This is a genomic window from Pseudomonas sp. ATCC 13867, from assembly GCF_000349845.1.
Classification (GTDB): Bacteria; Pseudomonadota; Gammaproteobacteria; order Pseudomonadales; family Pseudomonadaceae; genus Pseudomonas.
Genome location: NC_020829.1, coordinates 4,113,366 through 4,169,487, shown reverse-complemented (window position 1 = coordinate 4,169,487; position 56,122 = coordinate 4,113,366). Strand labels below are relative to the sequence as shown.

53 protein-coding genes and 2 pseudogenes (2 of these 55 only partly in view) are annotated in these 56,122 nt (G+C 66.6%); 42 read left to right on the top strand and 13 right to left on the bottom strand.

The window, feature by feature from the left end; genetic code table 11:
• From H681_RS18655 to H681_RS18625, 7 genes are all read left to right on the top strand, one after another.
• A protein-coding gene (locus tag H681_RS18655) for a CaiB/BaiF CoA transferase family protein (RefSeq protein ID WP_015478437.1) crosses the window boundary here: on the top strand, positions 1-894 show its 3' portion. 279 nt of this gene lie to the left of the window's left edge; 894 of the gene's 1,173 nt are visible here — the last part of the coding sequence; its start codon lies off the left edge, out of view; the stop codon is at positions 892-894.
• Positions 891-2,036 carry an acyl-CoA dehydrogenase family protein gene (locus H681_RS18650; protein ID WP_015478436.1) on the top strand — a complete coding sequence of 382 codons (1,146 nt, stop codon included), beginning with the start codon at positions 891-893 and terminating at the stop codon, positions 2,034-2,036. The genes H681_RS18655 and H681_RS18650 overlap by 4 nt, the downstream gene beginning before the upstream one ends.
• 107 nt (positions 2,037-2,143) lie before the next feature.
• Positions 2,144-3,553, top strand: a complete 1,410-nt coding sequence (locus tag H681_RS18645) for a purine-cytosine permease family protein (protein WP_015478435.1) — start codon at positions 2,144-2,146, stop codon at positions 3,551-3,553.
• A 199-nt stretch (positions 3,554-3,752) separates the two neighbouring features.
• Positions 3,753-4,073, top strand: coding sequence for a transcriptional repressor (locus H681_RS18640; protein ID WP_015478434.1), 321 nt, complete (start codon positions 3,753-3,755; stop codon positions 4,071-4,073).
• A gap of 91 nt (positions 4,074-4,164) precedes the next feature.
• Positions 4,165-5,271, top strand: a complete 1,107-nt coding sequence (locus H681_RS18635) for an NADH:flavin oxidoreductase/NADH oxidase (protein ID WP_015478433.1) — start codon at positions 4,165-4,167, stop codon at positions 5,269-5,271.
• A 146-nt stretch (positions 5,272-5,417) separates the two neighbouring features.
• On the top strand, positions 5,418-5,750 hold the full coding sequence (locus H681_RS18630; protein WP_015478432.1) for a hypothetical protein: 333 nt from the start codon (positions 5,418-5,420) through the stop codon (positions 5,748-5,750).
• A 68-nt stretch (positions 5,751-5,818) separates the two neighbouring features.
• A complete protein-coding gene (locus tag H681_RS18625) occupies positions 5,819-6,856 on the top strand; it encodes a zinc-dependent alcohol dehydrogenase family protein (protein WP_015478431.1) in 1,038 nt (345 codons plus the stop codon).
• A gap of 73 nt (positions 6,857-6,929) precedes the next feature.
• On the opposite strand, the pseudogene H681_RS18620 reads toward H681_RS18625, so the two are convergent.
• Both H681_RS18620 and H681_RS26005 read right to left on the bottom strand, forming a co-directional pair.
• A pseudogene (locus H681_RS18620) lies at positions 6,930-7,100 on the bottom strand (aldehyde dehydrogenase family protein); the annotation flags it as partial.
• Between the two features lie 4 nt (positions 7,101-7,104).
• Positions 7,105-7,248 (bottom strand): annotated as a pseudogene (locus H681_RS26005) (ABC transporter permease); the annotation flags it as partial.
• Between the two features lie 136 nt (positions 7,249-7,384).
• On the opposite strand from H681_RS26005, the gene H681_RS18615 reads away from it, so the two are divergent.
• From H681_RS18615 to H681_RS18600, 4 genes are all read left to right on the top strand, one after another.
• A complete protein-coding gene (locus H681_RS18615) occupies positions 7,385-8,098 on the top strand; it encodes a tellurite resistance TerB family protein (protein ID WP_015478429.1) in 714 nt (237 codons plus the stop codon).
• A 186-nt stretch (positions 8,099-8,284) separates the two neighbouring features.
• A complete protein-coding gene (locus H681_RS18610) occupies positions 8,285-9,016 on the top strand; it encodes a DUF533 domain-containing protein (RefSeq protein WP_015478428.1) in 732 nt (243 codons plus the stop codon).
• A 106-nt stretch (positions 9,017-9,122) separates the two neighbouring features.
• The gene (gene eco, locus H681_RS18605) at positions 9,123-9,605 is read left to right on the top strand and encodes a serine protease inhibitor ecotin (RefSeq protein WP_015478427.1); all 483 of its coding nucleotides are present in this window, start codon (positions 9,123-9,125) and stop codon (positions 9,603-9,605) included.
• Between the two features lie 152 nt (positions 9,606-9,757).
• Complete coding sequence (locus tag H681_RS18600) at positions 9,758-10,303, top strand: DUF4256 domain-containing protein (RefSeq protein ID WP_015478426.1); 546 nt, start codon at positions 9,758-9,760, stop codon at positions 10,301-10,303.
• A gap of 184 nt (positions 10,304-10,487) precedes the next feature.
• Here H681_RS18600 and H681_RS18595 read toward each other — a convergent pair whose 3' ends face one another.
• Positions 10,488-11,402, bottom strand: a complete 915-nt coding sequence (locus H681_RS18595) for a LysR family transcriptional regulator (RefSeq protein WP_015478425.1) — start codon at positions 11,400-11,402, stop codon at positions 10,488-10,490.
• Between the two features lie 124 nt (positions 11,403-11,526).
• Here H681_RS18595 and H681_RS18590 point away from each other — a divergent pair, with 124 nt between their 5' ends.
• The 3 genes from H681_RS18590 to H681_RS18580 all read left to right on the top strand — a co-directional run bounded on the left by H681_RS18590 (position 11,527) and on the right by H681_RS18580 (position 15,456).
• Complete coding sequence (locus H681_RS18590; RefSeq protein WP_015478424.1) at positions 11,527-13,191, top strand: GMC family oxidoreductase; 1,665 nt, start codon at positions 11,527-11,529, stop codon at positions 13,189-13,191.
• A 200-nt stretch (positions 13,192-13,391) separates the two neighbouring features.
• Positions 13,392-15,029, top strand: coding sequence for an MFS transporter (locus H681_RS18585; RefSeq protein WP_041712140.1), 1,638 nt, complete (start codon positions 13,392-13,394; stop codon positions 15,027-15,029).
• A 142-nt stretch (positions 15,030-15,171) separates the two neighbouring features.
• Complete coding sequence (locus H681_RS18580; protein ID WP_015478422.1) at positions 15,172-15,456, top strand: hypothetical protein; 285 nt, start codon at positions 15,172-15,174, stop codon at positions 15,454-15,456.
• A 339-nt stretch (positions 15,457-15,795) separates the two neighbouring features.
• Here H681_RS18580 and H681_RS18575 read toward each other — a convergent pair whose 3' ends face one another.
• The gene (locus H681_RS18575; protein WP_015478421.1) at positions 15,796-16,185 is read right to left on the bottom strand and encodes a hypothetical protein; all 390 of its coding nucleotides are present in this window, start codon (positions 16,183-16,185) and stop codon (positions 15,796-15,798) included.
• A 170-nt stretch (positions 16,186-16,355) separates the two neighbouring features.
• A complete protein-coding gene (locus H681_RS18570) occupies positions 16,356-16,793 on the bottom strand; it encodes a YqaA family protein (protein WP_015478420.1) in 438 nt (145 codons plus the stop codon).
• 190 nt (positions 16,794-16,983) lie between these two features.
• Here H681_RS18570 and H681_RS18565 point away from each other — a divergent pair, with 190 nt between their 5' ends.
• The 16 genes from H681_RS18565 (at position 16,984) to H681_RS18490 (ending at position 33,761) form a co-directional block, all read left to right on the top strand.
• Positions 16,984-18,603: a methyl-accepting chemotaxis protein gene (locus H681_RS18565; RefSeq protein WP_015478419.1), complete on the top strand. Its 1,620-nt coding sequence runs from the start codon at positions 16,984-16,986 to the stop codon at positions 18,601-18,603.
• The gene (locus H681_RS18560; RefSeq protein ID WP_051070446.1) at positions 18,578-19,087 is read left to right on the top strand and encodes a chemotaxis protein CheW; all 510 of its coding nucleotides are present in this window, start codon (positions 18,578-18,580) and stop codon (positions 19,085-19,087) included. Before H681_RS18565 ends, H681_RS18560 begins: the two co-directional genes overlap by 26 nt.
• A complete protein-coding gene (locus H681_RS18555) occupies positions 19,084-20,325 on the top strand; it encodes a CheR family methyltransferase (RefSeq protein ID WP_015478417.1) in 1,242 nt (413 codons plus the stop codon). The genes H681_RS18560 and H681_RS18555 overlap by 4 nt, the downstream gene beginning before the upstream one ends.
• A complete protein-coding gene (locus H681_RS18550) occupies positions 20,318-21,004 on the top strand; it encodes a chemotaxis protein CheW (protein ID WP_015478416.1) in 687 nt (228 codons plus the stop codon). The genes H681_RS18555 and H681_RS18550 overlap by 8 nt, the downstream gene beginning before the upstream one ends.
• Positions 21,001-23,256 carry a hybrid sensor histidine kinase/response regulator gene (locus H681_RS18545; protein WP_015478415.1) on the top strand — a complete coding sequence of 752 codons (2,256 nt, stop codon included), beginning with the start codon at positions 21,001-21,003 and terminating at the stop codon, positions 23,254-23,256. The genes H681_RS18550 and H681_RS18545 overlap by 4 nt, the downstream gene beginning before the upstream one ends.
• Positions 23,253-24,260, top strand: a complete 1,008-nt coding sequence (locus tag H681_RS18540; RefSeq protein WP_015478414.1) for a chemotaxis response regulator protein-glutamate methylesterase — start codon at positions 23,253-23,255, stop codon at positions 24,258-24,260. The genes H681_RS18545 and H681_RS18540 overlap by 4 nt, the downstream gene beginning before the upstream one ends.
• Positions 24,261-24,268: 8 nt before the next feature.
• The gene (locus tag H681_RS18535; RefSeq protein ID WP_041712138.1) at positions 24,269-25,291 is read left to right on the top strand and encodes a response regulator; all 1,023 of its coding nucleotides are present in this window, start codon (positions 24,269-24,271) and stop codon (positions 25,289-25,291) included.
• Positions 25,292-25,409: 118 nt separating this feature from the next.
• Positions 25,410-26,505 (top strand): peptide chain release factor 2 gene (prfB, locus tag H681_RS25550; protein ID WP_157883337.1). Its coding sequence is split into 2 segments (ribosomal slippage): positions 25,410-25,481 and positions 25,483-26,505, totalling 1,095 coding nucleotides; the frame shifts between segments, so codons are not numbered across the junction.
• A gap of 117 nt (positions 26,506-26,622) precedes the next feature.
• Positions 26,623-28,125 (top strand): lysine--tRNA ligase, encoded by a 1,503-nt coding sequence (gene lysS, locus H681_RS18525; RefSeq protein ID WP_015478411.1) that lies wholly within the window; start codon positions 26,623-26,625, stop codon positions 28,123-28,125.
• Between the two features lie 377 nt (positions 28,126-28,502).
• Positions 28,503-29,219, top strand: coding sequence for a TetR/AcrR family transcriptional regulator (locus H681_RS18520; protein WP_086009617.1), 717 nt, complete (start codon positions 28,503-28,505; stop codon positions 29,217-29,219).
• Between the two features lie 96 nt (positions 29,220-29,315).
• Positions 29,316-29,879 (top strand): hypothetical protein, encoded by a 564-nt coding sequence (locus H681_RS18515; RefSeq protein ID WP_015478409.1) that lies wholly within the window; start codon positions 29,316-29,318, stop codon positions 29,877-29,879.
• Positions 29,876-31,180 (top strand): flavohemoglobin expression-modulating QEGLA motif protein, encoded by a 1,305-nt coding sequence (locus H681_RS18510; protein WP_015478408.1) that lies wholly within the window; start codon positions 29,876-29,878, stop codon positions 31,178-31,180. The genes H681_RS18515 and H681_RS18510 overlap by 4 nt, the downstream gene beginning before the upstream one ends.
• A gap of 46 nt (positions 31,181-31,226) precedes the next feature.
• The gene (locus H681_RS18505) at positions 31,227-31,973 is read left to right on the top strand and encodes a TIGR00266 family protein (protein WP_015478407.1); all 747 of its coding nucleotides are present in this window, start codon (positions 31,227-31,229) and stop codon (positions 31,971-31,973) included.
• Positions 31,970-32,893 carry an alpha/beta hydrolase gene (locus tag H681_RS18500; protein WP_015478406.1) on the top strand — a complete coding sequence of 308 codons (924 nt, stop codon included), beginning with the start codon at positions 31,970-31,972 and terminating at the stop codon, positions 32,891-32,893. The genes H681_RS18505 and H681_RS18500 overlap by 4 nt, the downstream gene beginning before the upstream one ends.
• Complete coding sequence (locus H681_RS18495; RefSeq protein ID WP_015478405.1) at positions 32,890-33,213, top strand: hypothetical protein; 324 nt, start codon at positions 32,890-32,892, stop codon at positions 33,211-33,213. Before H681_RS18500 ends, H681_RS18495 begins: the two co-directional genes overlap by 4 nt.
• A 38-nt stretch (positions 33,214-33,251) precedes the next feature.
• On the top strand, positions 33,252-33,761 hold the full coding sequence (locus H681_RS18490; RefSeq protein WP_015478404.1) for an O-acetyl-ADP-ribose deacetylase: 510 nt from the start codon (positions 33,252-33,254) through the stop codon (positions 33,759-33,761).
• Between the two features lie 171 nt (positions 33,762-33,932).
• On the opposite strand, the gene H681_RS18485 is transcribed toward H681_RS18490, so the two are convergent.
• On the bottom strand, positions 33,933-36,203 hold the full coding sequence (locus H681_RS18485; RefSeq protein WP_167650145.1) for a heavy metal translocating P-type ATPase: 2,271 nt from the start codon (positions 36,201-36,203) through the stop codon (positions 33,933-33,935).
• A 189-nt stretch (positions 36,204-36,392) separates the two neighbouring features.
• Here H681_RS18485 and cadR point away from each other — a divergent pair, with 189 nt between their 5' ends.
• Positions 36,393-36,860 (top strand): Cd(II)/Pb(II)-responsive transcriptional regulator, encoded by a 468-nt coding sequence (gene cadR / locus H681_RS18480; protein ID WP_015478402.1) that lies wholly within the window; start codon positions 36,393-36,395, stop codon positions 36,858-36,860.
• A 136-nt stretch (positions 36,861-36,996) separates the two neighbouring features.
• Here the strand turns inward: cadR and H681_RS18475 are convergent, their stop codons facing one another.
• Complete coding sequence (locus H681_RS18475) at positions 36,997-37,344, bottom strand: hypothetical protein (RefSeq protein ID WP_015478401.1); 348 nt, start codon at positions 37,342-37,344, stop codon at positions 36,997-36,999.
• A 209-nt stretch (positions 37,345-37,553) separates the two neighbouring features.
• Between H681_RS18475 and ppc the strand changes: the two genes are divergently transcribed.
• The 7 genes from ppc (at position 37,554) to H681_RS18440 (ending at position 44,895) form a co-directional block, all read left to right on the top strand.
• Positions 37,554-40,190, top strand: a complete 2,637-nt coding sequence (gene ppc, locus H681_RS18470; RefSeq protein WP_015478400.1) for a phosphoenolpyruvate carboxylase — start codon at positions 37,554-37,556, stop codon at positions 40,188-40,190.
• A gap of 250 nt (positions 40,191-40,440) precedes the next feature.
• Positions 40,441-41,088: an adenylate kinase gene (gene adk / locus H681_RS18465; RefSeq protein WP_015478399.1), complete on the top strand. Its 648-nt coding sequence runs from the start codon at positions 40,441-40,443 to the stop codon at positions 41,086-41,088.
• Between the two features lie 101 nt (positions 41,089-41,189).
• Positions 41,190-41,864 (top strand): tRNA (adenosine(37)-N6)-threonylcarbamoyltransferase complex dimerization subunit type 1 TsaB, encoded by a 675-nt coding sequence (tsaB, locus tag H681_RS18460; protein ID WP_015478398.1) that lies wholly within the window; start codon positions 41,190-41,192, stop codon positions 41,862-41,864.
• A gap of 68 nt (positions 41,865-41,932) precedes the next feature.
• Positions 41,933-42,280, top strand: coding sequence for a hypothetical protein (locus H681_RS18455; RefSeq protein ID WP_015478397.1), 348 nt, complete (start codon positions 41,933-41,935; stop codon positions 42,278-42,280).
• Complete coding sequence (locus tag H681_RS18450; RefSeq protein WP_086009571.1) at positions 42,277-43,137, top strand: DUF72 domain-containing protein; 861 nt, start codon at positions 42,277-42,279, stop codon at positions 43,135-43,137. The genes H681_RS18455 and H681_RS18450 overlap by 4 nt, the downstream gene beginning before the upstream one ends.
• Before the next feature lie 77 nt (positions 43,138-43,214).
• The gene (locus H681_RS18445; RefSeq protein WP_015478395.1) at positions 43,215-44,045 is read left to right on the top strand and encodes an isocitrate lyase/PEP mutase family protein; all 831 of its coding nucleotides are present in this window, start codon (positions 43,215-43,217) and stop codon (positions 44,043-44,045) included.
• Positions 44,046-44,112: 67 nt separating this feature from the next.
• Positions 44,113-44,895: a class I SAM-dependent methyltransferase gene (locus H681_RS18440; RefSeq protein ID WP_015478394.1), complete on the top strand. Its 783-nt coding sequence runs from the start codon at positions 44,113-44,115 to the stop codon at positions 44,893-44,895.
• Between the two features lie 190 nt (positions 44,896-45,085).
• On the opposite strand, the gene H681_RS18435 is transcribed toward H681_RS18440, so the two are convergent.
• Complete coding sequence (locus tag H681_RS18435; protein ID WP_015478393.1) at positions 45,086-45,718, bottom strand: TetR/AcrR family transcriptional regulator; 633 nt, start codon at positions 45,716-45,718, stop codon at positions 45,086-45,088.
• 96 nt (positions 45,719-45,814) lie between these two features.
• On the opposite strand from H681_RS18435, the gene H681_RS18430 reads away from it, so the two are divergent.
• Together H681_RS18430 and H681_RS18425 are read left to right on the top strand one after the other, a co-directional pair.
• Positions 45,815-46,918, top strand: coding sequence for an efflux RND transporter periplasmic adaptor subunit (locus tag H681_RS18430; protein WP_015478392.1), 1,104 nt, complete (start codon positions 45,815-45,817; stop codon positions 46,916-46,918).
• Positions 46,919-46,924: 6 nt separating this feature from the next.
• Positions 46,925-49,993: an efflux RND transporter permease subunit gene (locus tag H681_RS18425; RefSeq protein ID WP_015478391.1), complete on the top strand. Its 3,069-nt coding sequence runs from the start codon at positions 46,925-46,927 to the stop codon at positions 49,991-49,993.
• A gap of 229 nt (positions 49,994-50,222) precedes the next feature.
• Here H681_RS18425 and H681_RS18420 read toward each other — a convergent pair whose 3' ends face one another.
• From H681_RS18420 to H681_RS18400, 5 genes are all read right to left on the bottom strand, one after another.
• Positions 50,223-50,924: an ATP-binding cassette domain-containing protein gene (locus H681_RS18420; protein ID WP_015478390.1), complete on the bottom strand. Its 702-nt coding sequence runs from the start codon at positions 50,922-50,924 to the stop codon at positions 50,223-50,225.
• Positions 50,925-50,927: 3 nt separating this feature from the next.
• Positions 50,928-51,695, bottom strand: a complete 768-nt coding sequence (gene livG / locus H681_RS18415; RefSeq protein ID WP_015478389.1) for a high-affinity branched-chain amino acid ABC transporter ATP-binding protein LivG — start codon at positions 51,693-51,695, stop codon at positions 50,928-50,930.
• Complete coding sequence (locus H681_RS18410; RefSeq protein ID WP_015478388.1) at positions 51,692-52,948, bottom strand: high-affinity branched-chain amino acid ABC transporter permease LivM; 1,257 nt, start codon at positions 52,946-52,948, stop codon at positions 51,692-51,694. The genes livG and H681_RS18410 overlap by 4 nt, the downstream gene beginning before the upstream one ends.
• Positions 52,945-53,868, bottom strand: a complete 924-nt coding sequence (gene livH / locus H681_RS18405; protein WP_015478387.1) for a high-affinity branched-chain amino acid ABC transporter permease LivH — start codon at positions 53,866-53,868, stop codon at positions 52,945-52,947. The genes H681_RS18410 and livH overlap by 4 nt, the downstream gene beginning before the upstream one ends.
• Positions 53,869-53,984: 116 nt before the next feature.
• The gene (locus tag H681_RS18400) at positions 53,985-55,106 is read right to left on the bottom strand and encodes a branched-chain amino acid ABC transporter substrate-binding protein (protein WP_015478386.1); all 1,122 of its coding nucleotides are present in this window, start codon (positions 55,104-55,106) and stop codon (positions 53,985-53,987) included.
• A gap of 307 nt (positions 55,107-55,413) precedes the next feature.
• Between H681_RS18400 and H681_RS18395 the strand changes: the two genes are divergently transcribed.
• Positions 55,414-55,731 carry a DUF2288 domain-containing protein gene (locus tag H681_RS18395; protein ID WP_015478385.1) on the top strand — a complete coding sequence of 106 codons (318 nt, stop codon included), beginning with the start codon at positions 55,414-55,416 and terminating at the stop codon, positions 55,729-55,731.
• Positions 55,732-55,797: 66 nt separating this feature from the next.
• Positions 55,798-56,122: the 5' portion of a DUF5064 family protein gene (locus tag H681_RS18390; RefSeq protein WP_015478384.1), read on the top strand. 47 nt of this gene lie beyond the right edge of the window; the window shows 325 of its 372 coding nt (coding positions 1-325); the start codon lies at positions 55,798-55,800; its stop codon lies off the right edge, out of view.

Here is a 56,122-nt window from a genome sequence, read left to right as displayed (position 1 = left end):
GTGGCCGACGCCGACGTGGTGGTGGAGAACTTCCGTCCCGGCGTCACCCAGCGCCTGGGCATCGACTTCGACAGCCTCAAGCGGCACAATCCCAGGCTGATCTACGCGAGCATCTCCGGCTTCGGCCAGAACGGCCCGCTATCGCGCCGCCCGGCCTATGACATCGTCGCGCAGGCGATGTCCGGGCTGATGAGCGTCAGCGGTTTCCCCGAGACCGGTCCGACCCGCAGCGGCGAGGCGTTGGGCGACCTGTGCGCTGGCGTCTATGCGGCCTGGGCGATCAGCAGCGCGCTGTTCGCCCGCGAGCACCAGGGCAGCAGCGCGCAGTACATCGATGTCGCCATGTTCGACGTGCTGGTCAGCCTGCAGATGACCGGCCTGTCCAACCTGTTCGCCCACGGCCGGGCGCCGGGGCTGGTGGGCAACCGCCACCCGGTGTCCACGCCCTTCGATACCTACCGCGCCGCCGATGGCCTGGTGGTGATCGCGGTGGCCAGCGACAAGCTGTTCCGGCGCTTCTGCGAAAGTATCGGCCGCGCCGAACTGGCGGAGGATCCGCGCTTCGCCGACGACCCGTCGCGGACCTGCAACGAACAGGCCTTGCGCGCCGAGATCGAGCGCTGGACCGGCGCTCGTAGCGTCGAGGACGCCTGCGACCTGCTGCTGGATGCCGGGGTGCCGGCGTCGCCAGTGTGGAACCTCGCCGAGGCCACCGGCAGCGAGCAGGCACAGGTGCGCCAACTGCTCGTGCAACCGGGCGACGGCCAGCCGCCGCTGGTGCCGCAACCTGTCTACTTCAACGGGCGCAAGCCTCATGCCGCCACGCGCGCGCCTCGCCTGGGCGAAGCCAATGCCGTATTCGGCCTCGACAACCGTGCTGGAGCTGTCCAATGAACTTTGCAATCGACGCCACCGAACTGGCCATCGTCGACTCGGCCGAACGCGTCTGCCGCGACGTCCTGGCCGCCAACGCGCAACGCTACGACGAAGAGGAGAGCTTCTGCGCGGAAAGCCTGCAGGCCCTGGGCGAACTGGGCTTCATGGGGATCAACCTGCCGGAGACCTATGGCGGCTTCGGCATCGGCAGCCTGGCCATGAGCCGGGTGGTCGAAGCGGTGTCCTCCGCCTGTGCCTCCACAGCCTCGGCACTCACCGCGCACTTCCTCGCCACTGACTCGATCCTCATCGGCGGCAGCGAGGAGCAGCGCCAGGAATGGCTGCCACGCTGCGCCTCCGGCGAACTGTTGGGGGCCTTCGGCCTGACCGAGCCGGCAGCCGGTTCCAACCCGGCGGACATGCGTACCCGCGCCATGCGCGAGGAGGGGGGGTGGCGTATCCGTGGCAGCAAGCACTACATCACCAACGCTCGCGAAGCCGACTTCATCGTGCTCTACGCCAAGACCGATGCGGAAGCCGGCGCCCGTGGCATCAGCGCCTTCATGATTCCCAAGGGCACCGCCGGCGTCACCTTCGCCAACCCGGAAAAAACCATGGGTCTGCGCGGCAGCACCATCTACGAGCTGGCGCTGGATTGCTGGCTGCCCGCCGAGGCGCTGTTGGGGCAGGAGAACCAGGGTTTCCGTACCGCTATGGAAGTGCTCGACCGTGGCCGCGTGGAAGTCGCCGCCATGTCCCTGGGGATCGCCCGCGCAGCCCTGGAATACGCGCTGAAGTGGGTGGACGAACGGCAGATCGGGCCCAAGCCGCTGTCCGCCTACCAGGGCACCCAGTGGCGCATCGCCGATATGTACGCGCAGTTCGAAGCGGCGCGCCTGCTGACCCAGCAGGCGGCGGCGCGGCGCGACAGCGGCGAGCGCTTCAGCCTGGAATCGGCCACCGCCAAGCTCTTCGCCGCCGAGGCCTGCGGCTTCATCACCGACGCCGCGCTGCAACTGCATGGCGGCTACGGCTACATCCGCGACCTGCCGCTGGAGCGTTTCGTGCGCGACGCGCGGATCCTGCGGATCTTCGAGGGAACCTCCGAGGTGCAGAAGATCATCATCTCCCGCGCCGTGCTGGATGCCGCCCGCCATTGACGGCAGGTACGGGGCGGCCGTGCTGGCCGCCCCGGCGAATCAGGAAACGCTGTGCATAACAACAACAGCGCGGCCGGGTGAGCGGCCGTGCGCGAGGAGAAAGCCTCATGGCTGGTAAGTCCCTGATCGAAACCCGTTCCATCGACTACATCCCCGAATCCGAGCGGCATGGCCGGCTGTTCAGCCAGTTCACCCTGTGGTTCGGCTGCAACCTGCAGATCACCGCGATCGTCACCGGCGCCTTGGCCGTGGTGCTGGGCGGCGACGTGTTCTGGTCGCTGATCGGCCTGCTCATCGGACAGGTCTTCGGTGGCGTGGTCATGGCCCTGCATGGTGCTCAGGGGCCCAAGCTGGGGCTGCCGCAGATGATTTCCAGCCGCGTGCAGTTCGGCGTGTTCGGCGCGGTCATCCCGCTGGTGCTGGTGTGCGTGATGTACGTCGGCTTCAATGCCACCGGGACGGTGCTGGCCGGCCAGGCCATCGGCCAGTTGGCGCATGTCAGCGACACCCTGGGCATCCTGGTCTTCGCGGCGGTCATCGTGGTGGTGACGGTCTGCGGCTACCGAGTGATCCACTGGCTGGGCAAGGCTGCCAGCGTGCTGGGTATCGTCGCTTTCGCCTACCTGTTCGTGCGTCTGCTGTCGGTCAACGACATCGGCGGGCTGCTGGAGAACCGCCACTTCGCCTGGAACACTTTCCTGCTGGCGGTCTCGCTGGCAGCGTCCTGGCAGATCGCCTTCGGTCCCTATGTCGCCGACTACTCGCGCTACCTACCCAGCCAGACCTCGTCGCCGAAGACCTTCCTCGCCGTGGGCCTGGGCTCGGTGATCGGCTCGCAGACCTCGATGGTGCTCGGCGTGTTCGCCGCGGCGCTGGCCGGCAAGGCCTTCTCCGGCCAGCCGGTGGCCTATGTGGTCGGCCTGGGCGCCAGCGGCATGCTGGCCGCCGCGCTGTTCTTCAGCGTCGCCTTCGGCAAGGTCACCATCGCCACGCTCAACGCCTACGGCAGCTTCATGTGCATCGCCACCATCATCAGCGGCTTCCGCGGCCACCTGGAGGTGACGCGGCTGCAGCGCCTGCTGTTCGTGCTGCTGATCGTCGGCCTGTCCACCGGCCTGGCGCTGGCCGGGCAGCATTCCTTCCTCGCCGCGTTCAAGTCGTTCCTGCTGTTCCTGCTGGCGTTCTTCACCCCCTGGAGCGCGATCAACCTGGTGGACTACTACTGCATCACCCGCGAGCGCTACGACATCCCGGCGCTGTCCGACCCAGATGGTCGCTATGGCCGCTGGAACTGGACCGGTATCGGCGTCTATTGCTTCGGCGTGCTGGTGCAGATGCCCTTCATCGACAGCGGCTTCTACGCCGGCCCGCTGGTGGAGACGCTGGGTGGTGTGGACATCTCCTGGCTGGTCGGCCTGGTGTTGCCGGCGCTGGCCTACTACCTGCTGGCGCGCAATAGCCAGGGGCATGTGCCGGCTCGGCTGATCTCGCCGGAAGCCGGCGACCCGGCGAGCTGAGCCGGAGCGTCGAGGCGGCGAGGGAAACCTGTCGACGCGAAATCCTTTTGCAGGTTTTGCCCCGCTCATTCGTCTTGTTAGTAAGAGTCCGTGCCGCTCCCATTGGGTGAGGCACGGACAGAACGACAAGAACGGAGGCCCGAATGCCTGTTTCCCCTTGCTGCGAATCCGCACCCGCCGCCCGGACGGAGGTGCGTCCATGACGGTCGTCGCCGAGCTTTCCGCCCGCCGTACCCAACGCCGCTCCCGCCAGTTGCTGGAACAGGCCGGCCTGCGTTGCAGCCTGCCGCGCCTGAAGCTGCTCGACGCCCTCGCAACGCTGGGCAGCAGCACCGCCGCCGAGCTGCATGCGCATCTGCAGGGCCCCGGCCCGTCGATCACCTTCGACTGCGTCAGCCAGAGCCTGCGCCGCCTGCACCAGAGCGGCATGCTGGTGCGCGACGAGCGCAAGCGCTACAGCCTCGACCCCGCGTTCGACGGCACCGTGCCGGCCCGGGAAGCGGCGTTGGCGGACGGCTGAACCAGGCGCTCGGGCGACGATTACCCGCATTGCCCGGCGAACCCGGTCTACAGTTGTAGGACAAGAACTGAAGACCAGAGGGAGTTCCGCCATGAGCCAGTTGTTCGAGCCCTTGACCCTGCGCCAGCTGACCCTGCCCAACCGCATCGCCGTTTCGCCCATGTGCCAGTACTCGGCCCAGGACGGGCTGGCCAACGACTGGCACCTGGTTCACCTGGGCAGCCGCGCCGTGGGGGGCGCCGGGCTGGTGATCGTCGAAGCCACGGCCGTCGCCCCGGAAGGGCGGATCAGTGCCGAAGACCTGGGTATCTGGAATGACGAACAGATCGAGCCGCTGCGTCGCATCACCCGCTTCCTCGAATCCCAGGGCGCGGTAGCCGGCGTGCAGCTCGCCCACGCGGGGCGCAAGGCCAGCACCTGGGCGCCGTGGCTGGGCAAGCACGGTTCGGCGCCGGTCAGCGAAGGCGGCTGGATCCCGGTGGCGCCGTCGGCCATCGCGTTCGACCCGCAACACACCACACCCATAGCCCTGAGCGAGGAGCAGATCGCGACCATCAAGCAGCAGTTCGTGCGCGGCGCCGAGCGCGCCCTGGCCGCCGGCTTCAAGATCGCCGAGGTGCATGCGGCCCACGGCTATCTGCTGCATCAGTTCCTTTCGCCCTTGTCCAACCAGCGCCGCGACCAGTACGGCACCTGCTTCGAGAACCGCATCCGCTTCCTCCTGGAGGTCACCGAGGCCGTGCGCGCGGTCTGGCCGCAGGAGCTGCCGCTGTTCGTCCGCCTGTCCGCCACCGACTGGGTGGAGGATGGCTGGAACCCCGATGAAACCGTGGAGCTGGCGCGCCGCCTGAAGGACCTGGGTGTGGACCTGGTGGACGTGTCCTCCGGCGGCACCGCGGTGAACGCCGAGATTCCGGTGGGGCCGGGCTACCAGACGCAGTTCGCCGAGCGCGTGCGCAAGGAGGCCGGGGTGGCCAGCGGCACTGTCGGCATGATCACCGAGCCGGTGCAGGCCGAGCACATCCTGCGCACCGGCCAGGCCGACCTGATCCTGCTGGCCCGCGAACTGCTGCGCGACCCCTACTGGCCGCTGCATGCCGCCGATGAACTGGGCGGCCAGCCCGTGCCGTGGCCGCCGCAATACCTGCGCGCGGCGCAGCGCGGTACGCCGCAGCGTAAGGCGTTCGGGCAGGTCTGATGGATGACCGGGTCACGCGGGCCAGCCCCGCGTGACCTTTGGGTCATGAAAATAATTGAAATGTGATGTGTGCCGCACAATGGCATTCTGATGCTAGGCTTGTCGTGCTCGCGCAAGGACTGCGCAAATTACCCACCGGAGCCCGCATGGACGCATCCGCCACGCCCGCCGTCATCCCGCAATCCGAAATCGCCCTGCTGGCGAATATCCTTGCCCTGGCCACCCGCAACATGACCAGCCTCAGCCTGTTGATCACCCAGTTGTCGGTGGAGCTTGGCCATAGCCCCGATCCGCACTTGCAGCGCGTGGGTCAGCGGTTGCTGGCGGATGTGGATGTGCTGTCGAAGTCGCTGGATACCCAGTGGGAGCTGATCGGTACCCTGGCGCGCTTCTGCCCGCTGCTGTCACGCACGCCGCTGACCAAACCGGCGCTGGTGACGGAAATCCACATCACCGAGCTGCCGGACCGCCCCCTTTGACCGGAATCACCTCCTGGCCCGCGCGGTGCGCCTAGCCTTGTCGAGTCATCCCGCAAAGGAGCTCGACCATGAAAGCGCTGATATACCGCGGTGTCGGCGACATCGCCCTGGAGGAACGTCCCGACCCGCAGATCCAGGCGCCGGGAGATGCCGTCGTGCGGGTCGTCAAGACCACGCTGTGCGGCACCGACCTGCACATCATCAAGGGCCATGTACCGGCCTGTAAGCCGGGGCGGATTCTCGGCCACGAGGGCGTCGGCATCGTCGAGCAGGTTGGCGCCGGCGTCAGCCAGTTCAAGGTCGGCGACCGTGTCCTGATTTCCTGCATCAGTTCCTGCGGCAAGTGCGATTTCTGTCGCCGGGGCATGTCTTCGCACTGCCGCACCGGCGGCTGGATTCTCGGCCACCTGATCGACGGGACCCAGGCCGAGAAGGTCCGCATCCCCCACGCCGATACCAGCCTCTACCCGATTCCCGCGGGCGTCGCGGAGGAAGCGATGGTGATGCTCAGCGATATCCTGCCCACCGGCTTCGAATGCGGCGTGCTCAACGGGCGGGTGCAGCCCGGCGGTAGCGTGGCGATCGTCGGGGCCGGTCCGGTGGGCCTGGCGGCGCTGCTGACCGCGCAGTTCTATTCGCCGGCGAAGATCATCATGATCGACCTCGACGACAACCGCCTGGCGGTCGCCCGCCAGTTCGGCGCCAGCGAATGCCTGAATGCGGGCGATGCGCAACTGGTCGACAAGGTCATGGCGCTGACCGACGGGCTGGGGGTGGACAGCGCGGTGGAAGCGGTGGGCGTGCCGGCGACCTTCACCCTGTGCGAGAACATCATCGCGCCCGGCGGCGACATCGCGGTCCTCGGCGTCCACGGTGCGCCGGTCGAGTTCCACCTGGAGCGCCTGTGGTCGCACAACATCACGCTGCGTACGCGCCTGGTGGATGCGGTGACCACGCCGATGCTGCTCAAGAGCGTGCAGGCCGGCAAACTCCAGCCGGAGCAACTGATCACCCACCGTTTCGCGCTCGCCGATATCCTCCAGGCCTATGAAACCTTCGGCAAGGCGGCGGAGAACAAGGCACTGAAGGTGATCATCGAGACCTGAGCGGAGTCTTCGCGAACAGGTGCCGCAGAGCCACCGGGTCGAGGTCCGGTGGTCGTTTTTCACTGAATGTCCGGGCCTGGCCGAGTTTCCACACGACCATCATCAGCGGGTAGTTCCACGGCGCGATGGAGGCGACCACGCCCACCGGGTCATGGCGGATCATCGAGGTGTGGGCGGGCAGGTATTCGCCGGTGGCGGAGCCTTGCATCACGCGGCAGGCGCCGGCGAAGAAGCGGAACACGTCGGTCTCCCGCCACGCCCTCGCCACCTTTGCCTAGGTCGTAGGCGCCGAGGATCGGCAGCATGGTCACGATCATCACCAGCATCGCCACCACGTTGGCCACTGGCACGTCGCGCGGGCGGCCCCGCTGGTTGAGCAGCCAGATCGGCAGGGGGATAGGCGACGAGAGACCAGAGTCCGGGCGTGGGGTCGGCCCGCAATATCCGGAAGCACACTGTCGCTGCGTCTGGCGGGCGCGCCGGGCTAGAGTCGGAATCCATCTTTTTCGATAGACAGTGGAGATCGCCATGAACACTCGCGGCCTGCTCGATCAACTCCTCAGATCCGGCCAGGACCTCCTGCAGAACAAGGGCGTGGCCCGGCAGGAAGGCGGCCAGCAATCCGGCAATGGCGGCGGCCTGGACCTGGGCAGCCTGCTTTCGGGCGCCGGTGGCGGCGCCCTGGCGGCGGGCGCGCTGGGCCTGCTGATGGGCAGCAAGAAGGCGCGCAAGATCGGCGGCAAGGTCGTTACCTATGGCGGCCTCGCGGCACTGGGCGTGCTCGCCTACAAGGCCTACGGCAACTGGCAGCAGAAACAGGCCAGCGCCCCGCGCGGCGAGCCGCAGACCGTCGATCGCCTGCCCCCGGCCCAGGCCGAGCAGCACAGCCACGCCATCCTGCGGGCCATCGTCGCCGCGGCGAAAGCCGACGGCCATATCGATGATCGCGAACGCCAACTGATCGACGGCGAGATCGCCAAGCTCACCGGCGACGTCGAGCTGCAGGGCTGGCTCGACCGCGAACTGGCCAAGCCGCTGGACCCGAGCGAAGTCGCCCGCGCCGCCACCAGCGAGGAAATGGCCGCCGAGATGTACCTCGCCAGCCTGCTGATGGTCGACGAGAGCAACTTCATGGAGCGCGCCTACCTCGACGAGCTGGCCCGCCAGCTGAGCCTCGACGCCGGCCTCAAGGCCGAGCTGGAAGCCCAGGCGCACAAAGCGTTGCAGGCCGTGCCGGCGTGACGGCCCTGGCAATCGCCAGGAAATGACCGCCCCGGGCCGCGCCCGGCCAATGCGCGGGCCTTCCTGCGCCAGTTTCCGCCGCCGGGACCCCGCCTCTGGCGCGCAGGCCGGCGAACGGCGCTGGCGCATCGGTGAGGCGGGGCTATCGTTGCCCAACGCACTGCGCGCGTTGGCGAGGGTCATTTCATGAACACAACCGATTTGCTGGAACAACTGCTGCGGGCCGGCCAAGGCTCCGTGGCGCAACAGGGGGGCGGTGGCCTCGGCGGTCTTGGCGGCCTACTGGGCGGTCTGCTCGGTGGCGGGGCGGGCGGCGGCTTAGCCGGCGGCCTGGGTGGACTGGGCGGCGTGCTGGGCAGCATGCTCGGTGGCGGCAGCACGGGAGGCAGCACGCCCCAGGGGCGCTCCGCTTCCGCTGGCGGGGTCAACTACGCCATGCTCGCCTCGCTGGGCATGATGGCCTTCCAGGCCTACCAGAACTGGCAGCGCCAGCAGCAGGCGGCCGCTCCGCAACAGGCGCCGGTCACCGTCGACCAGCTTTCCGGCGACGACGCCGAAGCCCACAGCCACGCCATCCTCATCGCCCTGATCGCCGCGGCCAAGGCCGACGGGCGTATCGATGACAAGGAAAAACAGGCCATCTACGCCGAGATTTCCCGTCACGCCGGCGAGCCCGAGCTGCAAGCCTGGCTCGACGCCGAAGTGGGCAAACCGCTGGACGCCGCCGACGTGGCGCAAGCCTCGCAAGGCGATGCCGGCATGGCCGCCGAGATGTACCTGGCCAGCGTGATGCTGGTGGACGACCAGCAGGACGCCGAACGCACCTACCTGGACGAACTGGCCTACAACCTCAACCTTGCCCCGGAGCTGCAGGCGCACCTGGAGCAGCAGGCGAAGAGCGGCGGCGAAGTCGCCTGAAACATTTTGCGACCGAGCGCGCAGGAGCCTTCGCATACTCGCGCGGTCCAACAGGGCGGGTGCATCCCGAGCGATGCACTCGTCTTTCAATCGGCAAGGAGGCTTCATGCCGTTCACGCGTTTCACCCTGTCCACCGCGCTGCTGCTCAGCGCCACCGCTACCCTGGCCAACGCCGCCAAGCTCGAAGACGTTGCACCCTATCCCAAGGCCGAGGACGGCTTCGTCCGCCAGGTCATCCACCTGCCCAGGCAGGCCCATGAAGAAGACTTCAAGGTCGAGATCCTGGCCGGCAGGACGTTGACCGTCGACTGCAACCGCCAGCGCCTGGGCGGCACCCTGGAAGAGAAGATCCTGGAAGGCTGGGGCTACTCCTACTATCGCCTGGACAAGGTCAGCGGCCCGGCCAGCACCCTGATGGCCTGCCCGGACGGCAAGACCCGCCAGGACTTCGTCGCGGTGGTCGGCGAGGGCTTCGTGCTGCGCTACAACAGCAAGCTGCCCATCGTGATCTACGCGCCGAAGGACGTCGAAGTGCGCTACCGCCTCTGGTCGGCATCCGACCAGGTCGAACACGCCCGCGCGGAATAACCCCGCGTGCCGTGCAGCTCGCTCCCTGCAGGAGCGAGCTTGCTCGCGAACCGCCCAGGGCCGAACGCTCAGGGAATGCCTTCCGGATGATCCCGCTTCGGACCAGCGTCTACGCTTTACCGACGCCCTCGCCGGATCGACTGGAGACCCCGATGAACGCCGACCAACGCACGGCACTGATCAGCGTGCTGCACACGCGTTTCGAAAAACACGCCAACCGCCACCCCGGCATCGACTGGGCCAGGGTCCAGGCCCGCCTCGAATCCAGCCCGGAAAAACTGCGCACGCTCGACGCAATGGAGAACACTGGCGGCGAGCCGGATGTGATCGGCCATGACGCGGCCACCGACGAATACCTGTTCGTCGACTGTTCCGCCGAAACCCCCGCTGGCCGCCGCAGCCTGTGCTTCGACCGCGTGGCGCTGGACGCCCGGAAAGAGAACAAGCCCGGCGGCAGCGCGCTGGAGCAGGCCCAGGCCATCGGCATCGAACTGCTCAGCGAAGCGCAGTACCGCGAACTGCAGACGCTCGGCGAGTTCGATCTCAAGACCTCCAGCTGGGTACAGACGCCTCCCGCCATCCGCAAGCTTGGCGGCGCGCTGTTCTGCGACCGCCGTTACGACACCGTGTTCGTCTACCACAACGGCGCCCAGTCCTATTACGCCGCGCGCGGCTTCCGCGGAATGCTGCGGGTCTAGCCGCGCTGCGCATCCGTAGGAGCAATGGTCTTCTTCCGGATAAATCCCGTGCCTGTGTTTTCCCTTCACCCCGGTCCTCTCCCTCTGGAACGGGGGCGCAGCCAGGGCTCGGGTGAGAGGTGTCGGGGGTTTGCTCGCGAACGGACGTTCCCGCAGGCGTGCAGGGCGGATAACGCCAACGGCGTTATCCGCCCGACGTTGGCGCCGCAGTTTTTCCTTCCACCAGGATTCCCTGTTCTCTCCCGCACAGCTCCATCAGAAAATCCCACACCAATCTCAGACGTACCGACCGGTGCAATTCCCGTCGAGTGCACATCCAGTACTCCCGCTCGATGAACTCTTCCGGCAGCACCGGCACCAGCAGCGGATCAGGCAGGCCCATGAACTGCGGCAGGATGGCAATGCCGATGCCGGCCTGGGCGGCCTGTTGCTGGGCGACCACGCTGGTGCTGCGGAAGACCACTTGCGGGTGGCGGCAGAAGCTGTGGTGGAACATCAGTTCCTGGCTGAACAGCAGGTCGTCCACGTAGCCGATCCACGGGTGCTTGCACAGGTCCTCGCGGTCGCGCAGGGGCGGGGCGCTTTCCAGGTAGGCGGGGCTGGCGAACAGGCTCAGGCGGTAGCGGGTCAGGCGGCGGCTGATCACCAGGTCGGCGCTGGGGCGTTCGAGGGTGATGGCGATGTCCGCCTCGCGATTGGTGATGCTGACGAAGCGCGGCACCGACACCAGCTCCACTTCCAGCCCCGGGTAGCGCCGCATCAGTTCGCCCATGCGCGGGGCGAGGAACAGGGTGCCCAGGCCTTCGGTGACGCCGATGCGGATCTGCCCCAGCGGCGAGATGGCCTGGCTCATTTCCTCCTGGGCGAGCAGGGCGGTGTTTTCCATCGCCTCGGCGTGCTTGAGCAGCGCCTGGCCGGCCGGGGTGAGCTGGTAGCCGCCGGTGTGCTGGGCGAACAGCTGGGTGCCGAGGTCGCGCTCGATGTTCTCGATGTGCCGCGCCACCGTGGCGTGGGTGGTGTTCAGGCGCTTGGCGGTGGTCAGCAGCCTACCGCTGCGGTGCAGTTCCAGGAAGTAGCGCAGGTCATTCCAGTCGAACATCGTGGCGACTCTCATTGTTAGAAAACGCACAGCAGGTGACTTTAAACGTTCGTATTTTTATCGCGAACGAACGACTAGGCTCCATCGTCATACCCAAAAGAACAAGAACGACGAGGGACTTTCCATGCCCCAGGCGCTGGATGCATATGACTACCTGATCGTCGGCGCAGGCCCCGCCGGCTGCCTATTGGCCAATCGTCTATCGGCCGACCCGGGCAACCGCGTGCTGCTGCTCGAAGCCGGCGGCCCGGACAACTATCCCTGGATCCACATCCCCGTCGGCTACCTCTATTGCATCGGCAACCCGCGCACCGACTGGTGTTTCGACACCGAGCAGGTGCCGGGCCTGAATGGCCGGTCGATCAAATACCCGCGCGGCCGCACGCTCGGTGGCTGCTCCTCGATCAACGGCATGATCTACATGCGCGGCCAGGCGCTGGACTACGACGGCTGGGCCGCCGAGGGCAACCCCGGCTGGGGCTGGACCGACCTGCTGCCGCTGTTCATGAAGATGGAAGACCACTTCGCCGGCACCAGTACGCTGCACGGCTCCGGCGGCGAATGGCGGGTGGAGCGGCAGCGGCTGTCGTGGACGATCCTGGATGCCTTCCGCGAGGCGGCGGCGCAGTCGGGCATCCGCTCGGTGGAGGACTTCAACGGCGGCGACAACGAAGGTTGCGGCTACTTCCAGGTGAACCAGCGCAGCGGCGTGCGCTGGAATGCGTCGAAGGCGTTCCTGCGGCCCATTGCCAAGCGCCCGAACCTTACCGTGCTGACCCATGTGGAAGCCCTCCGCGTGCTGTTGGAAAACGGCCGCGCCAGCGGACTGGAAGTGAACTGGCAGGGCGCGCGCCGCGAGCTGCGAGCCACGCGCGAAGTGATCCTCTGCGCGGGGGCGATCAATTCGCCGGTGCTGCTGCAGCGCTCCGGTATCGGCCCGCGCGACCTGCTGGAGAAGCACGGCATCGGCGTGCGCCATGAGCTGCCCGGCGTCGGCGGCAACCTGCAGGATCACCTGCAACTGCGCCTGATCTACCGCATGAGCGGCGCGCCGTCGCTGAACCAGATCGCCTCCACCGTCTGGGGCAAGATGGGCATGGGCCTGGAGTATCTGTTCAAACGCAGCGGGCCGCTGTCGATGGCGCCCAGCCAGCTCGGCGCGTTCGCCAGGTCCGACCCGAATCAGCGTTCGGCGAACCTCGAATACCACGTGCAGCCGTTGTCGCTGGAGCGCTTCGGCGAGCCGCTGCACAACTTCCCGGCGTTCACCGCGTCGGTCTGCGACCTGCGCCCCCAAAGCCGGGGCAGCGTGACCCTGCGTTCGCTGGACCCGCGCGACAAGCCGATCATCCAGCCCAACTACCTGAGCCACCCGGAGGACCTGCGCGTGGCCGCCGACGCCATCCGCCTGACCCGGCGCATCGCTGCGGCGCCCGCGCTGGCGCGCTTCCGCCCGGAGGAGTTCAAGCCCGGCCCGGATTACCAGACCGAGGAAGACCTGCACCGCGCGGCCGCCGAGATCGGCACCACCATCTTCCACCCGGCCGGCACCTGCCGCATGGGCCAGGGCACGGGTGCGGTAGTGGACAGCCAATTGCGCGTACACGGCATTCCCGGCCTGCGCATCGCCGACGCCTCGATCATGCCCAGCCTGACTTCCGGCAACAGTTGCTCGCCGGTGCTGGTGATCGCCGAGAAGGCGGCGCAGATGATCTTGAGCGAACCGAAGCGCCACCCGGAGGTCATCCCCTCTACTGCGAATGAGCAGCAGCAAGCCCCCGTGGCGTGACGGTGATCCCGTCCTCTCACGCTTTTGACGTGAAACTCCGCTCCCGGCCGCCGAGGTGTCGGGCGGTTCGCCAGCAAGGACTGGGCGTCCCCCTCGGTCCTGCAAGGAGCAACACCGAAACGCTATCGCGCGGTGTGAAAGCCGTGGCAGTAGAGGCTGAAACAACAATAAAAGCCCCAGCAGGGGCAGGAGAGCCCGCAATGTCTGATCCAGCAGTGACGAGTGCGACACAGAGCAGGACCTACGAGCGGCAGGTGTCGTCACGCCGCGAAGAGCGCAAGGTGATCTTCGCCTCGTCGCTCGGCACGGTGTTCGAGTGGTACGACTTCTTCCTCTACGGCGCGCTGGCGGCGGTCATCAGCAAGCAGTTCTTCGCCGGGGTGAACGACACCACCGCCTTCATCTTCGCCCTGCTGGCCTTCGCCGCCGGCTTCCTCGTGCGACCCTTCGGCGCGCTGGTGTTCGGCCGCCTGGGCGACATGATCGGGCGCAAGTACACCTTCCTCGTCACCATCCTGCTGATGGGCCTGTCGACCTTCGCCGTCGGCCTGCTGCCGTCCTACGCCAGCATCGGCGTGGCCGCGCCGATCATCCTCATCGCGCTGCGCATGCTGCAGGGCCTGGCGCTGGGCGGCGAGTACGGCGGCGCGGCGATCTACGTGGCCGAGCACGCGCCGGCCAACAAGCGCGGCAGCTACACCAGCTGGATCCAGTCGACCGCCACCGGCGGCCTGCTGCTGTCGCTGCTGGTGATCCTCGCCTGCCGCCAGCTCACCGGCGACCAGTTCGAGACCTGGGGCTGGCGCCTGCCGTTCCTGCTGTCCATCGTGCTGCTGGGCATTTCCACCTGGATTCGCCTGTCGATGCACGAGTCGCCGGCGTTCCTGAAGATGAAGGCCGAGGGCAAGACCAGCAAGTCGCCGCTCAAGGAGTCCTTCACCAACTGGAAGAACCTGAAGATCGTCCTTACCGCGCTGTTCAGCATCAACGCCGGGCAGGCGGTGACCTTCTACTGTGCGCAGTTCTACGTGCTGTTCTTCCTCACCCAGGTGCTCAAGGTGGACGGCGCCCTGGCCAACGAACTGCTGGTCGTCGCGCTGGTGATCGGTGCGCCGTTCTTCGTGGTGGCCGGCTGGCTTTCCGACAGGATCGGCCGCAAACCGGTACTGTTGGCGGGCCTGCTGCTGGCGACGGTGGGTTACTTCCCGCTGTTCCAGGCGTTGACCCATTACGCCAACCCGCAGATCGACCAGGCGTCGCGCACCGCGCCGATCACCGTGATAGCGGACCCGGCAACCTGTACCTTCCAGTTCGATCCGGTCGGCAAGGCCAAATTCGACAGCCCCTGCGACCAGGTGAAGACCCTGCTGGTGAAGAGCGGCGTGCCCTATGGCTCGCAGGCGGCGCCGGCCGGCAGTGGCGTGGTGGTGACCGTCGGCGAGACGCGCATCGAAGGTTTCGACGCCGCTGCGCTGAGCGCCGCGGTGAAGGCGGCGGGCTATCCGGCCAAGGCGGATGCCGAGCAGGTGAACAAGGGCATGGTGATCGCCATCCTGGTGGCGCTGGTGCTGATCTCCTGCCTCTGCTACGGCCCGCTGGCGGCGCTGATGGTGGAGCTGTTCCCGACCCGCATCCGCTACACCTCGCTGTCGCTGCCGTACCACATCGGCAACGGCTGGTTCGGTGGTCTGCTGCCGACCCTGTCGTTCGCCCTGGTGGTGTACACCGGCGATATCTTCTATGGCCTGTGGTATCCGGTGCTGATCACGGCGGTGAGCCTGGTTTGCGCGCTGCTGTTCCTCAAGGAAACCCGCCACAACGACATCCACGCCGACTGACCGGCCGGGCACGAAGGGCGCCTGCGGGCGCTCTTCGTGTTCATTCGGCGGCTTCGGGCTCGCCTGGACGCCGTCGCTGGAATACCCTTGCGGGATTTTCCGGCGCACGTTGTGCCGGGCCCTTCGTGGAGAAGCACCGAACATGAGTCAGGCATTCGTCACCGTTACCGTCAGCGCCGAGCACTGGGGGCGTGAAACCGAGGCGGTGGACAACCCGCGTGTCTCGGCCAGCCTGAGCGCGCCGGAGCCGGGCATCATCAAGCTGAGCTTCGACGGCCAGCTGGATGCGCCGGAGGAGCCCACCCATGTCTGTGTGACGCTGGAAAACGGGTTGTCCTATTACGGCGAGATCAAGGATGGCGCGGCGAACGAGACGGGCGGCTGGCTGACCTTCGACGGCGAGCTGATCGATCTGGAAGGATTCTGAGCCCGGGCCGGCTCTCGTAGGGAGCGGGACTTGTCCGCGAGATCCATCGCGGCCGACTCGGTGCGCCATGTGAACACCGGCGTCATTCGCCCGCGGTGCTGTTGAAGGAAGCCCCAATGAAAAACCGGCCACTCGGGCGAGACGTTCAGTAAAGCTGTTGAAAGCATCTTGATGAACGCCTCTATCTCGGGCCTTTGAAACGAAAAGCCCCTGCGAAAATATCTTCCAGGGGCTTTTTGCTTTGCAGGCCTTGTGGAGCGGAGCTTTGGCTCAATCCATCAACAGATTAAGCGAACGGCTTGCCACTCGGGCCGGTTTTTCATTGCCTGTGGATAACCCTCACTGCCGCGGGATCATCCCCTCGATACGCTTGGCGAAGGCATTGGCCAGGTCGCCGTCGGCGAGCAGCAGCAGGTAGTCATGGTCCGACTTGGCTGCCGGGGCGATGCGGTACTTGAGCGTGCCGGACGCCACCTGGCCCACTACCGGCACCGACAGCGTGCCGACGCATTCCAGGACGCCACTGTCCGGGTCCTTCTCGATGATGGCCACGTCCTTCAGTTCGGCCTTGGTCAGTGCATCGGCCTGGCTGGACAGCGACCCGCTGAGGAAGATCTTCACCAGTTGGTTCTTCACGTCGTCCGACCCGCAGACCTTGGCCTGGTTGCCGCCGCAGGCGCTCAGCAGCGCAGCCGCAGCCAGCACGGCCGACAATTTCAACACATTCATCTATCCACCCCGTGGCATTCCATGATGGCTATTGGATACGTCAGCGTAGGAAAAATTCCCTGGCCAGACGATAAATCGCGCACCCATGCCGCTCATGACGGTGCAGGTGGGCCGGCCGGCCCATCGCGGCCTGGTCAGGGCAACACTGTCGGCCCGACAGATCGGACGATTCAACCCAGCGTCAGCCAGGCCAGTGCGGCGTAGCGGCCGACCTTGGCCAGGGTCACCAGCAGCAGGAAGCGCCAGAGCGGCTCGCGCATCACACCGGCGATCAGGGTCAGCGGGTCGCCGATCAGCGGCGCCCAGCTCAGCAGCAGCGACCAGCAGCCGAAGCGCCGGTAACGCGCCTGGGCTTTTTCCAGCGTCTGCGCGCTGACCGGGAACCAGCGCTGGTCATGCCAGCGTTCGATGCCGCGCCCCAGCACCCAGTTGACCAGCGAGCCGAGCACGTTGCCCAGGCTCGCGGCCAGCAGCAGCGACCAGAGCGGGTATTGCCCGCCGAGCAGCAGGCCCACGAGCACCGCTTCCGATTGCAGGGGCAGCAGGGTGGCGGCGCCGAAGGCCGAGAGGAAAAGGCCGGCGTGGGCGGCCAGGGCAAGGGACAGCATGGGGGAAATTCGATGGCCTTCCGGGGCGGGGAAAAGTGCTGGAAATTTGGAATAAAGAGGCGAGCTTTAGACGTGTCCAGATACTATATGTCCTATCTTGCTGAGGACTTAGTAGGAATTTTCATTCGCGAGCCTAAGCTTTCCCGAATGCACGTCCGTCAGCATGTCTCGATCATTTCTGGGGAACGCTGTGAAGAACTGGACTCTACGCCAACGCATCCTGGCCAGCTTTGCTGTCGTCATCGCCATCATGTTGCTGATGGTGGTGATCTCCTATGTCCGCCTGCTGGACGTGGAATACAGCACGGAGCGGGTCAGCCGCGATGCCATGCCTGGGACCTACGCCCTGACCACCATGCGCTCGTCCTGGACCGACAGCATCCTGATGGTGCAGATGCTGGTCGGCCTGAGCGAGGACAAGCCGCTCGACGCGGCGGGTCGCCAGGCGTTCCGTACCAACCATGAGGCGCTGCTCGAGCGCCTCGCCCGCTACGAAGCGACCATCCACGAGGACCGCGACCGCCAGATGCTGGCGCGTTTCAAGCAGCAGGCGCAGGACTACGACGTGCTGCTGGGGCAAGTGCTGGAGCAGTACGGCACCGATCGTATCGCGGCGCGCAAGCTGCTGGTGGAGAAGCTGGATCCGGCCTGGGACACCGGGCGCAAGACGCTCAACGACCTGATCGACCTGAACAGGCAGATCGCCGACGCGGCCGCCGAAGAGATCGTCATCGAAGTGCAGCGGGCCAAGGTCATCATGCTGGTGTCGCTGCTGCTGGCCATCATCGTGGCGGCGATCTGCGGGCTGTTGCTGATGCGCGCCATCACCGAGCCGGTGCGCCAGATGGTGCGCGGGCTGTCGTCGATGGGCGGCGGCGACCTGACTACCCGCCTGGAGCTGGAACGCAACGATGAGTTCGGTGTGATCGAAACCGGCTTCAACGGCATGGCCGAAGAGCTCAAGAGTCTGGTGTCGCAGGCGCAGCGTTCGGCCATCCAGGTGACCACCTCGGTGACCGAGATCGCCGCCACCTCCAAGCAGCAGCAGGCCACCGCCACCGAGACGGCCGCCACCACCACCGAGATCGGCGCCACCTCGCGGGAAATCGCCGCCACCTCGCGCGACCTGGTGCGCACCATGACCGAGGTGTCCTCGGCGGCCGAGCAGACTTCCACCCTGGCCGGCTCCGGCCAACTGGGCCTGGCGCGCATGGAAGAGACCATGCACCACGTGATGGGCGCCGCCGAGCTGGTCAACGCCAAGCTGGCGATCCTCAACGAGCGCGCCGGCAACATCAACCAGGTGGTCACCACCATCGTCAAGGTGGCCGACCAGACCAACCTGCTCTCGCTCAACGCCGCCATCGAGGCGGAGAAGGCCGGCGAGTACGGCCGTGGTTTCGCCGTGGTGGCCACCGAAGTGCGCCGTCTGGCCGACCAGACCGCCGTGGCCACCTACGACATCGAGCAGATGGTCCGCGAGATCCAGTCCGCCGTGTCCGCCGGCGTGATGGGCATGGACAAGTTCTCCGAGGAAGTGCGCCGTGGCATCGCCGAGGTCGGCCAGGTCGGCGAGCAGCTCTCGCAGATCATCCAGCAGGTGCAGGCGCTGGCGCCGCGCGTGCAGATGGTCAACGAAGGCATGCAGGCCCAGGCCACCGGCGCCGAGCAGATCAACCAGGCGCTGGTGCAACTGGGCGAGGCCACCGGGCAGACCGTGGAATCCCTGCGCCAGGCCAGCTTCGCCATCGATGAACTGAACCTGGTGGCCAACGGACTGCGCAATGGCGTTTCCCGCTTCAAGGTCTGACGCGGCAATGGCCGGCAGGCTCTACCTGCAGTTCCGCCTCGGCGCGGACCGCTATGCGCTGGACGTGCACGACGTCATCGAAGTGCTGCCGTTGCCGGCGCTCAAGCGCCTGCCCGAGGCGCCGGCGTGGGTCGCCGGGCTTTACGCCCATCGCGGCGAGCTGCTGCCGGTGCTCGATCTCAGCCAGCTCGCCTTCGGTCACAGCGCGCCCCGGCGCACCAGCACGCGCCTGGTGCTGGTGCGCTACCGGGTGGATGCGCAGGCCATCGAACAGCATCTCGGGCTGATCCTGGAGCAGGCCACCCACACCTTGCGCCGCGATCCGGCGGCCTTCCGCGACTATGAGCTGGACAACGGCGCCGCCCGCTACCTCGGCCCGGTGCTGGAGGACGAGCAGGGACTGTTGCAGCGCGTGGCGGTCGATCAATTGCTGACCGATGAGGCGCGCGAGCGTCTGCTGCGCGATGCGGGGAGTGCGGCATGACCGATGCGCGCTTCGCCCGGCTGCTCAAGGAGCGCATCGGCCTGGACGCCGAGTCGGTCGGCGACGCGGTGATCGGCCGTGCCGTGCGCCAGCGCAGCGTCAAGGTGGCCGGCGGCGATGCCGAGCGCTACTGGGAACGCCTGCAGGTGTCCGCCGAAGAAGTGCAGGCGCTGATCGAGGCGGTGATCGTCCCGGAAACCTGGTTCTTCCGTTATCCGGAGTCCTTCGCCGCGCTGGCCCAGCTGGCCGGGCGCCGGGTCTGCGAGCTGGCCGGTGCGCGCCCCTTGCGCCTGCTCAGCCTGCCGTGCTCGTCGGGCGAGGAGCCTTATTCGATCGTCATGGCGCTGCTCGACGCGGGGCTGGCGCCTTCGGCCTTCCAGGTCGACGCGCTGGACGTCAGCCGCCCGGTGCTCGAACGCGCCGAGGCGGGCCGTTACGGGCGCAACTCCTTTCGTGGCGCGAACCTGGGGTTCCGCGATCGTCACTTCACCGGCACGGACAGCGATTTCCAGATCAGCGAGGCCGTGCGGGCGAAGGTGCAGTTCCGCCTGGGCAACCTGCTGTCGCCGTCGCTGCTGGCCGGCGAGGCGCCCTATGACTATGTGTTCTGCCGCAACCTGCTGATCTATTTCGACCGCGCGACCCAGGAACGGGTGGTGGACGTGCTGCGCCGCCTGGCGCGCGAGGACGGGGTACTGTTCATCGGCCCCGCCGAGGCCAGCCTGCTGTCGCGCCAGGGGTTGCGGCCGCTGGGCGTGGCGCAGTCCTTTGCCTTCCCGCTGGACAGCCAGGCCCAGGCGCCGGCGGCGCGCCCGGCATTGGTGCCGCCGCCGCCCAGGCGTACCGCGCCGGCGACGAAATCCAGCGCCGCGCCGGTGCGTCCGCGCGCGCCGAAGCCGTCTCCACCGATCCCGCGCCTTGCGTCGGCCAGCGCCAGCCTCGAAGACATTGCCCGGCTGGCCAATTCCGGCCAGGCTGCCGAGGCACGCCAGCGTTGCGAAGCGCTACTGGCCGAACAGGGCCCCAACGCCGAGGCGTTCTACTGGCTGGGGCTGCTCAGCGACGCCCAGGGGCGGGGGGCGCAGGCGCAGGGCTACTACCGCAAGGCGCTGTACCTGCAACCCGATCATCAGGAAAGCCTCCTGCATCTGGCCGCGCTGCTCGCCGCCCAGGGCGACCAGGAGGGCGCCCGGCGCCTGCAGGAACGCGCCGCGCGAGGAGTGAAGCGCGATGCCTGAATACGACTACGAATTGCAACTGGATGATCGTGCCGAGCCGGTGGAGGACTGCTGGAACCGCATCGGTGTGCGCGGCGACAAGTCCTGCCCGCGGCTCGTCGAGCACATCCATTGCCGCAACTGCCCGGTCTATGCGGCGGCGGCCATTCGCCTGCTGGACCGCTACTCGCTGGGCGGCGAATCCGCCGCGCCGGCGCCGGTGGCCGATGAAGCGGCGCCCGAGGACGGGCTCGCCTACCTGATTTTCCGTCTCGGCGATGAATGGCTGGGGCTGCCGACCCGCGCCCTGGCGGAGGTCGCCTCCGAATGCGCGGTGCACTCGCTGCCGCACCAGCGCTCGCCGGCGCTGCTGGGCGTGGCCAATGTGCGGGGAACGCTGGTGGCCTGCATCTCGCTGGGCGAACTGCTCGGCCTGGATCGGGGCACCGGCGTTGCCAACGGCCGGCGCGTGGTGCCGCGCATGTTGATCCTGGCGGCCGGCAGCGGGCCGGTCCTGTCGCCGGTGGATGAGGTGGACGGCATTCATGAGCTGGACAGCGCCACTGTGGTGGCTGCGTCCGGGCCAGCGTTGGCGGCCAACGATCGTTTCACCCACGGCGTGTTGCAGTGGAGCGGACGCAGTGTCCGCCTGCTTGACCCCGAGGCGTTGCTGGATGCCGCCACCCGGAGCCTCGCATGACCCCGGATCAGATGAAGGATGCCTCGATGCTGGAGCTGTTCCGCCTGGAGGCGGAGGCCCAGACGCAGGTGCTCAGCCAGGGCCTGCTGGCGCTGGAGCGCAACCCGGGCCAGGCCGACCAGCTGGAAGCCTGCATGCGCGCCGCCCATTCGCTGAAGGGCGCGGCGCGGATCGTCGGGCTGGATGCCGGCGTACAGGTCGCCCACGTGATGGAGGATTGCCTGGTCGGCGCCCAGGAAGGGCGCCTGCTGCTGGCGCCGGAGCACATCGATGCGCTGCTGGCCGGCACCGATATCCTGCTGCATATCGCCGATGCCCAGGCCGAGCGGGCCGAGCAGGCGCAACAGGCGGTCCCGGCGATGGTGGAGCGCCTGCAGGCGCTGGTGAGCGGGCAGGCGGCGGTACGCGCCGCGCCGCCCGTGCCGGCGGAAATGCCCCCGCTCGCCGAGCCCGAGGCCGCCGTCGAGCAGCCGCCGCGCCGTCGCTCCGGCGACAGTGACGACGCCGGCGAGCGTGTCCTGCGGGTTACCGCCGAACGCCTCAACCAGTTGCTCGACTATTCCAGCAAGGCGCTGGTGGAGTCCCAGCGCCTGAAGCCGCTGCTCGACTCGTTGCAGCGCCTGAAGCGTGTGCAGGCCAGCGCCAGCCGCGTGCTGGATGGCGCCCGCGACGCCGTCGGCGGCGCCAACCTCGAACCCGAAGCGCAGACATACCTGGCCGACGCGCGGCGGCTGGTCGGCGAATGCCAGCAGTTGCTCAGCGAACAGATCGCCGAGCTCGACGAGTTCAGCTTCAAGGCCGGCCAGCGCGCCCAGTCGCTCTACGACACCGCGCTGGCCTGCCGCATGCGGCCTTTCTCCGACGTACTCGCCGGGCAGGCGCGGATGGTCCGCGACCTCGGCCGCTCGCTGGGCAAGGCCGTGCGCCTGGACATTCAGGGGGCCACCACCCAGGTCGACCGCGAGGTGCTGGAAAAGCTCGAAGCGCCGCTCACCCACCTGCTGCGCAATGCCGTCGACCACGGCATCGAGTCCCCCGAGGTACGCCTCCGGGCCGGCAAGCCGGAGGAGGGCCGCATCCAACTGCTGGCCCGGCACCACGCCGGGATGCTGGTGCTGGAGCTGCAGGATGACGGCGCCGGGGTCGATCTGGAGCGCCTGCGCCACGCCATTGTCCGCCGCCAGCTCTCCACCGGGGAGACCGTGGCGCGGCTGACCGAGGATGAGCTACTGGCCTTCCTGTTCCTGCCCGGCTTCAGCATGCGCGAACAGGTCACCGAAGTGTCCGGCCGGGGCGTCGGCCTGGACGCCGTACAGCACATGGTGCGCCAGCTGCGCGGCGGCATCCGCATGGAGCAGGTGGGGGGGCAGGGCGCGCGCTTCCACCTGGAGGTACCGCTGACCCTCTCGGTGGTGCGCAGCCTGGCGGTCACCATCGGCGGCGAGGCCTACGCCTTCCCGCTGGCGCATATCGAACGCATGCGCCGCCTGGCGCCGGAGGAGATCGTCCAGCTCGAGGGGCGCCAGCAGTTCTGGCACGAGGGGCGGCACGTCGGCCTGGTCGCGGCCAGCCAGTTGCTGCAACGCCCCGAGGGCAACGCCAGCGACGAGGAGATCGCCGTGGTGGTGATCCGCGAGCGCGACAGGCTCTACGGCGTGGCGGTGGAGCGTTTCATCGGCGAGCGGACCCTGGTGGTGCTGCCGCTCGACCCGCGCCTGGGCAAGGTGCAGGACGTGTCTGCCGGCGCGCTGCTGGACGACGGCACGCCGGTGCTGATCCTCGATGTCGAGGACATGTTGCGCTCGGTGGAGAAGCTGCTGGCCACCGGTCGCCTGGAGCGCATCGACTCCGCCGGCCGCCTGAGCGGTCCGCAGCGCAAGCGCGTGCTGGTGGTGGACGACTCGCTCACCGTGCGCGAGCTGGAGCGCAAGCTGCTGCTCGGTCGCGGCTACGACGTCGCCGTGGCGGTGGATGGCATGGATGGCTGGAATGCGCTGCGTTCGGAGCATTTCGACCTGGTCATCACCGACATCGACATGCCGCGCATGGACGGCATCGAGCTGGTCACCCTGATCCGCCGCGACAGCCGCCTGCAATCGCTGCCGGTGATGGTGGTGTCCTACAAGGATCGCGAAGAAGACCGCCGGCGCGGGCTCGACGCCGGCGCCGACTATTATCTGGCCAAGGCCAGTTTCCACGATGAGGCCCTGCTGGATGCGGTGGTCGACCTGATCGGAGGTGCGCAGGGATGAAGATAGGGATCGTCAATGACATGCCCCTGGCGGTGGAGGCGATGCGCCGCGCGCTGGCCTTCGAGCCGGCGCACCGGGTGGTCTGGGTAGCCTCCAACGGCGCGGAAGCCATCGAGATGTGCGCCGCGCAGAAGCCCGACGCGGTGCTGATGGACCTGCTGATGCCGGTGATGGATGGCGTCGAGGCCACCCGCCGGATCATGGCCCAGAGCCCCTGCGCGATCATCGTGGTCACCGTCGACCTGGAGCAGAACATGACCCGGGTGTTCGATGCGATGGGCTATGGCGCGGTGGACGCGGTGAACACCCCGGCCATCGGCAGCGGCGATGCCTACGAGGCCGCCCGCCCGCTGCTGCGCAAGCTGCAGAACCTGGCCTGGCTCAACGCCCCGCGCAATGAACGTCCCCCGGCCACCATCGAACCGCTGCGCCGGGGCAGCGGCGCGCGCCAACTGGTGGCCATCGGTTCCTCGGCCGGGGGCCCGGCGGCCCTGGCGGAACTGTTCAGCCAACTGCCGACGAGTTTCCCCGCCGCCATCGTGGTGGTGCAGCACGTCGATGAAGTGTTCGCCGCCGGCATGGCCGAGTGGCTCTCGACCCAGGCGCGCATCCCCGTGCGCCTGGCCCGCCAGGGCGAACTGCCGCAGCCCGGCTGCGTGCTGCTGGCCGGCACCAATCACCATATCCGTCTGCTCAGGAACGGCGAGCTGGCCTACACCGCCGAGCCGAGCAGCCATATCTACCGTCCATCCATCGACGTGTTCTTCGACAGCCTGGTGGAGAACTGGAACGGCGACGCCGTCGGCGTGCTGCTCACCGGCATGGGCCGCGACGGCGCCGAAGGGCTCAAGCACATGCGCGAGCGTGGCTTTCTCACCCTTGCCCAGGATCAGGACAGCAGCGCTGTCTATGGCATGCCCAAGGCCGCAGCCGCGATCGGCGCCGCCGTAGAGATACGTGCGCTGGGCGATATCGCTCGCCGTCTTGCCGAGGTTTGCGGCTAGGAGCTTTCATGAACCCGATACAGAGTAATTACCCCGTGACCACTCCAGGCGATTCCGCCGTGATGGTGCTGTTGGTCGATGACCAGCCGATGATCGGCGAGGCCGTGCGCCGCGCCCTGGCGGACGACCCCAACATCGACTTCCACTTCTGCTCCGACCCGCAGAAGGCGATCGCCGTGGCGATCCAGATCAAGCCGACCGTGATTCTCCAGGACCTGGTGATGCCCGGCGCCGATGGCCTGGCGCTGGTGCGCGAGTACCGGGCCAACGTGGCGACCCGCGACATCCCGATCATCGTCCTGTCGACCAAGGAGGAGCCGTCGGTGAAGAGCGCGGCCTTTTCTGTCGGCGCCAACGATTACCTGGTCAAGCTGCCCGATGCCATCGAGCTGGTGGCGCGCATCCGCTACCACTCGCGCTCCTACCTCGCGCTGCTGCAGCGCGACGAGGCCTACCGCGCCCTGCGCGAAAGCCAGCAGCAGCTGCTGGAAACCAACCTGGTGCTGCAGCGGCTGATGAACTCCGATGGCCTGACCGGGCTGTCCAACCGCCGCCATTTCGACGAGTACCTGGAAATGGAATGGCGCCGTGCCCAGCGCGAGCAGACCCAGCTGTCGATTCTGTTGATCGACGTGGACCACTTCAAACCCTACAACGACACCTTCGGCCATGTTCAGGGCGATGAGGCGCTGCGCCAGGTAGCGACGGCGATCCGCGCCAGCTGCAGCCGTCCGTCGGATCTGCCGGCGCGCTATGGCGGCGAGGAGTTCGTCCTGGTGCTGCCGGGTACCTCGCCGGGCGGTGCGCGCCTGCTGGCGGAAAAGCTGCGACGCTCGGTGCAGGAACTGGGGATAGCCCACGAACTGCCGCAGCCCGGCGCGCCGCTGACCGTCAGCATCGGCGTGGCGACGCTGACGCCGCAGGCCAGTCAGCCGTATCGCCAACTGATCGAACTGGCCGACCAGGCGCTCTACAACGCCAAACACGGCGGCCGCAACCAGGTGGGGATCGCCGATCCGGCGGCTGGCTGAGGCGTGCTGATCGGTTGACGACGCTTTGTCGTCAACCGAAATCGGCTGACGAAAAATCACTCAATCAGGGTATACTTGCCGGCTTTTCTACGCCCTTTACCCGTGAGAGTTGCCCGTCATGGAAATCCAACCGATCCTCAACAGCATCAAGGACCTCTCCGACCGCACCCAGTCCATTCGGGGGTATCTTTGACTACGATCTGAAACATGATCGTCTGATCGAAGTAAACCGCGAGCTGGAAGACCCGGCGATCTGGAACAACCCCGAATACGCCCAGAACCTGGGCCGCGAGCGCGCCACCCTGGCGCAGATCGTCGAGACCCTCGACGAGCTCACCGGCGGCCTGGCCGATTCGCGCGACCTGCTGGACATGGCGGTCGAGGAGGACGACGAAGGCGCCGTCAACGACGTCGCCAGCGAAGTCGAACGCCTGCGCGAGATCCTCGAGAAGCTGGAGTTCCGCCGCATGTTCAGCGGCGAGATGGACCCGAACAACGCCTACCTGGACATCCAGGCCGGCTCCGGCGGCACCGAAGCCCAGGACTGGGCCAACATGCTGCTGCGCATGTACCTGCGCTGGGCCGACAAGCACGGCTTCGACGCCGAGATCGTCGAACTCTCCGAGGGTGAAGTCGCCGGCATCAAGGGCGCCACCGTGCACATCAAGGGCGAGTACGCCTTCGGCTGGCTGCGCACCGAGATCGGCGTGCACCGTCTGGTGCGCAAGAGCCCGTTCGACTCCGGCAACCGTCGCCACACCTCGTTCACCGCGGTGTTCGCCTCGCCGGAAATCGACGACAACATCGAGATCGAGATCAACCCGGCCGACCTGCGCATCGACACCTACCGCTCCTCCGGCGCGGGCGGTCAGCACGTGAACACCACCGACTCCGCGGTGCGTATCACCCACGTGCCGACCAACACCGTGGTGGCGTGCCAGAACGAACGCTCCCAGCACGCCAACAAGGACACCGCCATGAAGATGCTGCGGGCCCGGTTGTACGAGCAGGAAATGCAGAAACGCAACGCCGCCTCGCAGGCGCTGGAAGACACCAAGTCCGATATCGGCTGGGGCCACCAGATCCGCTCCTACGTGCTCGACCAGTCGCGCATCAAGGACCTGCGTACCGGCGTGGAACGCAGCGATTGCGACAAGGTGCTCGACGGCGACCTGGACGAGTACCTCGAGGCCAGCCTCAAACAAGGGCTCTGACGCAGAGCCCCCCTTGTAGGAGCGAGCTTGCTCGCGAACCCGTCGAAGAGCTTCGCGAGCAAGCTCGCTCCTACGGTTACCTTCTTTTGAAATAGACGCCAGGCAGATAGAACGACCATGAGCGACCAACTCGACCCGACCGAACTGCAACAGGAAGAAAACAAGCTGATCGCCCAGCGCAAGGAAAAGCTTGCCGCCGTGCGTGAAGCCAAGGCCATCGCCTTCCCCAACGACTTCCGCCGCGATGCCTACTTCGCGGACCTGCAGAAACAGTACGAAGGCAAGACCAAGGAAGAGCTGGAAGCCGCAGCCATCCCGGTCAAGGTCGCCGGTCGCATCATGCTCAACCGCGGTTCCTTCATCGTCTTGCAGGACAGCAGCGGCCGCCTGCAGGCCTACGTCAACCGCAAGACCCTGCCGGAAGAAACCCTGGCCGAGGTGAAGACCTGGGACCTGGGCGACATCATCGGCGCCGAAGGCGTGCTGGCCCGCTCGGGCAAGGGCGACCTGTACGTCGACATGAGCAGCGTGCGCCTGCTGACCAAGTCCCTGCGCCCGCTGCCGGACAAGCACCACGGCCTGACCGACACCGAGCAGCGCTATCGCCAGCGCTACGTCGACCTGATCGTCAATGAGGAAACCCGCCACACCTTCCGCGTGCGTTCCCAGGTCATCGCCCATATCCGTCGCTTCCTGTCCGATCGCGGCTTCCTCGAAGTGGAAACCCCGATGCTGCAGACCATCCCCGGCGGCGCGGCGGCCAAGCCCTTCGAGACCCACCACAACGCGCTGGACATGGCCATGTTCCTGCGCATCGCCCCGGAGCTGTACCTCAAGCGCCTGGTGGTCGGTGGCTTCGAGAAGGTCTTCGAGATCAACCGCAACTTCCGTAACGAAGGCGTTTCGACCCGGCACAACCCCGAGTTCACCATGCTCGAGTTCTACCAGGCCTACGCCGACTACGAAGACAACATGGACCTGACCGAGGAACTGTTCCGCGAGCTGGCCCAGGCCGTGCTCGGCAGCACCGACGTGCCCTACGGCGACAAGGTCTTCCACTTCGGCGAGCCGTTCGCCCGCCTGTCCGTGTTCGACGCCATCCTCAAGTACAACCCGGAACTCACCGCGGCTGACCTGAACGACGTCGACAAGGCCCGCGAGATCGCCAAGAAGGCCGGCGCCAAGGTCCTCGGCCACGAAGGCCTGGGCAAGCTGCAAGTGATGATTTTCGAGGAGCTGGTCGAGCACAAGCTGGAGCAGCCGCACTTCATCACCCAGTACCCGTTCGAGGTCTCCCCGCTGGCCCGTCGTAACGACCAGGACCCGAGCGTCACCGACCGCTTCGAGCTGTTCATCGGTGGCCGCGAGATCGCCAACGCCTACTCTGAGCTGAACGACGCCGAAGACCAGGCCGAGCGCTTCATGCTGCAGGTGAAGGAGAAGGACGCCGGTGACGACGAGGCGATGCACTACGACGCCGACTTCGTCAACGCGCTCGAATACGGCATGCCGCCCACCGCTGGCGAAGGCATCGGCATCGACCGCCTGGTGATGCTGCTGACCAACTCGCCGTCGATCCGCGACGTCATCCTGTTCCCGCACATGCGCCCGCAGGCGTAAGCGCAGGAAACAGGTGAAAGAGGCCGCCTTCGGGTGGCCTTTTTCGTTTGCGCCAGGGGCCGCTTCCTGCATGCGGCGGACAACGCTTTTCGTAGGAGCGAGCTTGCTCGCGAACCCACCCAGTTCCGACGCCGCCGGGAAATCCGTTCGCGAGCAAGCTCGCTCCTACAAGGAGGCTCCCTCCGACGAACTGTGTACGGCCACAAGTGGCCCGAACACCGTGTAGCACGTCATACACCCAAAGCCGGATTTTCCGCCGCCCGCGCTGCCACGCGCGCCTGTGCTGCCGCATTGATGCCAGCGCCGTGCGGTGATTGATTCCCTATCGAAAAGCCCGAACAATGCGCCATCAGGCCGCGCCGCCGGAGGTAATGCCAGTGACCCCAGTGTCCCCGCGAGACAGCGCCGCGCAAGTCGCCAGCGCCATCGCAGAAAGTGTTCAGTATCAGGGCCGCAAGGCCAGCCGCCAGGGCAGCGAGCAGCGCCGCCAGGCGATCCTCGACGCCGCGCTGCGGATCATCGTCCGCGACGGCGTACGCGCCGTGCGCCACCGCGCCGTGGCCGCCGAGGCCGGTGTGCCGCTGTCGGCCACCACCTACTACTTCAAGGACATCCAGGACCTCATCACCGATACCTTCGCGCTCTTCGTCGAACGTAGCGCCGAGGCGCTCTCGGCCTTCTGGGCCAGCGTCGAGGGCGATCTGCAGGCGATGGCCGCGAGCCTCGGCCAGGACGATCCCCAGGCGCGCCGCGCACTGACCGACAATATCGTCGAGCTGGCGATCAAGTACGTGCAGGTGCAGCTCACCGAGCGCCGCGAGCACCTGCTGGCCGAGCAGGCGTTCCGCCAGGAGGCGCTGCTCAACCCAAGCCTGATGGCGCTGGCGCAGCGGCACCGGCGCATTCTCTCCCTCGGCGTCGTGCATTTCTTCGAAGTACTCGGCTCGAAGCAGCCGGAACAGGATGCCAAGGTGTTGACGGCCATCATCCTGCAGATGGAGTATCAGGGCCTGCTGGACGGGGCCGACCACCTGCAGATCGACGAAATGCGTGCCATCCTTAGCCGCTATCTCGACCTGGTGATGGGCCTGTAGCCGCAGCAGCATTGCAACCCCGCCCGCCGGCGGGGTTTTTTCTACGGACGCCTCCGCGCATCGCATGAGAAGGCATTCGGACCTAAGGAGGGCGTGATGAAAGTCTGGCGTGCACTGCTGCTGTTGAGCATCGGCCTGCTCAGTGGCTGTCTGGTGACGTTCAAGGACCCGATTCCGGCCAACGAGGCTGCGCCGGCCCATCTGCTGGGCCAGTGGTCGCGGGTGAACGAGTACGGCGATGAGCAGTTCCTCGAGATCACCCGGTCCGGTTCCAACGTCTATCGCGCGATCAGTTACATCGACAGCAAGGACAACACCGACAGCATCGACGACTTCGGTTTCACCGTCTCCCACCACGGCAAACGCTGGTACCTGTCCGCCGGGCTGCCGAAAAGCATGGGCGGCAATTTCGCCCTGGCCGGTTTCGAGATCACCGACAAGGACGAGCTGGTGATCTATAACCTGGATGTCGAACGCATCCTGCAGGATATGGGCGAGGGTGCGCTGAAAGGACAGAAGGTGGACACCGAACAGGGCGATGGTGCCCTGGTGACCAGTCCGCTGGCCCAGGTGATCGCCTACCTGAACGACCCGGCCAACTCGGACGTGTTCGTCGAAGCCCTGCGCTATTCGCGCGTGACTCCGGGAGAACGGCAATGACGCCGCGCCGCAAGCAGACCTCGCCCACCGAATACCAGCAGATCATCCGCGGCCTGTCCGACCGCATCGTCGAGGCGCAGACGCCGATCCGCGTGCTCGACGCCATCAAGTGGGATGACGGCATCCGCGACGATTTTCTCAAGGGCCGCGGCAAGCACGCACCCAAGGTCGACCGCGCCTATTACGACGGTCGCCCGCTGTCCTTCGACAGCAGCGCGAAGAAGCAGGAATTCCAGAACATCGAGCGCGACATCACCCGCCAACTGGGCCAGTTCAACCCGGTGGGGCAGATCATGCGGCGTATGTGCAAGGAATACCGCATGGTCATCCGCATGCTCGAAGCGCGCGGCACCCAGGACTTCGGGCTGATCTCCCAGGAGCTCTACGGCTCGGCTTCCGACGCCTTCCACGCCGGCGACCCGACGCTGGCCGACCTCGGCCTGATGCTCTCGGACTACCTGAACAACATCGCCGACCGTGGCGACCTCAAGGACGAACCCAAGACGCTCACCGCCACGGAAGTGGTGGCGATGCTGCAGGAGCGCCTGAACAAGGTGTTCGACGACAAGGACGACACCATCCGCGTCTTCGAATCCGACGGTATCGTCGCCGATGCGGCGGCCGGCGCCGACTACATCAAGGTGCGCGCCGACGCGCTGTTCAACGAGCGCGACGTGCGCGCACTGGAAGTCCATGAGGGCCTGGTGCACGTCGGCACCACCCTCAACGGGCTCAACCAGCCGATCTGCACCTTCCTCGCCAAGGGGCCGCCGTCCTCCACCGTGACCCAGGAGGGCCTGGCGATCCTGATGGAAGTGATCGCCTTCGCCTCCTACCCGACGCGCCTGCGCAAGCTCACCAACCGCACCCGCGCCATCCACATGGCCGAAGAGGGCGCGGACTTCCTCGAGGTGTTCCACTTCTACCGCGAGCAGGGCTACAGCGTGGAAAGCAGCTACCAGAACTCCAGCCGCGTGTTCCGTGGCTCGACGCCCGCCGGCCTGCCGTTCACCAAGGACCTGTCGTACCTCAAGGGTTTCATCCTGATCTACAACTACATCCAGCTCGCCGTGCGCAAGGGCAAACTGGAGCAGATCCCGCTGCTGTTCTGCGGCAAGGCCACCCTGGAAGACATGCGCACCCTGCGTCAACTGGTGGACGAGGGCCTGGTGGTGCCGCCCAAGTACCTGCCGCCGCAGTTCCGCGACCTCAACGCGCTGTCGGCGTGGATGTGCTTCTCCAACTTCCTCAACCACCTGAGCCTCGACCGCATCGAGGCGGACTACGCCAATATCCTCTGAACGGCGCGCCCGCACGGATTCGCACGGGCGGCCAGGAGTGCCCGCTATGCCCAGCCATGACCTCGACTACCGCATCCTCGGCGAATCCATGCAGACCGTGGAGATCGAACTGGACCCCGGCGAGACGGTGATCGCCGAAGCCGGCGCCATGAACTACATGACCGGCGGCATCCACTTCGCCGCACGCATGGGCGACGGCTCGGACTCCAACCTGCTGGGCAAGTTGTGGAGCGCCGGCAAGCGCAAGTTCAGCGGCGAATCGGTCTTCATGACCCACTTCACCAACGAGAGCCAGGACAAGCAGCATGTTGCCTTCGCCGCACCCTATCCCGGCAGCGTGGTGCCGGTGCGCTTGGGCGAAGTCGGCGGCAAGCTGATCTGCCAGAAGGACTCGTTCCTCTGTGCGGCTTATGGCACCAAAGTCGGCATCGCCTTCGCCAAGCGCCTGGGCGCGGGCTTCTTCGGGGGCGAAGGCTTCATCCTGCAGAAGCTGGAGGGGGACGGCCTGGTCTTCGTCCATGCGGGCGGCACGGTGATCCGCCGCGAGCTGAAGAACGAGACGCTGAGGGTGGACACCGGCTGCCTGGTGGCCTTCACCGATGACATCGACTACGACGTGCAGCTGGCCGGCGGCCTGCGCAGCATGCTGTTCGGCGGCGAGGGCCTGTTGCTGACCACCCTCAAGGGCACCGGTACCGTCTGGTTGCAGAGCCTGCCGTTCTCGCGCCTGGCCGAGCGCATCTACGATGCCACCTACCGTGCCCGTGAAGAGGTAAGGACCAACCCCGAATGATCGCCCTGCGTCTCGCGCTCGTCGCCTGCCTGGCCCTGCTGGCCGGCTGCAGCTCGCTGCTGTTCTATCCCAGCCCCGATGTCGCCATCACCCCCAAGCGCGCCAAGCTGGAGTACCGCGATGTCACCCTCACCACTGCCGATGGCGTGAAGCTCGCCGGCTGGTGGTTGCCGGCCAAGGCCGGCGTGCCGGTGAAGGGGACCGTGCTGCACCTGCACGGCAACGGCGGCAACATGGCCTGGCACCTGGGCGGCGCCTACTGGCTGCCCGAGCAGGGCTACCAGGTGCTGATGCTCGACTACCGTGGCTACGGCCACTCCCAGGGCGAACCGAGCCTGCCGGCGATCTACCAGGACATCGACGCGGCCTTCGCCTGGCTGGACAAGACACCGGAGGTGCAGGGCAAGCCGGTAATCCTGCTCGGCCAGAGCCTGGGCGGGGCGATGGCGGTGCACTACCTGGGCATGCACCCGCAGCGGCAGAAGCAACTGCACGCCGTGGTGCTCGACGGCGTGCCGGCCAGCTACCGCGATGTGGCGCAGTACACCCTGGGCAACGCCTGGCTGACCTGGCCGCTGCAGGTGCCGCTGTCCTGGGTGGTGCCCGATGGCGACAGTGCGATTCGTTCGATCCCGCGACTTTCTGGCGCACCTGTGCTGTTCTTCCACAGCATCGACGATACCATTGTGCCCTTGGACAACGGCCTCTCCCTCTACAAGGCCGCGCCACCGCCGAAAGTCTTCCAGCTGACCCGCGGCAACCACGTGGAAACCTTCGGCGAACCGGTCTGGCGCGAAGTGATGTTGCGCTTCCTCGACGATCCGCAGCACTTCACCGGATTGCGCCGGCTGGCCGAAGTCCCGAACTCGTCAACGCCAGAGCCCGCCAAGGCGGAACCCACACAACAAGGCAAGCCATGAACGACCGCAATCCGATTTCCTACATCCTCACCGTCATCGCCACCATCTTCGTCTCGGTCGGCACGCTCTGGTACTACGGTTACCTGCACTTCGCCAAGCCCGAGGACGCACTGGAGTTGACCCAATTCACCATGCTCAAGAGCGTCCCCGGCCAGGACACCAAGCTGTCGCTGACCCCGGCCGACCAGCAGGCGCAGTGCATCGATGGCGTGCTGGTGATGTTCGACATGACCCAGAAGGGCCTGACCGGCGTACTGGTCGACGGCCGCAAGCGCGCCGTGCGCTGCATGGGCGAGGAGACCCCGCAAGAGATCAAGTGACGGTGAGTCCGCCGTCGCAGGCCCAGGGAGGAAGCGTTATGAGCCACCCCGAGATCCGCGTCTGGCAGGGCGATATCACCCGTCTCGACGTCGACGCCATCGTCAACGCCGCCAACAGCTCGCTGCTGGGCGGCGGTGGCGTCGACGGCGCCATCCACCGCGCCGCCGGCCCGGACCTGGTCCACGCCTGCCGCCCGCTGGGTGGCTGCAAGACTGGCCAGGCGAAGATCACCCCCGGCTTCCGCCTGTCGGCGCGGTTCGTCATCCATACCGTCGGGCCGGTCTGGCGCGGCGGCGGGCAAGGCGAGCCGGAACTGCTCGCCCAGTGCTACCGCAACAGCCTGCAACTGGCCGAGGACAAGGGGCTGGCCAGTATCGCCTTCCCGGCTATCAGCACTGGCATCTATGGCTATCCCGCCGAGGCGGCGGCGCAGGTCGCCGCCGATGAGCTACGACGCCCGCGCGAGCAGGGCAGTTCGCTGAAGGAGCTGGTGCTGGTGGCGTTCTCGGGAGAGATGGCGGAGTTGTACCGGCGACTGCTGGGCTGAGGGCTTATCCGCTGGTCTGCTCCTGCGGGCTGAATCCGGTGCTGCTTTCGTAGGAGTGGACTTTGTCCGCGATCCGCCGGCAGGGCCGGCGTCAGAGTGGTTTGCGAGCAAGAACCAGGCGTCCCCCTCGCTCCTGCACAAAAGCAGGAGCGAGCGTAAGACCCGGTAAGTTCAACCCTGGTACCGCAACAGCCGCAACCCGTTGAACACCACCAGCAGGCTGGCGCCCATGTCGGCGAACACCGCCATCCACAAGGTACCCTCGCCGGCCAGGGTCAGGGCCAGGAACACTGCCTTGATGCCCAGCGCCAGGCTGATGTTCTGGATCAGCACGCGGTGGGTCCGGCGCGACAGGCGGATGAAGGACGGTAGCTTGCGCAGGTCGTCGTCCATCAGCGCTACGCCGGCGGTTTCGATGGCAGTGTCGGTACCCGCCGCGCCCATCGCGAAGCCGATGTCGGCGCGGGCGAGGGCGGGGGCGTCGTTGATGCCGTCGCCGACCATGCCCACACGGTAGCCGCCTTCCTGGCGCTGCTTCACCTCATTGAGCTTGTCTTCCGGCAGCAGGTTGCCCTGCGCCGCATCGATGCCCACCTGGGCGCCAATGGCGGCGGCGGTGTGCGGGTTGTCGCCGGTGAGCATCAGGGTTTTCACGCCCAGTTCGTGCAACTGTGCCACCGCTTCGCGGCTGGTTTCCTTCACCGCGTCGGCCACCGCGAAGAGCGCCAGCGGGCCGTTGTCGTCGAGCAGCACGATGACTGTCTTGCCTTGCTGTTCCAGGGCGTCGAGGCGGGCTTCCAGTTCCGTCGAGCACAGTTCCAGCTCTTCCACCAGGCGATGGTTGCCCAGATGGTAGAGGCGGCCGTCGATCTCTCCCTTCACGCCACGGCCTGGCAGGGCGGTCAGTTCGCCGACGTTGTAGAGCGCGATATTGTCCGTTTCGGCGGCGCGGGCCACGGCCTGCGAGACCGGGTGGTCGGAGCGCGCGGCCAGGCTGGCGGCCAGGGCTCGCACATTGGCGTCGGGCAGTTCGCGCAGGGGCGAGTAATCGGTCTGGCGCGGGCGGCCTTCGGTCAGGGTGCCGGTCTTGTCCAGAGCGATCCAGGCCAGCGAACGGCCCAGCTCGAGGAACACCCCGCCCTTGATCAGAATGCCCAGGCGTGCCGCCGCCGACAGGCCGCTGACGATGGTCACCGGGGTGGAGATCACCAGGGCGCAAGGGCAGGCGATCACCAGCAGCACCAGCGCGCGGTACACCCAGTCCAGCCAGGCGCCGCCGAAGAACAGCGGTGGCAGCAGGGCGGTGGCGATGGCGATGAGGAACACCACCGGTGTGTAGATGCGCGAGAACTGGTCGACGAAGCGCTGGGTCGGCGCGCGGGAGCCCTGGGCTTCCTCCACGGCGTGGATGATCCGCGCCAGGGTGCTGTCGTCGGCGACGCGGGTGACGCGGTATTCCAGCGCGCTTTCGCCGTTGATGGTGCCGGCGAACAGCGGGTCGCCCGCCTGTTTCTCCACCGGCAGGCTTTCGCCGGTGATGGGCGCCTGGTTGACACTGGAGCGGCCGTCGAGCACTTCGCCATCCAGCGCGATGCGTTCGCCGGGGCGCACACGGACGCGGGACTCCAGCGCCACCGACTTGGCCTGCACCTCGCGCCATTCGCCGTCGACCTGCACGGTGGCCAGCTCCGGCGCCAGTTGCAGCAGTCCACGGATGGCGTTGCGCGCGCGCTCCAGGGATTTCGCCTCGATCAGCTCGGCGATGGCGAACAGCACCGCGACCATCGCCGCTTCCGGCCACTGGCCGATCAGCATGGCGCCGGTCACCGCGATGCTCATCAGCGCGTTGATGTTCAGGTTGCGGTTCTTCAGCGCGATCCAGCCCTTGCGGTAGGTCGGCAGGCCGGCGCCGAGGATGGCCGCCACCGCCAACGCCGCTACCAGCCACTGCGGGCCGATGGCGAACCATTCGAAGAACTCCGCAGCGGCCGCCGCCACGCCGGCCAGCGCCAGTGGCCACCAGGGCTTGTGCCGGGTGGCTGGCGCAGTCATCGGAGCGTTGTCGTCGAGCGGTTCGGCCTGCATGCCCAGCGAGGCCACCAGCTTCTGCAGCGGTTCGATGCTGTCGAAGCGGTGCTGCACGCGCAGCAGGCGCTGCATCAGGTTGAAGTCGAGGTTTTCCACCGCTGGCACCCGGCTGAGGGCATCGCGCAGCAGGCGTTCCTCGGTGGGGCAGTCCATCGCTTCGATGCGCAGGCTGGTCCAGCGCAGTTCTCCGCCGGCCGCGCCGCTCGCCGCAGTGGCGGCGTCGCGGGCCCGCGCGCTGCGATCTTCACCCTGTCCGTGATCGTGATCGTGATCGTGATCGTGATCGTGGGCATGGCCGTGGTCATGATCATGCTCGTGATGGCGAGTGGCGGGTTCGGCCAGCGGCGTGCGCAGCAGCGCGCCCCTGTCGCAGCCGCAGCAGCTCGCGGTAGCGCTGTGTTCCTGATCCTGGACGGGGCCGTGGATGATCGGGCCCTGGCGATTGGCAGTCATGTCGTCCGTTCCTGTTTGACGAGTTGCTGCCGATTGCACACCCTGTAGTAACTACAGAGTCAAGCCTGTCTTTCAACCCGGAGGTCGAAGATGAAGATCGGTGAACTGGCGAAGCTGACCGGCTGCCCCGTGGAGACCATCCGCTACTACGAGCGCGAGGGCCTGTTGCCGGAGCCGTCGCGCAGCGAGGGCAACTACCGGCAGTACGATGCCGTCCATGTGGAGCGCCTGTCGTTCATCCGCCATTGCCGCTCGCTGGACATGACCCAGGAGGAAATCCGCATCCTGCTGGGCCTGCGTGACCGCCCCGAGTCCGATTGCGGTACCGCCAACCGGCTGATCGACGAACACCTGCACCACGTCGAGGTGCGGATTGCCGAGTTGCAGTCGCTCAGCCAGCAACTGCGTGACTTGCGCGCTCGGTGTCGCGGTGAGGGCAACAGCGAGGACTGCGGCATCCTGCGCGAACTGGAGCAGCCGGCGGAGCCGTCGGTGGTTCCCGAGGTCTGCGCGGAGGCGGGGCACCTGCACGTGCCAGGCGTCCACGGCCGACACTGAAGGCTGCGGGCCTTTCGTAGGAGCGAGCTTGCTCGCGAACCGACCCAAGGTCGGAGTCACCGGAAAGCGCGTTCGCGAGCAAGCTCGCTCCTACAGGCAAGGCAAAGCGCCCCGGCGACGACCGGGGCGCTTTCATTCAGGGGTGATTGGCCTGTCCCTCGGCCTCCGTCAGCTCATGCAGGTACTTGCGCGACAACTGCAGGAAGCGCGGCGTTGGGCCGATGTCCTCGTAGATCGGGTCGCCCTGTTCATCCAGGGCCACCACCTTCTGTCCCTTCACATAGGGGAAGCTCGCTTCCAGCTCCTCCAGCGCCGAGCCGACCAGTTCCCCCAGGAGTTCCTCGGCGCTGCGCTTGGGATACATGTCATGCAGCGCGGCCAGGCGCGCGGCGGTTTCCACGTCCAGCGGGATGCTGTAGTGATGCTTGGTCATGCGCCCCCTGGCGTTCTGTTCCCAATGGCGTACCAGATCGCGGATTTTCATGTTCACCTCAGTGGCCCGTTCGTGGCGGGCATGTGGAGCGGGCCTCGTGGGTCCGCCGACGTGTTTTCCCGATGACCTCGGGATCACTTTGAGCCTAGACGCTGTCCGAGCTGGAATGCAGGCGTTCGTCGCACGCTTGTCAGGGGGTGTCGCCAGCGGCACTGTGTAGAACGCTTAGCCATCATGGACTCTCAATCAAGGAGGCAGTCATGGCCGATATCGATGCGCGCCTGCGCGAGGACGTTCACCTGTTGGGCGAGTTGCTGGGGCAGACCATCCGCGCCCAGTACGGCCAAGGCTTTCTCGACAAGATCGAACTCATCCGCACCGGCGCCAAGGCCGCACGGCGCGGCTCGGCGGAAGGCGCCCGGCAATTGACGGCGACCCTCGACGCACTGGGCGAGGACGAACTGCTGCCGGTGGCGCGGGCCTTCAACCAGTTCCTCAACCTGGCCAACATCGCCGAGCAATACCACCGCATCCGCCGGCGCACGCCCAAGGAGCCGGAGCCCTTCGAGAATCGCGTGCTGGGTGAGCTGCTGGGACGCCTGCGCAAGTCCGGCCTCGGCGCCGAAGGCCTCGCGCGGCAGGTGGCGGAACTGGAGATCGAGCTGGTGCTGACCGCGCACCCTACCGAAGTGGCGCGGCGCACGTTGATTCAGAAGTACGATGCCATGTCCGCACAGTTGGCCGCCGGCGATCACAGCGACCTGCTGCCCGAAGAGCGCGAAGCGGTGCGCGAACGCCTGCAGCGGCTGGTCGCCGAGGCCTGGCATACCGAGGAAATCCGCCGCACCCGGCCGACGCCGGTGGATGAAGCCAAATGGGGCTTCGCGGTCATTGAACACTCGTTGTGGCAGGCGCTGCCGGCCTTCCTCCGGCACGTCGACGCCACCCTGCAACAGACGCTGGGCGAACGTTTGCCACTCTCCGCCGCGCCGATCCGCTTCGCTTCCTGGATGGGCGGCGACCGCGACGGCAATCCCAATGTCACCGCGGCGGTCACCCGCGAAGTCCTGCTGCTGGCGCGCTGGATGGCCGCCGACCTGTACCTGCGGGATGTCGACAGCCTGGCCTCGGACCTGTCCATGCAGCAGGCCAGCGACGAACTGCGCGCTGAGGTGGGGACGGTTGCCGAACCCTACCGCGCGCTGCTCAAGCAACTGCGCGAACGCCTGCGTGCCACCCGCGCCTGGGCCGAGCGGGCCATCCACAGCGGCGAGGCGCCGTGCGCGGAGGTGCTGCAGGACAATCGCGAACTGCTCGATCCGCTGCAGCTCTGCTACCGCTCGCTGCAGGACTGCGGCATGGGCGTGATCGCCGAGGGCACGCTGCTCGACACCCTGCGCCGCGCCGCCACCTTCGGCCTGTTCCTGGTGCGCCTGGACGTGCGCCAGGATTCCACGCGCCACGCCTGGGCGATGAGCGAAATCACCGAATACCTGGGGTTGGGCGACTACGCCGAGTGGGACGAGACCGTGCGCCAGGAGTTTCTCCTGGAAGAGCTGGCCAGCCGCCGTCCGCTGCTGCCGGCGAACTACCTGGCATCGCCTGAGACCGCCGAAGTCCTGGCCACCTGCCGGGTGGTGGCCGAGGCCCCGGCGGCATCGCTGGGTTCCTACGTGATCTCGATGGCCGGGCAGCCGTCCGACGTGCTCGCCGTGCAATTGCTGCTCAAGGAGTGCGGGCTGCAACGGCCGATGCGCGTGGTGCCGCTGTTCGAGACACTGGAAGACCTGGACAACGCCGGTCCCTGCATCGACCGCCTGCTCAGCCTGGACAGCTACCGCACCGGCCTGGCCGGTCCGCAGGAGGTGATGATCGGCTACTCCGACTCGGCCAAGGACGCCGGCACCCTGGCCGCCGCCTGGGCGCAGTACCGCGCCCAGGAGACGCTGGTGGAGATATGCCGCAACCACGATGTCGAGCTGTTGCTGTTCCACGGCCGTGGCGGCACCGTCGGCCGTGGCGGCGGCCCGGCCCACGCGGCGATCCTCTCGCAGCCGCCCGGTTCGGTGGCCGGGCGTTTCCGCACCACCGAGCAGGGCGAGATGATCCGCTTCAAGTTCGGCCTGCCGGGCATCGCCGAGCAGAACCTCAACCTTTACCTTGCCGCCGTGCTGGAGGCCACGCTGCAGCCGCCGCCGGTGCCGGAACCGGCCTGGCGCGAGGAGATGGACCGGCTCGCCGCCGACGGCCTGGCGGCCTACCGCGCGGTGGTGCGGGAGAACATGCAGTTCGTCGACTACTTCCGCGAGGCCACCCCGGAGCAGGAGCTCGGCCGCCTGCCACTGGGCAGCCGCCCGGCCAAGCGCCGTGAGGGCGGGGTGGAAAGCCTGCGGGCGATTCCCTGGATCTTCGCCTGGACCCAGACGCGCCTGATGTTGCCGGCCTGGCTGGGCTGGGAAAACGCGCTGCTCAACGCCATCGAACGTGGCGAAGGCGCGCTGCTGGGGCGCATGCGCAAGGAGTGGCCGTTCTTCACCACCCGCATCGATATGCTGGAGATGGTGCTGGCCAAGGCCGACCGGGAAATCGCCCAGCTCTACGACGAACGACTGGTGCAATCGGAACTGCGACCATTAGGGGTGCATTTACGCGACCTATTGTCGCAGTCGGTGCGCGTGGTACTGGGACTGACCGGGCAGTCCCAGTTGCTCGGCAACGCCGCCGAAACCCGCGAGTCGATCAGCGTGCGCAACACCTACCTGGACCCGTTGCACCTGCTCCAGGCGGAGCTCCTCGCTCGCTCCCGGCGCTGTACTGGCGACGCCTGCGGCGGTCTGGAGCAGGCCATGCTGGTTACGGTGGCGGGCATCGCCGCGGGTCTGCGCAACACCGGTTGAGGCACTGCCACCCCCCCACCAATGGTGGATTGCGCAAGGGCAGAATGACGGTAATTTGATCGCTCGCCGGGGGTGTTTCGTCTGCCCCCGGCTGGCTTGTGCGGTCGCCAGGGGCGGCTTGTGTGGTGGGGGGCCGCTGTGTATCGTGAGCAACCTTTCGGCGCGCATCTGCGCCATTCAAAGCATGATGAGATTGGCCCCACGAGGCGGATCCGTGATTTCGCTTAACAAGTATTAAAGGAGCATATCGATGCGTGTGATTCTGCTCGGGGCGCCCGGTGCCGGCAAAGGTACCCAGGCTCGCTTCATCACTGAGAAGTTCGGCATTCCGCAGATCTCCACCGGCGACATGCTGCGCGCGGCGGTCAAGGCGGGCACCGAACTGGGCCTGAAGGCCAAGAGCGTGATGGACGCCGGCGGCCTGGTCTCCGATGACCTGATCATCAACCTGGTGAAAGAGCGCATCGCCCAGCCCGACTGCATCAACGGGTTCCTGTTCGACGGTTTCCCGCGCACCATTCCCCAGGCCGAGGCCATGAAGGAAGCCGGCGTCACCATCGACCACGTGGTCGAGATCGCCGTGGACGACGAGGAAATCGTCGGCCGCATGGCGGGCCGCCGTGTGCACGCCGCCTCGGGCCGCGTCTACCACATCCAGCACAATCCGCCGAAGGTGGAAGGCAAGGATGACGTGACCGGCGAAGACCTGCTGCAGCGCGAAGACGACAAGGAAGAAACCGTGCGTCACCGCCTGTCGGTCTACCACTCGCAGACCAAGCCGCTGGTCGACTTCTACCAGAAGCTGGCCGCTGTCGAAGGTACTCCGAAATACACCTGCGTCGAAGGTGTCGGCTCGGTGGAGCAGATCACCGCCAAGGTGCTCACTGCCCTCAGCTGATTGCCCCGCGCAATGCCAAAGGCCCGCACAATGCGGGCCTTTGGTGTTTATAATGCGCGCCCTTTTTCATCGCCCTGCTTTTATCGTTTAAGGAAAGCACCATGCCCACGCTGTTGGCCCTGGATACCTCGACCGAAGCCTGTTCCGTCGCGCTGCTGCATGACGGCCGCCGGTTTGTTCGCCATGAGGTGATCCCGCGTCTGCACGCCCAGCGCCTGCTGCCGATGGTGCGGGATATCCTCGGCGAAGCCGGTATCGAGCTGTCCGCCGTGGAGGCCATCGCCTTCGGCCGTGGCCCCGGCGCCTTCACCGGCGTGCGCATCGCCATCGGCGTGGTCCAGGGCCTGGCCTTCGCCCTGCAGAAGCCGGTGCTGCCGATTTCCGATCTGGCGGTGCTGGCCCAGCGTGCCTACCGCGAGCACGGCGCCAGCCAGGTAGCGGCGGCCATCGATGCGCGCATGGACGAGGTCTACTGGGGCTGCTACCGCCTGGAGCAGGGCGAGATGCGCCTGGCCGGGGTGGAAGCGGTGCTGCCGCCGGAGCGCGTGGCGCTGCCGGGCGATGCCCAGGGCGAGTGGTTCGGCTCCGGCACCGGCTGGGGCTTCGAGGAGCGCCTGGCGGTGACGGTCGCGGCCCACGATGCCAGTCTGCTGCCGCACTCCGAAGACCTGCTGACCCTGGCCGAATTCGCCTGGGCGCGGGGTGATGCGGTTGACGCAGAGCAGGCCCAGCCGGTTTATCTGCGCGACAACGTGGCGACCCCCAAGAAGGCCTGAGCCATGCCAATTGCCAAGGCATGGGGCGCTCGTTAGAGTGATCGGCATCCCCTCCGAGTTTCCAGCCAATGCGTATCGACGGCTTCATCTCCACATCCCAGGCGCCTGAGCGTACTGCCCGCACGGGCACTGCGGTCACGCCGTATCGGGAGGTGCAGCGTGATGTCGAGAGCCGCCGCGAGCAGCCAGCGCCGACCTCGGCCAGCCAGGGCTTCGAACAGGAACCGCAGGCGCGCCGCGTCGAAGCCGGAAGCGCCAGCAGCTACGGCATGCCGGTCACCCTGCGCGACAATCTCGAGTACCAGCGCCCGCTGAGCTCCCGCGCCGCCCAGGCGCTCGCCAGCTACGCCAGCACCGCCAGCATGGCCGGCCCGTACGAGGGCCAGGAAGTCCTGGGTCTCGACCTTTACGCCTGATGTCGTTGCCGTATTTCCTCGGTTGCCCTTCGTGGAACGAACCAGCCTGGCGCGGCACCTTCTATCCCGCCGATCTGCGCGCCGCCGAAACCCTTGGCTTCTATTCCCAGGTGTTCAACGCGGTGGAAGGCAACACCACCTTCTATGCCCGGCCCAATGTCGAAACCCTGAAACGCTGGGCGCAGACCATGCCGGGGAACTTCCATTTCTGCGCCAAGCTGCCCCGTGACATCAGCCACGAAGGCGACCTGCGCGGGCAGTTGGAAAACACCCAGGACTTTCTCGACCTGCTGGCGCCCCTGGGCGAACGGGTGATGCCGTTGTGGCTGCAGGTGTCCGCGAGCTTCGGCCCCGATCGTCTCGGCGAACTGGCGGCCTGGCTGGATGCCTTCGCCGAACGTCGGATCGCGGTGGAGGTACGGCATCCGGCGTTCTTCGCCAAGGGCGAGGAGGAGCGGGCGTTGAACCGGTTGCTGCTGGAACGTGGCGTCGAGCGCATCTGCCTGGACGCCCGCGCACTCTTCGCCTGCCGCTCCGACGACCCGGCCGTGCTGCATGCGCAATCGAAGAAGCCGAAGGTGCCGGTGCGCCCGGCGGCCTTCAGCGACAGCCCGCAGGTGCGTTTCATCGGCGGGCCCGACCTGGAGGCCAACGCCGCCTTCCTCACGCCGTGGATCGCCAAGGTGGCGGAGTGGATCGAGCAGGGCCTGACGCCCCACGTTTTCCTGCACACCCCGGACAACCACCGCGCCGCCGAACAGGCGCGATGCTTCCACGCCCTGCTGCGCGAGCGCCTGCCGGGGCTACCGGCGCTGCTCGAGCCGAAGCCGGAAGTGGAACAGCTCGGCCTGCTCTGAGCCACTGTTCCCGATGGCGCCTTGCGGGGGAGGGGGCTAACCTGCTCCTTCCTTTTCCGATCGCCAAGGAGACCGCCATGACTACCCAGCAACAGCGCGGCGAAGCGTTCCGGGCGCTGCACCAGCGCGACGGCCTGTTCATTCTGCCCAACCCCTGGGACGCCGGCTCGGCGAAGATGCTCGCCCACCTGGGCTTCGAAGCGCTCGCCAGCACCAGTGCGGGCCTGGCGTTCTCCCTCGGCCGGCGTGATGCCGAAGGTACGGTGAGCCGCGAGGAAGCGCTGGCCAATGCCCGGGCGATCATCGAGGCGACGCCGTTGCCCGTCGCCGCCGATCTGGAAAACGGTTACGGCGACGAACCGGAGGACTGCGCCGAGACCATCCGCCTCGCCGCCGCCTGCGGGCTGGTCGGCGGCTCCATCGAGGATGCCAGCGGACGCCCGGATACCCCGATCTATCCGCTGGAACTGGCCGTGGAACGGGTCCGCGCCGCCGTGCGGGCCGCCCGTGCCCTGCCGTTCCACTTCACCCTGGCGGCGCGGGCGGAAAACCTGCTGCACGGCCGCAACGATCTGGACGACACCATCCGTCGCCTGGTGGCCTTCGCCGAGGCGGGGGCCGACGTGCTCTATGCGCCGGGGCTGAAGACCCGAGCGGAAATCGCCGCGGTGGTCAGTGCGGTGGCGCCGCGTCCGGTGAATGTGCTGGTCGGTTCGCCCGCGCTGGAACTCAACCTCGCCGAGCTGGCCGGGCTGGGCGTGAAGCGCGTCAGCGTCGGCTCCAGCCTGGCGCGGGTGGCCTATGGTGCGTTCTTCCACGCCGCAGAGGCACTGGCGGGCAGCGGCGACCTGCAGCCAATGGGCGAGGCGATCCCGTTTGAGCGGATCAATCAGTTGTTCCGGGGCTGAGGGCTCGCCGGGTCCGTTGAGCGGCGCGCTGCGCTAGAATCGCGGTTTTTTCCAGGACCGCCCCGCCATGACCGAGACCCTCACTCCGCCGCGCATCGTCGTCCAGGCGCTGGCGCCTGCCTGGCAGGCCGCCGCCGAGCAGTGGGCGCAGCGGCTCGGGTTGCCGATGGGCGAGGGGGAGGCGGACTTCGCCCTGCAACTGGGCGAGCACGGTCTGCAATTGTTGCAACTGGGACCGGATTCGCCCGGCCCGGTGCGGGTGGATTTCCTCGAAGGCGCCACCGCCCATCGCCGGCAGTTCGGCGGCGGCAGCGGACAGATGATCGCCAAGGCGGTCGGCATCCAGCCGGGCGTGCGTCCCCACGTGCTGGACGCCACCGCTGGCCTGGGCCGCGATGCCTTCGTGCTGGCGACCCTGGGTTGCGAGATGCACCTGACCGAGCGCCAGCCGATCATCGCCGCGCTATTGGAGGACGGCCTGGCCCGCGCGGCGGGTGATTTCGAGGTGGGTGCCATCGTCGCGCGCATGCGCCTGCTGCAGGGCAACGCCATCGAACGCATGGCCGCCTGGGAAGGGGAGGCACCGCAGGTGGTCTACCTCGACCCGATGTTCCCGCACCGCGACAAGAGCGCGTTGGTGAAGAAGGAAATGCGCCTGTTCCGCCCGTTGGTGGGCGACGACCTGGACGCCCCGGCGCTGCTGGAAGCGGCCCTGAAACTGGCCAGCCACCGGGTGGTGGTCAAGCGCCCGCGCAAGGCGCCGATCATCGAGGGGCAAAAGCCGAGCTACAGCCTCGAGGGCAAGTCCAGCCGCTACGACATCTATCCGCTGAAGAGCCTGAAGGGCTGATACGTCCGTTTTCGTAGGGGCGGACTCTGGCCGCGATCCGGTCCCGCTGCGAGGATGATCGCGGACGAAGTCCTGCCGATTGGATCCGGAGCGGCTCTTGTAGGAGCGAGCGTGCTCGCGAACCCGCCCAGCGTCGGAGCGACCGGGAGATCCGTTCGCGAGCAAGCTCGCTCCTACAGAGGGTGCTCTGTCATGGCCGGAAGGCCTTGAGGAACAGCGCCACCACTTCCTGCACGTGTGCTTCGGCTTCTGCTTCCGTGGGCGGCGTTTCGCAGCCGATCAGCAGGCGGAAGTGCACGCAGCCCTGCACCAGCATCAGGAAATGCTCGGCGGCCCGGCGAGGGCTGTCCATCTGCAGGCTGCCCTGCTCGCGCGCCTGCGCCAGCAGACGCTCCATCTGCTCCAGCACGCGCTGCGGGCCGGCCTCGAAGAAGAGTTGCGACAAGTGCGGGTTCCCCGCGCCCTGGGCCACCATCAGCCGGCTCAGGGAAATCGCCTCGGGGCTGTTGATCAACTGATTGAAGCCGCGCGCCAGGTTCAGCAGCAGGCTTTCCAGCGGCGCGTCGGTCGGCGGCTCGGCGAAGAGTTCAGGCATGCGTTCGGCGCACTTGGCCTGCACCGCTTCGACGAACAGCGTTTCCTTGTCGGTGAAGTGGCTGTAGACGGTGAGCTTCGACACGCCAGCCTCGGCGGCGATGGCTTCCATGCTGCTGCCGTCGTAGCCGAAGCGAATGAACAGATCCTTCGCCGCTTCGAGGATGGCCTTGCGTTTGGCGGGGTCCTTGGGGCGACCCGGCCCGTTGGAGGGAGTAGATGGTGACATGATTTTACATTTCAAATACTGGACTGGTGGGTTCTGTATTTTTACTATACCGGGGAGTATAAGAATTCAACCGCGTTTTGCGAAAGGTCACACATCATGTTCCGCCATGCTCTGTCTGTCGCGCTTCCTGCTGTCCTTTCCCTGTCCCTGACCGCCTGCGGTAACGGTGAACCGCCCAAGCCGGCGGCGCGTCCGGCGATGGTGGTGCAGCCGCTGCCGGCCCGGGATGTTACCGAAGCCTACCCCGGCGAGGTACATGCCCGTCATGAGCCTGAACTGGCCTTTCGTATTGGCGGAAAAGTCAGCAAGCGCCTGGTGGAAACCGGCGAGCGCGTGAAGAAGGACCAGCCGCTGGCGGAGCTGGACCCCGAGGACGTACGCCTGCAACTGGAAGCGACCCGCGCCCAGGTGGCGGCCGCCGAGGCCAACCTGCAGACCGTCCGCTCCGAATACTCCCGCTACAAGACGCTGCTCGAACGCCAACTGGTCAGCCAGTCGCAGTTCGACAACATCGAGAACACCTACCGCGCCGGCGCGGCGCGGGTGAAACAGATCCGCGCCGAGTACGACGTGGCCCGCAACCAGGCGGGCTATGCGGTGCTGCGTGCGCCCCAGGACGGCGTGATCGCCACCCGTCGGGTGGAAGTGGGGCAGGTGGTCGCCGCCGGGCAGACCGTCTTCACCCTCGCCGCCGACGGCGACCGCGAAGTGCTGATCAGCTTCCCCGAACATGCTATCGACCGCTTCCGCGTCGGCGAGGCGGTGAGCGTCGAACTCTGGTCGCAGCGCGACAAGCGCTTCAGCGGCAAGATTCGCGAGCTGTCGCCGGCGGCCGATCCGCAGTCGCGCACCTTCGCTGCGCGAGTCGCGTTCGATGACGCCAAGGTGCCCGCCGAGCTGGGTCAGAGTGCGCGGGTCTACATCCATGCCGAAGGTTCTGTGCCGCTGGCGGTGCCGCTGGCCGCGCTGACCGCCGAGGGCGGCCAGCCGTTCGTCTGGGTGGTCGATCCGAAGAGTTCCACCCTGCATCGCCGCCCGGTGCGCATCGGTCCTTACGCCGAGGATCGCGTGCCGGTGCTCGAAGGGCTGAGCAGCGACGACTGGGTGGTGGCGGCGGGCGTTCAGGTATTGCGTGAAGGTCAGGAGGTGCGGCCGGTCGATCGGGAGAACCGTTCGATCAAGCTGGTGGCGAAGGAGTAACGCCCGATGCAATTCAACCTTTCCGCCTGGGCGCTGCAGAACCGCCAGATCGTCCTGTTCCTCATGTTGCTGCTGGGCATTGTCGGTACGCTGTCGTACACCAAGCTGGGGCAGAGCGAGGACCCGCCGTTCACCTTCAAGGCGATGGTGGTGAAGACCAACTGGCCGGGCGCGACTGCCGAGGAGGTGTCGCGCCAGGTCACCGAGCGCATCGAGAAGAAGCTGATGGAAACCGGCGACTTCGACCGCATCATCTCCTTCTCCCGACCCGGTGAATCCCAGGTGACCTTCGTCGCCCGCGAGGACTTCCGCTCCCGCGACGTTCCCGAACTCTGGTACCAGATCCGCAAGAAGGTCAGCGATATCCGCTACACCCTGCCGCAGGGCATCCAGGGGCCGTTCTTCAATGACGAATTCGGCACCACCTTCGGCAACATCTACGCGCTGTCCGGCAAGGGCTTCGACTACGCGGTGCTCAAGGACTACGCCGACCGCCTGCAACTGCAGCTGCAGCGCATCAAGGACGTCGGCAAGGTCGAACTGATCGGCCTGCAGGACGAGAAAATCTGGATCGACCTGTCCAACACCAAGCTCGCCACCCTCGGCCTGCCGCTGGCGGCGGTGCAGAAGGCGCTGGAAGAGCAGAACGCGGTGACCGCCACCGGCTTCTTCGAGACCGCGACCGACCGCGTGCAGCTGCGCGTCTCCGGTCGCTTCGACTCGGTGGAGGACATCCGCTCCTTCCCGATCCGCGTCGGCGATCGCACCTTCCGCATCGGCGACGTCGCCGAGGTGCACCGTGGCTTCAACGACCCGCCCGCGCCGCGCATGCGCTTCATGGGCGAGGACGCCATCGGCATCGCCGTGGCCATGAAGGACGGCGGCGACATCCTGGTACTGGGCAAGAAGCTCGACGCCGAGTTCGAGCGCCTGCAGCAGACCCTGCCGGCCGGCATGGAGCTGCGCAAGGTGTCCGACCAGCCGGCAGCGGTGCGCGAAGGCGTGGGCGAGTTCGTCCGCGTGCTGGCCGAGGCGCTGATCATCGTGCTGCTGGTGAGCTTCTTCTCCCTCGGCCTGCGCACCGGCCTGGTGGTGGCGTTGTCGATCCCGCTGGTGCTGGCGATGACCTTCGCCTGCATGTACTACTTCGGCATCGGCCTGCACAAGATATCCCTCGGCGCGCTGGTGCTGGCGCTGGGGCTGCTGGTGGACGACGCGATCATCGCCGTGGAGATGATGGCGGTGAAGATGGAGCAGGGCTACGACCGGCTCAAGGCCGCGAGTTACGCCTGGACCAGCACGGCCTTCCCGATGCTCACCGGCACCCTGGTCACCGCCGCCGGCTTCCTGCCCATCGCCACCGCGCAGTCGGGCACCGGCGAATACACCCGCTCGCTGTTCCAGGTGGTGACCATCGCGTTGCTGGTGTCGTGGATCGCCGCCGTGGTGTTCGTGCCCTACCTGGGCGAGAAGCTGCTGCCGGACCTGGCCAAGCGCTACGCCGAGAAGCACGGCGGCAGCGACAAGGGCCATGATCCCTATTCGACGCCGTTCTACCAGCGCTTCCGGCGCCTGGTGGAATGGTGCGTGCGTTACCGCAAGACGGTGATCCTGCTGACCGTGGCAGCCTTCATCGGCTCGATCATGCTGTTCCGCCTGGTGCCGCAGCAGTTCTTCCCGCCGTCGGCGCGACTGGAGCTGCTGGTCGACCTGAAGCTGGCCGAGGGCGATTCGCTGGCCGCCACCACCGAGCAGGTCAACCGCCTGGAGAAGATGCTCGCCGAGCATCCGGGCATCGATAACTACGTGGCCTACGTCGGTACCGGTTCGCCGCGCTTCTACCTGCCGCTGGACCAGCAACTGCCGGCGGCGAGCTTCGCCCAGTTCGTGGTCCTGGCCAAAAGCCTGGAGTCCCGTGAAGAGATTCGCCAGTGGCTGATCAAGCACATGAACGAAGACTTCCCGACCCTGCGCACGCGCATCAGCCGTCTGGAGAACGGCCCGCCGGTGGGCTATCCGGTGCAGTTCCGCGTCTCCGGTGAGCACATCCCGGAAGTCCGTGCGCTGGCGCGCAAGGTCGCCGACAAGATGCGCGAGAACCCCCACGTGGTGAACGTGCACCTGGACTGGGAAGAACCGAGCAAGGCGGTGTTCCTCGACATCGACCAGGAGCGCGCCCGCGCCCTCGGGGTGAGCACGGCGGACATCTCGCAGTTCCTGCAGAGCTCGCTGACCGGTTCCACCGTGAGCTTCTACCGCGAGGACAACGAGCTGATCGAAATCCTCCTGCGCGGCGACGATCGCGAGCGGCATGACCTGTCGCAACTGCCCAGCCTGTCGATGCAGACCAGCAGCGGCCGCAGTGTGGCGCTGTCGCAGGTGGCGACCCTGGAATACGGCTTCGAGGAAGGCATCATCTGGCGGCGCAACCGCCTGCCTACCGTGACCGTGCGAGCCGACATCTACGACGACTCGCTGCCGGCGACGCTGGTGAAGCAGATTTCGCCGACCCTGGATCCGATCCGCGCCGAGCTGCCGGACGGCTACCTGCTGGACGTCGGCGGCACCGTGGAGGATTCGGCCAAGGGGCAGAACTCGGTGAACGCCGGTATTCCGTTGTTCATCGTGGTGGTGCTCAGCCTGCTGATGCTGCAGTTGCGCAGTTTCTCGCGGATGATCATGGTGTTCCTCACCGCGCCCCTGGGGCTGATCGGCGTGACGCTGTTCCTGCTGATCTTCCAGAAGCCCTTCGGCTTCGTAGCGATGCTTGGCACCATCGCCCTGGCCGGGATGATCATGCGCAACTCGGTGATCCTGGTGGACCAGATCGAACAGGACCGCGCCCACGGCCTGGACACCTGGCACGCGATCATCGAGGCCACGGTGCGGCGCTTCCGCCCCATCGTGCTGACCGCCCTGGCGGCGGTGCTGGCGATGATCCCGCTGTCGCGCAGCGTGTTCTTCGGCCCGATGGCGGTGGCGATCATGGGCGGCCTGATCGTCGCTACGGTGCTGACCCTGCTGTTCCTGCCGGCGCTCTATGCGGCGTGGTTCAGGGTGAAGAAGGACGCCTGAGGAACTCCGGGTTGCGTCTGTGGAGGCCTGTGCCCGGGCATTCCCCTCATCCCGGAAGGTTGGGGCGAGGGGGACGCACGGGCAGGGGTTACCCTGGAAGAAGACAGTTGCTCCTGCAGTTGGCGCCCATCCAGGGCCGTGGGTTGCCTGGTAGGCGTGCGAAGAGCCGCTTTGTGCGAGCCAATGAAAAACGGCCCCGAAGGGCCGTTTTTCATTGCAGCGCGGGACGTCAGCCGCCGAGGTACGCGTCGCGCACCTTGGGGTTCACCAGCAGATTGGCGCCGGTATCCTGCATGACGATGCGGCCGTTCTCCAGCACATAGCCACGGTCGGCGAGCTTGAGCGCCTGGTTGGCGTTCTGCTCGACGAGGAAGACGGTCACGCCTTCCTGGCGCAGCTGTTCGACGATGTCGAAGATCTGCTGGATGATGATCGGCGCAAGGCCCAGGGACGGCTCGTCGAGCAGCAGCAGCTTGGGCTTGCTCATCAGCGCACGGCCGATGGCGAGCATCTGCTGTTCACCGCCGGACATGGTGCCGCCGCGTTGGCTGAAGCGTTCCTTCAGGCGCGGGAATAGAGCCAGGACCTTGTCCATCTGCTCCTGGTAGTCGCCCTTGCTGGTGAAGAAACCGCCCATCGCCAGGTTCTCCTCCACGGTCAGGCGGGCAAACACGCGGCGGCCTTCCGGCACGACGGCGATGCTCTTGCGCATGATCACGGAGGACTCCTTGCCGACCAGTTCCTCGCCCAGGTACGTGATGCTGCCCGAGGCCGCGCGTGGCGAGCCGCAGAGGGTCATCAGCAGGGTCGACTTGCCGGCCCCGTTGGCGCCGATCAGGGTGACGATCTCACCCTGCTGGACTTCCATGCTGACCTCGTGCAGCGCCTGGATCTTGCCGTAGAAGGTGGAAACCTTGTCGAACTTCAGCATGACTCAGGCCTCCCCCAGATAGGCTTTGATCACATCCGGGTTGCCGCGGATTTCTTCCGGGGTGCCGTCGGCCAGGGGGGTGCCCTGGTTGATCACGTAGATATGGTCGGAAATGCTCATCACCAGCTTCATGTCGTGCTCGATCAGCAGCACGGTGACGCCGTGTTCGGCGCGTAGCATGGCGATCAGCGCCTTGAGGTCCTCGGTTTCCCGCGGGTTCAGGCCGGCTGCCGGTTCGTCCAGCATCAACAGCTGCGGACGGGTCATCATGCAGCGGGCGATCTCCAGGCGGCGCTGCTGGCCGTAGGCGAGGGTGCCCGCCGGGCGGTTGGCGATGTCCTTGAGGTTGACGATCTCCAGCCAGTGCGCGGCGTAGTCCAGCGCCTCCGCCTCGCTGCGGCGGAAGGACGGCAGCTTCAGCAGGCCGGCAAGGAAGTTGGTGTTGAGGTGGCGGTGCTGGGCGACCAGCAGGTTCTCCACCGCGGTCATTTCCTTGAACAGGCGAACGTTCTGGAACGTCCGCACCACACCCTTGTGGGCGATCTTGTGGCCGGGCAGGTCCTGCACGGCCTCGCCACGCAGGAGGATTTCACCGCCGGTGGGCTGGTAGAAGCCGGTCAGGCAGTTGAACACGGTGGTCTTGCCGGCGCCGTTGGGGCCGATCATCGAGACCACCTGCTTCTCTTTCACGTCCAGGGCCACACCGTTGACGGCCAGCAGGCCGCCGAAGCGCATGGTCAGGCCTTTTACATCGAGAATGGTCTGGCTCATTTACGCAACTCCAGGTGCGGGCGCTGCATGGGCAGCAACCCCTGCGGACGCCAGATCATCATCAGCACCATGATGGCGCCGAACATCAGCATGCGGTACTCGCTGAACTCGCGCATGAGCTCCGGCAGCAGGATCATCACCACGGCAGCCAGGATCACGCCCAGTTGCGAACCCAGGCCACCCAGCACGACGATGGCGAGGATGGTCGCCGACTCGATGAAGGTGAAGGACTCCGGCGTTACCAGGCCCTGGCGCGCGGCGAAGAAGCTGCCGGCGAAACCGGCGAAGCAGGCGCCGAGGGTGAAGGCGGAGAGCTTGATGATCGTCGGGTTCAGGCCCAGGGCGCGGCAGGCGATCTCGTCTTCACGCAAGGCTTCCCAGGCGCGGCCCAGGGGCATGCGCAGCAGGCGGTTGATCACGAACAGCACCAGCAGCACCAGCAGCAGCGCGACCAGGTAGAGGAACACGACCTTGTAGTTCGAGTTGTAGGCGATGCCGAAGAACTCGTGGAAGGTCTGCATGCCCTCGGGGGCGCGGCGCTCGAGGGAGAGGCCGAACAGGGTCGGCTTGTCGATGCTGCTGATGCCGTTGGGGCCGCCGGTCAGCCAGGTCAGGTTGCGCAGCAGGATGCGGATGATCTCGCCGAAGCCCAGGGTCACGATGGCCAGGTAGTCACCGCGCAATCTCAACACCGGGAAGCCGAGGATGAAGCCGAAGAAGGCCGCCATCAGGCCGGCGATCGGCAGGCACACCCAGAAGCCCAGTCCGTAGTAGTGCGAGAGCAGCGCGTAGCTGTAGGCGCCCACGGCGTAGAAGCCGACGTAGCCCAGGTCGAGCAGGCCCGCCAGGCCCACCACGATGTTCAGGCCAAGGCCCAGCAGCACGTAGATCAGGATCAGCGTGGCGATGTCCACCGCGCCGCGCGAGCCGAAGAACGGCCAGGCGAGAGCGAGGATGATCAGGCCGAAGATGATCTTGCGCTGCACCGAGGAGTGGGTCAGGCGTTCGGCGAGCTTGGTGTGCGGTGTGGACAGGAACTGGCGGGTACTGGTCACGAAATGGAATTTGTCGCGCACCAGTTGCCAGACGAACATGCCCGCCGCGCACGCGGCGATGGTCCACAGGGTGGTCGGGCTGGCGCCCTCCAGCTGCAGGCCGATGCCGATGACGCTGAGCTTGATGCCGAGCACCGGGTAGGCGACGGCCATGACCAGCAGGGCACTGAAGAATGCAATCTTGAGTCTCTGGCTCATACTTTTTCCACCTCCGGGCGGCCGAGGATGCCGGTGGGGCGGAAGAGCAGGACGAGCACCAGCAGGGTGAACGCCACCACGTCCTTGTACTGGTCGCCGAACACGTCGGCGCCGAAGGCTTCGGCAACGCCGAGCACCAGCCCGCCGAGCATGGCGCCGGGGATGCTGCCGATGCCGCCCAGCACCGCGGCGGTGAACGCCTTGATGCCGGCCAGGAAGCCGATGTGCGGGTTGATCACGCCGTACTGCAGACCCAGCAGCACCGCGGCCACGGCGGCCAGGGTGGCGCCGATGACGAAGGTCAGGGCGATGATGTTGTTGGTGTTGATGCCCAGCAGGTTGGCCATCTTCAGGTCCTCGGCGCAGGCGCGGCAGGCGCGCCCGAGACGGGATCGGGAGATGAACATGGACAGGCCGTACATGGCCAGCAGGGTGACGATGAAGATCAGCACCTGCATGTACGAGATGGTCACGCCGGTCATTTCGTCGGCGCCGATCACGAAGTTGCCCGGCAGCAGGTTGGGGATGGCCTTGTCCTTGGAGTCCTGGGCGAGCAGGACTTCGTTCTGCAGGAAGATCGACATGCCGATCGCTGAGATCAGCGGAATCAGTCGGTTGCTTCCGCGCAGCGGGCGGTAGGCGATTCGTTCGATACCGTAGCCGTAGGCACTGGTGACGATGATGCTGGCGGCGAAGGTGCAGATGATGACGACAGGTAGACTTACGATACCCATCATCGCCAGCCCCGTGATCACGATGAAGGCTACGTACGAGCCAATCATGTACACCTCGCCGTGGGCGAAGTTGATCATGCCGATGATGCCGTAGACCATGGTGTAGCCGATGGCGATCAGGGCATAGGTGCTGCCGACGGTGAGGCCGTTGATCAGCTGTTGCAGGTAGTGATAGAGCTCAGGCATTACCTAACTCCTCGGGCGTCGCGTGAAGCGGCGCTTGTGGCGCGACGGACCCCCGGAATACTCGGATAAACAAAGCCCACTGCGTGGGCAGTGGGCTTTGTGTGGAGGCAAGTGGCTTACTTGGCTTCGGTCTTGGTGCCGTCCTTGTGCCACTGGTAGACCACGAAGTTGAAGTTCTTCAGGTCGCCCTTCTCGTCGAAGCCCAGGTCACCGGTCGGAGTGGAGAAGGTGTTGGCGCGCAGGGCCGCTGCCACCTTGTCGGTATCCTCGCTGCCGGCTTTCTTGATGCCTTCGGCGATGACCTGTACCGCGGCGTAGGCCGGGAACACGAACGGACCGCTCGGGTCTTCGTTCTTGGCCTTGAAGGCGTCAACCAGGGCCTTGTTCTTCGGATCCTGGTCGAAGGACTTCGGCAGGGTCACGTAGAGGCCTTCGGAAGCCGGGCCGGCGATGGCGGAGATTTCCTTGTTGCCGACGCCTTCCGGACCCATGAAGCCGACCTTCAGGCCCTTCTCGCTGGCCTGGCGCAGGAGCAGGCCCAGTTCCGGGTGGTAGCCGCCGTAGTAGACGAAGTCCACCTTGGCTTGCTTGAGCTTGGCGATCATCGCGGAGAAGTCCTTGTCGCCGGCGTTGATGCCTTCGAACAGGGCCACCTTGATGCCGGCGTCCTCCAGGGTCTTCTTCACGGCAGTGGCGATGCCTTCGCCGTACTGCTGCTTGTCGTGGATCACGGCCACGGTCTTGGGCTTGATGTGCTCGGCGATGAACTTGCCGGCGGTCGGGCCCTGCAGGCTGTCCAGACCGATGGTACGGAAGATCAGCTTGTAACCGCGGGAGGTGATGTCCGGGCTGGTGGACGCCGGGGTGATCATGATCACGCCTTCGTCTTCGTAGATGTCGGAAGCCGGCTGAGTGGAGCTGGAGCAGAGGTGGCCAACGACGAACTTGACGCCATCGTTGACGATCTTGTTGGCAACGGCCACGGCCTGTTTCGGATCGCACGCGTCGTCGTAGACCACGCCTTCGAGTTGCTTGCCGTCTACGCCGCCGGCCTTGTTGATCTGCTCAATGGCCATCTTCGCGCCAATGAATTGCATCTCCCCGTACTGGGCGACGGCGCCGGTCACCGGGCCGGCCAGAGCGATCTTGATGGTGTCGGCGGCCATGGAGTAGCTGGCAACGCCGGCCAGAGCCAAGGCGGTGAACAGCTGGGAAAGACGCTGAGTACCCTTTTTCATAGTGCTCCACTCTTCTTGTGTTTTCGTTTTTGTAGTTCTGGTAGCCGAAGGCTGCCGAACCGGGATTGCCCCGGACAGGCCCACCGGCAACTGTACCGGTACAGTGTAGAGTGCCGCTTTACCGCTTGAAAAGCAGGAGGCGGCGGGCTGGCCGAGTGTATGTCGCAACATTGACACAAACGTACAGAAAAACGGCGCCTACCCGGTGTCTCCCCGAGGGTTTCCGTCAGCCGGAAAGCACCGCCCGGACCTTGCCTGGCGCGGCCTCGGCGCTATCATGGCGCCGATCGTTTACCAGGTGAGATCCATGACTGAACAAGCTAGCACCCTCTATGCCAAGTTGCTTGGCGAAACCGCGAAGATTTCCTGGCAGGAGCTCGCGCCCTTCTTCGCGCGTGGCAAACTGCTCAAGGTCGGGGCTGGCGCCGATCTGGTGGAGGTCGCGGTGGGCGTGGCCGAGGACGACAAGGCGAAGGTTGCCGCCTGGCTTGCGAGCGGCGAGTTGAGCAAGGTCGACGAGCCTCAGGCGGAGGATTTCCTTGCCCGTGATCCGGAGCTCTGGGCCGTGGTGATCGCGCCCTGGGTGCTGGTCCAGGAAAGAGTTCGAAAAGACGTCCTGCACTGACTCAGGATGATTTCCAATTCATCAAGGCGCGCTAGACTGTCGGGATTCCATCGAAGGAGATTCGCCATGTTCGAACCGGGCCATCTGCACCTCCAGGCCATGCCGGGGCTGGACCAGCAGGAAATTGACGCTCACATCCACTACGAAGTTCGCAAGGATGCGGCGAAGGGCATCTACGTGCACTTCACCATGAAAGGCGAAATCGACCGCAATGCCTTCAGCGAAGAGTGGGACATGCCCAAGGAGCAGGCCTTCAACTTCGCCAGCGATGCGACCCGTATCGCGCAGAAGCACGGCCTGCATCCGCGCTTTGGCGCCGTGGTGCGCAATCACAAGGAATACGACGCGATGTTCGAGGACATCCGTCAGAAACTCGGCACGCACTATGGCG

Bases quoted from the DNA above. Each gene is read 5' to 3' on its own strand.
- H681_RS18615 (WP_015478429.1), top strand. From the start codon at position 7,385: ATGAACACTCGCGGCCTGCTCGATCAACTCCTCAGATCCGGCCAGGAC.
- H681_RS18435 (WP_015478393.1), bottom strand. From the start codon at position 45,718: ATGTCACCATCTACTCCCTCCAACGGGCCGGGTCGCCCCAAGGACCCC.
- H681_RS18445 (WP_015478395.1), top strand. From the start codon at position 43,215: ATGACTACCCAGCAACAGCGCGGCGAAGCGTTCCGGGCGCTGCACCAG.
- H681_RS18650 (WP_015478436.1), top strand. From the start codon at position 891: ATGAACTTTGCAATCGACGCCACCGAACTGGCCATCGTCGACTCGGCC.
- H681_RS18430 (WP_015478392.1), top strand. From the start codon at position 45,815: ATGTTCCGCCATGCTCTGTCTGTCGCGCTTCCTGCTGTCCTTTCCCTG.
- H681_RS18500 (WP_015478406.1), top strand. From the start codon at position 31,970: ATGATCGCCCTGCGTCTCGCGCTCGTCGCCTGCCTGGCCCTGCTGGCC.
- H681_RS18420 (WP_015478390.1), bottom strand. From the start codon at position 50,924: ATGCTGAAGTTCGACAAGGTTTCCACCTTCTACGGCAAGATCCAGGCG.
- H681_RS18570 (WP_015478420.1), bottom strand. From the start codon at position 16,793: ATGCTGTCCCTTGCCCTGGCCGCCCACGCCGGCCTTTTCCTCTCGGCC.
- H681_RS18425 (WP_015478391.1), top strand. From the start codon at position 46,925: ATGCAATTCAACCTTTCCGCCTGGGCGCTGCAGAACCGCCAGATCGTC.
- H681_RS18630 (WP_015478432.1), top strand. From the start codon at position 5,418: ATGGACGCATCCGCCACGCCCGCCGTCATCCCGCAATCCGAAATCGCC.
- livH (WP_015478387.1), bottom strand. From the start codon at position 53,868: ATGCCTGAGCTCTATCACTACCTGCAACAGCTGATCAACGGCCTCACC.
- H681_RS18610 (WP_015478428.1), top strand. From the start codon at position 8,285: ATGAACACAACCGATTTGCTGGAACAACTGCTGCGGGCCGGCCAAGGC.
- H681_RS18395 (WP_015478385.1), top strand. From the start codon at position 55,414: ATGACTGAACAAGCTAGCACCCTCTATGCCAAGTTGCTTGGCGAAACC.
- H681_RS18495 (WP_015478405.1), top strand. From the start codon at position 32,890: ATGAACGACCGCAATCCGATTTCCTACATCCTCACCGTCATCGCCACC.
- H681_RS18625 (WP_015478431.1), top strand. From the start codon at position 5,819: ATGAAAGCGCTGATATACCGCGGTGTCGGCGACATCGCCCTGGAGGAA.
- adk (WP_015478399.1), top strand. From the start codon at position 40,441: ATGCGTGTGATTCTGCTCGGGGCGCCCGGTGCCGGCAAAGGTACCCAG.
- H681_RS18410 (WP_015478388.1), bottom strand. From the start codon at position 52,948: ATGAGCCAGAGACTCAAGATTGCATTCTTCAGTGCCCTGCTGGTCATG.
- H681_RS18595 (WP_015478425.1), bottom strand. From the start codon at position 11,402: ATGTTCGACTGGAATGACCTGCGCTACTTCCTGGAACTGCACCGCAGC.
- ppc (WP_015478400.1), top strand. From the start codon at position 37,554: ATGGCCGATATCGATGCGCGCCTGCGCGAGGACGTTCACCTGTTGGGC.
- H681_RS18545 (WP_015478415.1), top strand. From the start codon at position 21,001: ATGACCCCGGATCAGATGAAGGATGCCTCGATGCTGGAGCTGTTCCGC.
- H681_RS18560 (WP_051070446.1), top strand. From the start codon at position 18,578: ATGGCGTTTCCCGCTTCAAGGTCTGACGCGGCAATGGCCGGCAGGCTC.
- H681_RS18640 (WP_015478434.1), top strand. From the start codon at position 3,753: ATGACGGTCGTCGCCGAGCTTTCCGCCCGCCGTACCCAACGCCGCTCC.
- tsaB (WP_015478398.1), top strand. From the start codon at position 41,190: ATGCCCACGCTGTTGGCCCTGGATACCTCGACCGAAGCCTGTTCCGTC.
- H681_RS18590 (WP_015478424.1), top strand. From the start codon at position 11,527: ATGCCCCAGGCGCTGGATGCATATGACTACCTGATCGTCGGCGCAGGC.
- H681_RS18540 (WP_015478414.1), top strand. From the start codon at position 23,253: ATGAAGATAGGGATCGTCAATGACATGCCCCTGGCGGTGGAGGCGATG.
- H681_RS18475 (WP_015478401.1), bottom strand. From the start codon at position 37,344: ATGAAAATCCGCGATCTGGTACGCCATTGGGAACAGAACGCCAGGGGG.
- H681_RS18455 (WP_015478397.1), top strand. From the start codon at position 41,933: ATGCGTATCGACGGCTTCATCTCCACATCCCAGGCGCCTGAGCGTACT.
- H681_RS18490 (WP_015478404.1), top strand. From the start codon at position 33,252: ATGAGCCACCCCGAGATCCGCGTCTGGCAGGGCGATATCACCCGTCTC.
- H681_RS18555 (WP_015478417.1), top strand. From the start codon at position 19,084: ATGACCGATGCGCGCTTCGCCCGGCTGCTCAAGGAGCGCATCGGCCTG.
- cadR (WP_015478402.1), top strand. From the start codon at position 36,393: ATGAAGATCGGTGAACTGGCGAAGCTGACCGGCTGCCCCGTGGAGACC.
- H681_RS18550 (WP_015478416.1), top strand. From the start codon at position 20,318: ATGCCTGAATACGACTACGAATTGCAACTGGATGATCGTGCCGAGCCG.
- H681_RS18600 (WP_015478426.1), top strand. From the start codon at position 9,758: ATGAACGCCGACCAACGCACGGCACTGATCAGCGTGCTGCACACGCGT.
- livG (WP_015478389.1), bottom strand. From the start codon at position 51,695: ATGAGCCAGACCATTCTCGATGTAAAAGGCCTGACCATGCGCTTCGGC.
- H681_RS18585 (WP_041712140.1), top strand. From the start codon at position 13,392: ATGTCTGATCCAGCAGTGACGAGTGCGACACAGAGCAGGACCTACGAG.
- H681_RS18635 (WP_015478433.1), top strand. From the start codon at position 4,165: ATGAGCCAGTTGTTCGAGCCCTTGACCCTGCGCCAGCTGACCCTGCCC.
- H681_RS18400 (WP_015478386.1), bottom strand. From the start codon at position 55,106: ATGAAAAAGGGTACTCAGCGTCTTTCCCAGCTGTTCACCGCCTTGGCT.
- H681_RS18440 (WP_015478394.1), top strand. From the start codon at position 44,113: ATGACCGAGACCCTCACTCCGCCGCGCATCGTCGTCCAGGCGCTGGCG.
- H681_RS18535 (WP_041712138.1), top strand. From the start codon at position 24,269: ATGAACCCGATACAGAGTAATTACCCCGTGACCACTCCAGGCGATTCC.
- lysS (WP_015478411.1), top strand. From the start codon at position 26,623: ATGAGCGACCAACTCGACCCGACCGAACTGCAACAGGAAGAAAACAAG.
- H681_RS18575 (WP_015478421.1), bottom strand. From the start codon at position 16,185: ATGAATGTGTTGAAATTGTCGGCCGTGCTGGCTGCGGCTGCGCTGCTG.
- H681_RS18645 (WP_015478435.1), top strand. From the start codon at position 2,144: ATGGCTGGTAAGTCCCTGATCGAAACCCGTTCCATCGACTACATCCCC.
- eco (WP_015478427.1), top strand. From the start codon at position 9,123: ATGCCGTTCACGCGTTTCACCCTGTCCACCGCGCTGCTGCTCAGCGCC.
- H681_RS18515 (WP_015478409.1), top strand. From the start codon at position 29,316: ATGAAAGTCTGGCGTGCACTGCTGCTGTTGAGCATCGGCCTGCTCAGT.
- H681_RS18510 (WP_015478408.1), top strand. From the start codon at position 29,876: ATGACGCCGCGCCGCAAGCAGACCTCGCCCACCGAATACCAGCAGATC.
- H681_RS18505 (WP_015478407.1), top strand. From the start codon at position 31,227: ATGCCCAGCCATGACCTCGACTACCGCATCCTCGGCGAATCCATGCAG.
- H681_RS18580 (WP_015478422.1), top strand. From the start codon at position 15,172: ATGAGTCAGGCATTCGTCACCGTTACCGTCAGCGCCGAGCACTGGGGG.